Annotated in this window: 52 protein-coding genes, 2 pseudogenes and 1 riboswitch (1 of these 55 running past the window's edge); of the genes and pseudogenes, 41 read left to right on the top strand and 13 right to left on the bottom strand. The window is 73.3% G+C overall.

From position 1 onward, the window contains the following. Positions 1–192: the 5' end (the start) of an ATP-binding protein gene (locus IF30_RS0121065; RefSeq protein ID WP_158835309.1), read on the bottom strand. Its footprint begins 2,052 nt before the window's first position; 192 of the gene's 2,244 nt are visible here — the first part of the coding sequence; its start codon is at positions 190–192; its stop codon lies off the left edge, out of view. 222 nt (positions 193–414) lie between these two features. Between IF30_RS0121065 and IF30_RS0121060 the strand changes: the two genes are divergently transcribed. The 14 genes from IF30_RS0121060 (at position 415) to IF30_RS0120995 (ending at position 16,316) form a co-directional block, all read left to right on the top strand. Beyond that, on the top strand, positions 415–894 hold the full coding sequence (locus IF30_RS0121060; protein WP_030240699.1) for a DUF948 domain-containing protein: 480 nt from the start codon (positions 415–417) through the stop codon (positions 892–894). 4 nt (positions 895–898) lie between these two features. Beyond that, positions 899–1,342: a DUF6167 family protein gene (locus IF30_RS43775; RefSeq protein WP_051710732.1), complete on the top strand. Its 444-nt coding sequence runs from the start codon at positions 899–901 to the stop codon at positions 1,340–1,342. Beyond that, positions 1,342–4,011 (top strand): alanine--tRNA ligase, encoded by a 2,670-nt coding sequence (alaS, locus tag IF30_RS0121050; RefSeq protein ID WP_030240693.1) that lies wholly within the window; start codon positions 1,342–1,344, stop codon positions 4,009–4,011. The genes IF30_RS43775 and alaS overlap by 1 nt, the downstream gene beginning before the upstream one ends. Further along, the gene (gene ruvX / locus IF30_RS0121045) at positions 4,011–4,493 is read left to right on the top strand and encodes a Holliday junction resolvase RuvX (protein WP_030240690.1); all 483 of its coding nucleotides are present in this window, start codon (positions 4,011–4,013) and stop codon (positions 4,491–4,493) included. The genes alaS and ruvX overlap by 1 nt, the downstream gene beginning before the upstream one ends. Before the next feature lie 137 nt (positions 4,494–4,630). Beyond that, positions 4,631–5,866 (top strand): endolytic transglycosylase MltG, encoded by a 1,236-nt coding sequence (mltG, locus tag IF30_RS43770; RefSeq protein WP_051710731.1) that lies wholly within the window; start codon positions 4,631–4,633, stop codon positions 5,864–5,866. Between the two features lie 230 nt (positions 5,867–6,096). Then, positions 6,097–8,001, top strand: coding sequence for an endolytic transglycosylase MltG (mltG, locus tag IF30_RS0121035; RefSeq protein WP_107054468.1), 1,905 nt, complete (start codon positions 6,097–6,099; stop codon positions 7,999–8,001). Between the two features lie 34 nt (positions 8,002–8,035). Then, the gene (locus tag IF30_RS0121030; protein ID WP_030240681.1) at positions 8,036–8,866 is read left to right on the top strand and encodes a shikimate dehydrogenase; all 831 of its coding nucleotides are present in this window, start codon (positions 8,036–8,038) and stop codon (positions 8,864–8,866) included. A 198-nt stretch (positions 8,867–9,064) separates the two neighbouring features. Beyond that, a complete protein-coding gene (gene aroC, locus IF30_RS0121025; protein ID WP_078891560.1) occupies positions 9,065–10,249 on the top strand; it encodes a chorismate synthase in 1,185 nt (394 codons plus the stop codon). After that, a complete protein-coding gene (locus IF30_RS0121020; protein WP_030240677.1) occupies positions 10,246–10,767 on the top strand; it encodes a shikimate kinase in 522 nt (173 codons plus the stop codon). The genes aroC and IF30_RS0121020 overlap by 4 nt, the downstream gene beginning before the upstream one ends. Further along, positions 10,760–11,851, top strand: coding sequence for a 3-dehydroquinate synthase (aroB, locus tag IF30_RS0121015; RefSeq protein WP_030240674.1), 1,092 nt, complete (start codon positions 10,760–10,762; stop codon positions 11,849–11,851). The genes IF30_RS0121020 and aroB overlap by 8 nt, the downstream gene beginning before the upstream one ends. 8 nt (positions 11,852–11,859) lie before the next feature. Then, positions 11,860–12,288 (top strand): type II 3-dehydroquinate dehydratase, encoded by a 429-nt coding sequence (gene aroQ / locus IF30_RS0121010; RefSeq protein WP_030240671.1) that lies wholly within the window; start codon positions 11,860–11,862, stop codon positions 12,286–12,288. Between the two features lie 90 nt (positions 12,289–12,378). Further along, positions 12,379–13,308: an AAA family ATPase gene (locus tag IF30_RS0121005; protein WP_420791152.1), complete on the top strand. Its 930-nt coding sequence runs from the start codon at positions 12,379–12,381 to the stop codon at positions 13,306–13,308. Between the two features lie 114 nt (positions 13,309–13,422). Continuing rightward, positions 13,423–14,232, top strand: a complete 810-nt coding sequence (locus IF30_RS0121000) for an Fpg/Nei family DNA glycosylase (RefSeq protein WP_030240667.1) — start codon at positions 13,423–13,425, stop codon at positions 14,230–14,232. Positions 14,233–14,303: 71 nt separating this feature from the next. Further along, on the top strand, positions 14,304–16,316 hold the full coding sequence (locus IF30_RS0120995; protein ID WP_030240664.1) for an AAA family ATPase: 2,013 nt from the start codon (positions 14,304–14,306) through the stop codon (positions 16,314–16,316). A 99-nt stretch (positions 16,317–16,415) separates the two neighbouring features. Here IF30_RS0120995 and IF30_RS0120990 read toward each other — a convergent pair whose 3' ends face one another. Then, positions 16,416–18,092: a hypothetical protein gene (locus IF30_RS0120990; protein WP_030240661.1), complete on the bottom strand. Its 1,677-nt coding sequence runs from the start codon at positions 18,090–18,092 to the stop codon at positions 16,416–16,418. 51 nt (positions 18,093–18,143) lie between these two features. Beyond that, positions 18,144–18,527: an ArsR/SmtB family transcription factor gene (locus IF30_RS0120985; protein ID WP_051710723.1), complete on the bottom strand. Its 384-nt coding sequence runs from the start codon at positions 18,525–18,527 to the stop codon at positions 18,144–18,146. Between the two features lie 81 nt (positions 18,528–18,608). Next, positions 18,609–18,823, top strand: a riboswitch (cobalamin riboswitch). Positions 18,824–18,854: 31 nt separating this feature from the next. Here IF30_RS0120985 and IF30_RS0120980 point away from each other — a divergent pair. The 6 genes from IF30_RS0120980 to IF30_RS0120955 all read left to right on the top strand — a co-directional run bounded on the left by IF30_RS0120980 (position 18,855) and on the right by IF30_RS0120955 (position 24,332). Next, positions 18,855–19,970, top strand: coding sequence for a HoxN/HupN/NixA family nickel/cobalt transporter (locus IF30_RS0120980; protein ID WP_030240656.1), 1,116 nt, complete (start codon positions 18,855–18,857; stop codon positions 19,968–19,970). A gap of 66 nt (positions 19,971–20,036) precedes the next feature. Next, a complete protein-coding gene (locus IF30_RS0120975) occupies positions 20,037–21,143 on the top strand; it encodes a M24 family metallopeptidase (protein ID WP_030240655.1) in 1,107 nt (368 codons plus the stop codon). 80 nt (positions 21,144–21,223) lie between these two features. Beyond that, complete coding sequence (efp, locus tag IF30_RS0120970) at positions 21,224–21,787, top strand: elongation factor P (protein ID WP_030240652.1); 564 nt, start codon at positions 21,224–21,226, stop codon at positions 21,785–21,787. Positions 21,788–21,791: 4 nt separating this feature from the next. Then, positions 21,792–22,229, top strand: a complete 438-nt coding sequence (nusB, locus tag IF30_RS0120965; RefSeq protein WP_030240649.1) for a transcription antitermination factor NusB — start codon at positions 21,792–21,794, stop codon at positions 22,227–22,229. 216 nt (positions 22,230–22,445) lie between these two features. Continuing rightward, positions 22,446–23,267: a thioesterase family protein gene (locus IF30_RS0120960; RefSeq protein WP_030240645.1), complete on the top strand. Its 822-nt coding sequence runs from the start codon at positions 22,446–22,448 to the stop codon at positions 23,265–23,267. Positions 23,268–23,414: 147 nt separating this feature from the next. Next, entirely contained in the window at positions 23,415–24,332 is a 918-nt protein-coding gene (locus IF30_RS0120955; protein WP_030240642.1) for a hypothetical protein, read from the top strand. Positions 24,333–24,473: 141 nt separating this feature from the next. Here the strand turns inward: IF30_RS0120955 and IF30_RS0120950 are convergent, their stop codons facing one another. Further along, positions 24,474–24,977, bottom strand: a complete 504-nt coding sequence (locus tag IF30_RS0120950) for a transcriptional regulator (RefSeq protein WP_030240641.1) — start codon at positions 24,975–24,977, stop codon at positions 24,474–24,476. A gap of 329 nt (positions 24,978–25,306) precedes the next feature. Here IF30_RS0120950 and pyrR point away from each other — a divergent pair, with 329 nt between their 5' ends. The 14 genes from pyrR to IF30_RS0120880 all read left to right on the top strand — a co-directional run bounded on the left by pyrR (position 25,307) and on the right by IF30_RS0120880 (position 42,076). Then, the gene (pyrR, locus tag IF30_RS0120945; protein ID WP_030240639.1) at positions 25,307–25,954 is read left to right on the top strand and encodes a bifunctional pyr operon transcriptional regulator/uracil phosphoribosyltransferase PyrR; all 648 of its coding nucleotides are present in this window, start codon (positions 25,307–25,309) and stop codon (positions 25,952–25,954) included. Positions 25,955–25,959: 5 nt separating this feature from the next. Further along, complete coding sequence (locus IF30_RS0120940) at positions 25,960–26,964, top strand: aspartate carbamoyltransferase catalytic subunit (protein WP_030240638.1); 1,005 nt, start codon at positions 25,960–25,962, stop codon at positions 26,962–26,964. Next, positions 26,961–28,265 carry a dihydroorotase gene (locus IF30_RS0120935; RefSeq protein WP_030240637.1) on the top strand — a complete coding sequence of 435 codons (1,305 nt, stop codon included), beginning with the start codon at positions 26,961–26,963 and terminating at the stop codon, positions 28,263–28,265. Before IF30_RS0120940 ends, IF30_RS0120935 begins: the two co-directional genes overlap by 4 nt. Next, positions 28,265–28,861 carry a hypothetical protein gene (locus tag IF30_RS0120930; RefSeq protein WP_030240636.1) on the top strand — a complete coding sequence of 199 codons (597 nt, stop codon included), beginning with the start codon at positions 28,265–28,267 and terminating at the stop codon, positions 28,859–28,861. Before IF30_RS0120935 ends, IF30_RS0120930 begins: the two co-directional genes overlap by 1 nt. After that, positions 28,858–30,048 (top strand): glutamine-hydrolyzing carbamoyl-phosphate synthase small subunit, encoded by a 1,191-nt coding sequence (gene carA / locus IF30_RS0120925; protein ID WP_037900693.1) that lies wholly within the window; start codon positions 28,858–28,860, stop codon positions 30,046–30,048. The genes IF30_RS0120930 and carA overlap by 4 nt, the downstream gene beginning before the upstream one ends. Next, positions 30,041–33,349: a carbamoyl-phosphate synthase large subunit gene (gene carB, locus IF30_RS0120920; protein WP_030240634.1), complete on the top strand. Its 3,309-nt coding sequence runs from the start codon at positions 30,041–30,043 to the stop codon at positions 33,347–33,349. Before carA ends, carB begins: the two co-directional genes overlap by 8 nt. Before the next feature lie 87 nt (positions 33,350–33,436). Continuing rightward, on the top strand, positions 33,437–34,540 hold the full coding sequence (locus IF30_RS0120915; protein WP_030240633.1) for a quinone-dependent dihydroorotate dehydrogenase: 1,104 nt from the start codon (positions 33,437–33,439) through the stop codon (positions 34,538–34,540). A gap of 53 nt (positions 34,541–34,593) precedes the next feature. Next, positions 34,594–35,427, top strand: coding sequence for an orotidine-5'-phosphate decarboxylase (gene pyrF, locus IF30_RS0120910; protein ID WP_030240632.1), 834 nt, complete (start codon positions 34,594–34,596; stop codon positions 35,425–35,427). Between the two features lie 418 nt (positions 35,428–35,845). Next, positions 35,846–36,172: an integration host factor, actinobacterial type gene (gene mihF, locus IF30_RS0120905; protein WP_030056187.1), complete on the top strand. Its 327-nt coding sequence runs from the start codon at positions 35,846–35,848 to the stop codon at positions 36,170–36,172. A gap of 49 nt (positions 36,173–36,221) precedes the next feature. Next, positions 36,222–36,779: a guanylate kinase gene (gmk, locus tag IF30_RS0120900; protein ID WP_030240627.1), complete on the top strand. Its 558-nt coding sequence runs from the start codon at positions 36,222–36,224 to the stop codon at positions 36,777–36,779. A 39-nt stretch (positions 36,780–36,818) separates the two neighbouring features. After that, positions 36,819–37,085 (top strand): DNA-directed RNA polymerase subunit omega, encoded by a 267-nt coding sequence (gene rpoZ, locus IF30_RS0120895; RefSeq protein WP_030240625.1) that lies wholly within the window; start codon positions 36,819–36,821, stop codon positions 37,083–37,085. A gap of 156 nt (positions 37,086–37,241) precedes the next feature. Further along, on the top strand, positions 37,242–38,471 hold the full coding sequence (coaBC, locus tag IF30_RS0120890) for a bifunctional phosphopantothenoylcysteine decarboxylase/phosphopantothenate--cysteine ligase CoaBC (protein WP_030240624.1): 1,230 nt from the start codon (positions 37,242–37,244) through the stop codon (positions 38,469–38,471). A gap of 148 nt (positions 38,472–38,619) precedes the next feature. Continuing rightward, a complete protein-coding gene (gene metK / locus IF30_RS0120885; RefSeq protein WP_030240622.1) occupies positions 38,620–39,828 on the top strand; it encodes a methionine adenosyltransferase in 1,209 nt (402 codons plus the stop codon). Between the two features lie 91 nt (positions 39,829–39,919). After that, complete coding sequence (locus IF30_RS0120880) at positions 39,920–42,076, top strand: primosomal protein N' (protein WP_051710721.1); 2,157 nt, start codon at positions 39,920–39,922, stop codon at positions 42,074–42,076. A gap of 309 nt (positions 42,077–42,385) precedes the next feature. Here the strand turns inward: IF30_RS0120880 and IF30_RS50610 are convergent. Next, positions 42,386–42,856: pseudogene (locus tag IF30_RS50610) on the bottom strand (hypothetical protein); the annotation flags it as partial. A 264-nt stretch (positions 42,857–43,120) separates the two neighbouring features. On the opposite strand from IF30_RS50610, the gene def reads away from it, so the two are divergent. The 3 genes from def to IF30_RS0120860 all read left to right on the top strand — a co-directional run bounded on the left by def (position 43,121) and on the right by IF30_RS0120860 (position 46,266). Then, positions 43,121–43,666: a peptide deformylase gene (gene def, locus IF30_RS0120870; RefSeq protein WP_030240615.1), complete on the top strand. Its 546-nt coding sequence runs from the start codon at positions 43,121–43,123 to the stop codon at positions 43,664–43,666. Between the two features lie 40 nt (positions 43,667–43,706). Beyond that, positions 43,707–44,651 carry a methionyl-tRNA formyltransferase gene (fmt, locus tag IF30_RS0120865; RefSeq protein ID WP_030240610.1) on the top strand — a complete coding sequence of 315 codons (945 nt, stop codon included), beginning with the start codon at positions 43,707–43,709 and terminating at the stop codon, positions 44,649–44,651. A 181-nt stretch (positions 44,652–44,832) separates the two neighbouring features. Next, the gene (locus tag IF30_RS0120860; RefSeq protein WP_030240609.1) at positions 44,833–46,266 is read left to right on the top strand and encodes an RsmB/NOP family class I SAM-dependent RNA methyltransferase; all 1,434 of its coding nucleotides are present in this window, start codon (positions 44,833–44,835) and stop codon (positions 46,264–46,266) included. A 412-nt stretch (positions 46,267–46,678) separates the two neighbouring features. Here IF30_RS0120860 and IF30_RS0120855 read toward each other — a convergent pair whose 3' ends face one another. The 6 genes from IF30_RS0120855 to IF30_RS0120830 form a co-directional block, all read right to left on the bottom strand. Beyond that, positions 46,679–47,131 (bottom strand): hypothetical protein, encoded by a 453-nt coding sequence (locus IF30_RS0120855; protein WP_030240608.1) that lies wholly within the window; start codon positions 47,129–47,131, stop codon positions 46,679–46,681. Positions 47,132–47,318: 187 nt separating this feature from the next. Next, on the bottom strand, positions 47,319–47,678 hold the full coding sequence (locus IF30_RS41740) for a sulfurtransferase TusA family protein (RefSeq protein ID WP_078891558.1): 360 nt from the start codon (positions 47,676–47,678) through the stop codon (positions 47,319–47,321). 43 nt (positions 47,679–47,721) lie between these two features. Further along, positions 47,722–48,198, bottom strand: a complete 477-nt coding sequence (locus tag IF30_RS0120845; protein ID WP_030240603.1) for a MarR family winged helix-turn-helix transcriptional regulator — start codon at positions 48,196–48,198, stop codon at positions 47,722–47,724. Between the two features lie 79 nt (positions 48,199–48,277). Further along, a complete protein-coding gene (locus IF30_RS0120840) occupies positions 48,278–48,631 on the bottom strand; it encodes a DUF6204 family protein (protein WP_030240601.1) in 354 nt (117 codons plus the stop codon). 91 nt (positions 48,632–48,722) lie between these two features. Next, positions 48,723–49,388, bottom strand: coding sequence for an ester cyclase (locus tag IF30_RS50265; protein WP_051710738.1), 666 nt, complete (start codon positions 49,386–49,388; stop codon positions 48,723–48,725). Continuing rightward, entirely contained in the window at positions 49,381–50,115 is a 735-nt protein-coding gene (locus IF30_RS0120830) for an SDR family oxidoreductase (protein ID WP_030240593.1), read from the bottom strand. The genes IF30_RS50265 and IF30_RS0120830 overlap by 8 nt, the downstream gene beginning before the upstream one ends. A 125-nt stretch (positions 50,116–50,240) precedes the next feature. Here IF30_RS0120830 and IF30_RS0120825 point away from each other — a divergent pair, with 125 nt between their 5' ends. Continuing rightward, positions 50,241–51,182, top strand: coding sequence for a LysR family transcriptional regulator (locus IF30_RS0120825; protein WP_051710719.1), 942 nt, complete (start codon positions 50,241–50,243; stop codon positions 51,180–51,182). Positions 51,183–51,837: 655 nt separating this feature from the next. On the opposite strand, the gene IF30_RS41735 is transcribed toward IF30_RS0120825, so the two are convergent. Together IF30_RS41735 and IF30_RS47985 are read right to left on the bottom strand one after the other, a co-directional pair. Beyond that, the gene (locus tag IF30_RS41735) at positions 51,838–52,527 is read right to left on the bottom strand and encodes an alpha/beta hydrolase (protein WP_051710717.1); all 690 of its coding nucleotides are present in this window, start codon (positions 52,525–52,527) and stop codon (positions 51,838–51,840) included. A 32-nt stretch (positions 52,528–52,559) separates the two neighbouring features. After that, complete coding sequence (locus IF30_RS47985) at positions 52,560–52,859, bottom strand: hypothetical protein (RefSeq protein WP_158835306.1); 300 nt, start codon at positions 52,857–52,859, stop codon at positions 52,560–52,562. A gap of 755 nt (positions 52,860–53,614) precedes the next feature. Here IF30_RS47985 and IF30_RS0120805 point away from each other — a divergent pair. The 3 genes and pseudogenes from IF30_RS0120805 to IF30_RS0120790 form a co-directional block, all read left to right on the top strand. Continuing rightward, the gene (locus IF30_RS0120805) at positions 53,615–55,189 is read left to right on the top strand and encodes a PQQ-binding-like beta-propeller repeat protein (RefSeq protein ID WP_158835303.1); all 1,575 of its coding nucleotides are present in this window, start codon (positions 53,615–53,617) and stop codon (positions 55,187–55,189) included. 211 nt (positions 55,190–55,400) lie between these two features. Beyond that, positions 55,401–56,210, top strand: a complete 810-nt coding sequence (locus tag IF30_RS0120800; protein ID WP_030240573.1) for an alpha/beta fold hydrolase — start codon at positions 55,401–55,403, stop codon at positions 56,208–56,210. Positions 56,211–56,747: 537 nt separating this feature from the next. Beyond that, positions 56,748–57,293 (top strand): annotated as a pseudogene (locus IF30_RS0120790) (hypothetical protein); the annotation flags it as partial.

The following is a 57,293-nucleotide window of genomic DNA, read 5'->3' as shown; positions in this document are numbered from 1 at the left end:
CAGCCGGCTCTTGCCCACCCCGCCCGGCCCGGTGACGGTCACCAGCCGGGCGACGGCCAGCAGGTCCCTCAGCTCCGCCAGCTCCCGCTGCCGCCCGACGAAACCGGTCACCTCGGCCGGCAGCCGGCCGGGCTCCGGCTCGCGCGGCCCCGCCGAGGGCTCCCACGGCTGTGCTGTCCAGTCGCCGGCCAAGCGCTGCTCCCCGTCTTCCAGGCCCGGGCCGTCGCGGTCCGGACGCGCATCGGGCCGTACGGACGACGGCCTGCCTGGCAGAACGAGGTGACCGACCGGTAGGTTACGCGCGCGGTTCGCACACCCGGTCGGATCGCCCGCACGGACAACCCGGTCCGGAAACCCGGTGTCGGCGCGATAGGGTTCCGTCTGGAGAACGGCAAGGCGAGGGAGCGCGCAAAGGTGTCCGTGGGAGAGCTGGCCGGATTGCTCGTCGCCGTGTTCTGGGCGGTCCTGGTCACCCTGCTCGCCGTGGTGCTGGTCCGCCTCTCCCGGGTGCTGAAGGAGGCCGCCGCCCTGGTCTCCGCGGTCACCGAGCAGGCCGTCCCGCTGCTGACCGACGCCGGCGCCGCGGTGCGCAGCGCCAACGAGCAGCTGGAGCGGGTGGACGAGATCACCGCCAACGTGCAGGACGCCGCCGCCAACGCCAACGCGCTCTCCTCCACCGTGGCCGCCACCCTGGGCGGACCGCTGGTGAAGGTCGCGGCCTTCAGCTACGGCGTCCGCAAGGCCGTCTCCAAGCAGCAGGGCACCCTGCCCTCCGTACCGCTGCACAGCGGCGAGCGCGAGGAACTGGCCCGGCTGATCCGGGCCGAGGTGCGCGCCGCGGCCGCACCCCGCAGCGGCCTGCTCTCCCGGGTCCGGCGCGTGGTGAGGGGCTGACGGCATGGTGCGACGCATCTTCTGGATGGCGGTCGGCGCCGGCGCCACCGTCTGGGCCATGAACAAGGCCAACGAGGCCGTGCACCGACTCACCCCGGACAGCCTCTCCGGCACCGCCGCGCGCGGCGCGCTGCACCTGGGCGACCTGGCCAAGCAGTTCGCCCAGGACGTGAAGGCCGGCATGGCCGAGCGCGAGGAGCAGCTGAAGGACGACCTCGGGCTGCACGGCACCGCCGTGGCGGAGCCCCGCAACGCCCGCCGCGTCCTGCGCGGCGAGCCGCAGTACCGAGCTATCTCGGCGGCGCCCGGCAGCCCGGCCGCCGCCCTGCCTCCGCCCAACAGCGCCCGCGAGGCATCCACAGGTGCCCGCACCACCCGGACCACTGAAGAAACGCCCCGCCGCGCCCTGCCGTCGCGGGGCGGCACCCCGAACCGGAAGGACCACTAATGGAGTCGGCTGAGATCCGCCGCCGCTGGCTGCGCTTCTTCGAGGAGCGCGGCCACACCGTCGTTCCGTCGGCGTCCCTGGTCGCCGACGACCCCACCCTGCTGCTCGTCAACGCCGGCATGGTGCCGTTCAAGCCCTACTTCCTGGGCGAGGTCAAGCCGCAGTTCTCGCGCGCCACCAGCGTCCAGAAGTGCGTGCGCACCCTGGACATCGAGGAGGTCGGGAAGACCACCCGGCACGGCTCCTTCTTCCAGATGTGCGGCAACTTCTCCTTCGGCGACTACTTCAAGGAAGGCGCCATCAAGTTCGCCTGGGAGCTGCTCACCAGCTCCGTCGCGGACGGCGGCTACGGCCTGGAGAAGGAGAAGCTCTGGATCACCGTCTACAAGGACGACGACGAGGCCGAGCAGATCTGGCGTGACGTCATCGGCGTCCCCGCCGAGCGGATCCAGCGCCTCGGCATGAAGGACAACTTCTGGTCGATGGGCGTCCCCGGCCCGTGCGGCCCGTGCTCGGAGATCAACTACGACCGCGGCCCCGCGTACGGCGAGGAGGGCGGCCCGGCCGTCAACGGCGAGCGCTACCTGGAGATCTGGAACCTGGTCTTCATGCAGTACGAGCGCGGCCACGGCGACGGCAAGGACGGCTTCGAGATCCTCGGCGACCTGCCGAGCAAGAACATCGACACCGGCCTCGGCCTGGAGCGCCTCGCCGCCATCCTGCAGGGCGTCGACAACCTCTTCGAGATCGACACCAGCCGGATGATCCTCGACCGTGCCGCCGAGCTCACCGGCCACACCTACGGCGCCGACCACAAGTCGGACGTCTCGCTGCGCGTGGTCACCGACCACATCCGCACCGCGCTGATGCTGATCGGCGACGGCGTCACCCCCGGCAACGAGGGCCGCGGCTACGTGCTGCGCCGCATCCTGCGCCGCGCCATCCGCAACATGCGCCTGCTGGGCGCCACCGGCCCGGTCGCCAAGGACCTGACCGACGTCGCGATCAAGGCGATGGCCCCGCAGTACCCGGAGCTGGAGACCGACCGCAAGCGCATCGAGACGGTCGTCGTCGGCGAGGAGACGGCCTTCCTGCAGACGCTGAAGGCCGGCACCAGCCTGCTCGACGCCGCGGTCACCGAGACCAAGCAGTCCGGCGGGGCCGTCCTCTCCGGCGACCAGGCGTTCAAGCTGCACGACACCTACGGCTTCCCGATCGACCTCACCCTGGAGATGGCCGAGGAGCAGGGCCTCCAGGTCGACGAGGCCGGCTTCCGCCGCCTGATGCAGGAGCAGCGGGACCGCGCCAAGGCGGACGCCAAGGCCAAGAAGATGGGCCACGCCGACGTCGCCGCGTACCGCGACGTCGCCGACAAGTCCGGCGCGAGCGTCTTCACCGGCTACAGCCTCACCGAGGGCGAGGCCACCGTGGTCGGCCTGCTGGTGGACGGCGTCCCGGCGCCGGCCGCCTCCGAGGGCGACGAGGTCGAGATCATCCTCGACCGCACGCCGTTCTACGCCGAGGGCGGCGGCCAGCTCGCCGACCACGGCCGGATCCGGCTGGAGTCCGGCGCGGTGGTGGAGATCCGCGACGTGCAGCAGCCCGTCCCCGGCGTCACCGTGCACTCCGGCGGGGTGCTGTTCGGCGAGGTCGTGCTTGGCGCCTCGGCGTACGCCACGATCGACATCGAGCGCCGCCGGGCGATCGCCCGCGCCCACTCGGCCACCCACCTGACCCACCAGGCGCTGCGCGACGCGCTCGGCCCGACGGCCGCCCAGGCCGGCTCCGAGAACGCCCCCGGCCGCTTCCGCTTCGACTTCGGCTCGCCCGCCGCCGTCCCGGGCAGCGTGCTGGTCGACGTCGAGCAGAAGATCAACGACGTGCTGGGCCGCGAGCTCGACGTCACCGCCGAGGTCATGACGATGGACCAGGCCCGCAAGGCCGGCGCCATCGCGATGTTCGGCGAGAAGTACGGCGACGAGGTGCGGGTCGTCACCATCGGCGACTTCTCGAAGGAGCTGTGCGGCGGCACCCACGTCGGCAACACCGCCCAGCTGGGCCTGGTGAAGCTGCTCGGCGAGTCCTCGATCGGCTCCGGCGTGCGCCGGGTGGAGGCGCTGGTCGGCGTCGACGCGTACAAGTTCCTGGCCCGTGAGCACACCGTGGTCTCCCAGCTCACCGAGCTGGTCAAGGGCCGCCCGGAGGAGCTGCCGGAGAAGATCTCGGGCATGCTCGCCAAGCTCAAGGACGCCGAGAAGGAGATCGAGCGCTTCCGCGCCGAGAAGGTGCTGGCCGCCGCGGCGGGCCTGGCCGACTCGGCCGAGGACGTGCACGGCATCGCCGTGGTCGCCGCACAGGTCGCCGACGGCGTGGGTGCGGACGAGCTGCGCAAGCTGGTCCTGGACGTGCGCGGCCGGCTCGGCTCGCGCCCGGCCGTGGTCGCCGCGTTCACCGTGGCGAACGACCGCCCGCTGACCGTGATCGCCACCAACGAGGACGCCCGCGGCCGCGGCATCAAGGCCGGCGAGCTCGTCCGGACCGCCGCCAAGACCCTCGGCGGCGGCGGTGGCGGCAAGGACGACGTCGCCCAGGGCGGCGGCTCCAACCCGGCCGCGGTCGGCGAGGCCATCGCCGCGGTGCGCGGCCTGGTGGCGGAGCGCGCCTCCTGATGTCCGAGTCGGAGCCGCGTCCCTTCCGGCGTGGACGGCGGATCGCCGTCGACGTCGGCGACGCCCGGATCGGGGTCGCGTCCTGCGACCCCGACGGGGTGCTCGCCACGCCGGTGGAGACCGTCCCGGCCGGCGCGAAGTCGCAGGGCAGGATCGCCGCCATCGTCGAGGAGTACGACGCGATGGAGGTGATCGTCGGGCTGCCGCGCTCGCTGAGCGGCAAGGAGGGCCCGGCGGCGGAGAAGGTCCGGGCGTACGCGGCGCGGCTGGCCGACCGGCTCTATCCGGTGCCGGTCCGGCTGGTGGACGAGCGGATGTCGACCGTCACCGCGACCCACGGGCTGCGTGCCTCGGGGGTCAAGGCGAAGAAGGGCCGCTCGGTGGTCGACCAGGCCGCCGCGGTGGTGATCCTGCAGACCGCCCTTGAGTCCGAACGGGTGAGCGGACGCCCGCCCGGTGAGAGCGTCGAGGCGGTCGGCTGAGGAGCCTGATCTAACGTCCCGATTGAGGGGTCCGTGCGGACGCGTTCGCACGGACCCCTTTTCGTTCGTTTCCTTGTCCATTTTGGATCGATTCATATCGATCCGGATCGATCTGGAACTGTCGAGGGGCGCGAGCCATGACCGACCAGGACTTCCACCCGGGGCTCACGCCCGGACACCTGGGTGCGCCGGTGATGGAGCCGGAGGGCCGCCCGCCGTCCGCGCCCCGCCCGCGCCCCGATGCGCCGGATCCGCACCGACGGCGTAACGGACTGGCCTGCGGACTCACCGCGCTCGCACTGATCGCGGTGTTCGGCGGCGGCGGACTGACCGGCTACACCTGGCTCCAGTCGCAGCGCAAGCCGCCGGCCGCCGCCGACTACGCGGGGCAGGGCAACGGCAGCGTCCAGGTCTCGGTGCCGGAGGGCGCGGGCCTGTCCCAGATCGCGTCCGCGCTGGTCCGCAACGGGGTGGTGGCCAGCTCGCTCGCCTTCACCCGGGCCGCGAAGGGCAGCGCGGCAGCCGCCGGACGGATCCAACCCGGCACGTACACGCTGAAGCAGCGGATGTCGGCCGCGGCGGCGCTGGCGATCCTCATCGACCCGGCCAACGCCAACGGCCTGACCATTCCCGAGGGCTGGCGCGGCTACCAGATCTACGCGGCCATCGACAAGAAGCTGGGACTGCCCGAGGGCACCACCCAGCACACCGCGCAGGAACAGGGCTCCGAGCTCGGCCTGCCGGACTTCACCAACGGCAGCCCCGAGGGCTACCTGTTCCCCGCGACGTACAGCGTCACCGACGGGACCACCGCGCTGGACCTGCTGAAGCAGATGGTCGAACGGGCCGGCAAGGAGTACACCCGCGACGACGCCAACGTCGTCGCGCAGAACCTCGGACAGACCGCGTACGGGCTGGTCACCGTGGCCAGCATGGTCCAGGGCGAGGCCGACAACACCGCGGACATGGGCAAGGTCGCCCGGGTCATCTACAACCGGCTGGCCAAGGGCATGCCGCTGCAGCTGGACTCCACCATCAATTACGCGCTCGGCCGCTCCACCCTCAACACCACCGTGACCGAGACCAAGCTGGACTCCCCGTACAACACCTACCTGCACCCCGGACTGCCGCCGACACCCATCTCCAACCCGGGGCGGCAGGCGATCATGGCGGCGCTGGACCCGACGCCGGGGGACTGGCTCTACTTCGTCACCGTGAAGCCCGGGGACACCCGGTTCACCGACAGCTTCGAGGTGCAGCAGCGCAACGTGGCGGAGTTCAACGCCAACCGGGCGGCGAAGCCGAGCGCCTCGGCGTCCGGCTCCACCGCCTCCTCCGGAGCGGCCTCCGGCTCGGCTCCGGCCACTCCCTAGAGCCCCGGGACACCCGCCGGACCCGGGGCGACGACGCCGTGAGGGCGGTGTGCGCCGTCCGTGAGATCGCTCACTGACGGTGCATCCGCCCGGCCGGGGGTACGGCTGCGGTACGGTAACGTCTCCCTCCAGGCGCTGCGCTAGCACGCCGGTTCGAGAATCAGCCGGGACGGCCTCGTCCCGGACGGCCGGTCCGATCCGCCGGCCGTCACCGTCGGTTAAGGGGATCAATGACCGATCTGGGCGGGGGCTACGGCCCCCAGGGCGAGCCGTGGCACCCCGGTGATCCCGGGTACGACGGCCGGCAACCGGTCCCCGGCCAGCAGGACGGCCAGTGGCAGCAGCAGTACCCGCAGCAGGGCCAGCAGGTTCAGCAGGTCCAGCAGCCGTACGGGGACGGGCAGCAGGGGTACGCGCAGCAGCAGGGCTACCAGCAGCAGGTCTACCCCCAGCAGCAGATGCAGCAGCAGGGTTACCAGCAGGGCTACCAGCAGCAGGGCTATCCGCAGATGCAGATGCAGATGCAGCAGGGCCACCCCCAGCAGCAGATGCAGCAGGGGTACCAGCAGCAGGGGTACGAGCAGCAGGGGTTCGACCAGCAGGGCTACCAGCAGCAGGAGATGCAGCAGGGCCACCCGCAGCAGCAGATGCGGCAGCAGGACTTCCCGGGCGGCCGGCAGACCGGGGTGCAGCAGCAGGCCGTGCCGCCCCAGCAGCAGATGGCTCAGCAGCAGGTGCAGCAACAGGCCCGACCGCAGGCCGCTCCGGCGCCCGCCCCTGCCTCGGGCCCCGGGCCGGACGGCATCGACTGGGAGGCCGAGGCCGCGGCGCTGGAGGCCGGGGCGGACCCGGTCGGCGGCGCGCGCGAGGGCGGGACCGACGAGTGGGACGGCCATGAGGACGGCCTCCACGAGGACGGCCTCCACCGCGACGGCCACCACGAGGACGGCACCTACCCGGACCAGGACGACGAGCACCACGAGGGCGGTTTCCTCGGCGAGCAGGACGACTCCCGCGAGGGGAAGAAGAAGCGGAAGGAGAAGGGCAAGAAGTCCGGCCGCCGCAACGGCGGTGCCTGCCTCCTGGTCGCGCTGGTGCTGCTCGGCGCCGTGGGCGGCGCCGGCTGGTGGGGCTACGGCTTCTACCAGGAGCACTTCGGTCCGCCGCCGGACTTCACGGGGGAGGGCACCGGTTCCGTCCAGGTCGAGGTCAAGAAGGACGCGGTCGGCGGACAGATCGGCCTGGCACTGAAGAACGCCGGCGTGGTCAAGAGCGTGGACGCCTTCACCAAGGCCTGCAACGCCGAGCCCAAGTGCGGCACCGTCCAGCCGGGTTTCTACGGCATGAAGAAGGAGATGCCGGCCGCCACCGCGCTCAAGGAGCTCCTCGCGCAGGCGGGTGGCGCGGCGATCGTGATCCCCGAGGGCAGGAACTCCGGCGAGATCTACACCCTGATCGACAGCAAGCTGAAGCTGGCGAAGGGCACCACGGCGAGCGTGGCCGCGGCCCAGGTCAACGACCTCGGCCTGCCCGCGTACGCCCAGGGCAAGATCGAGGGCTTCCTCTGGCCGACCCGCTACAACATCGCCGACGGCATGAAGCCCGAGGACCTGCTCAAGCAGATGGTGAAGAACGCCACCGACAAGTACGCGAACCTGGACGGCCAGGCCGCCTCGGTGGGCCTCAAGAGCGGCTACGAGGTGATCACCGAGGCGAGCATCCTGCAGCGCGAGGGCAACAACGTCGGCGACTTCGCCAAGATGGCCAAGACCATCCAGAACCGGCTGGCCGCCGGCGGCGAGATCAACCACAAGCTGGGGATGGACACCACGCTCCAGTACTCGCTGGGCCGCAAGGACCTCACCAGGAAGGACATGGACGACGCGTCCAACAAGTACAACACCTACCTGAACCCGGGCCTGCCGCCGACCCCGATCTCCAACCCCGGCGACGACGCGCTCAACGCGGTGCTCCACCCGGCGGACGGCAAGTGGCTGTACTTCATCGCGATGGACTCGGAGCACACCCTGTTCGCCGAGACGAGCAAGGAGCACTACGCCAACGTCAAGGCGTACTGCCAGGCGGCCGGGCAGGGCTTCGACGAGAGCCGCGGCCACTGCACCACCGCCAAGTAGCCCTGGGCGGAAGACAGTTCACGGAGAGACAGCGTTGACCAGCAAGCACCGGGCGGCCGTCCTCGGCTCGCCGATCGCCCACTCGCTCTCGCCGGACCTGCACCGGGCCGCGTTCGCGGCGCTCGGACTGGACGGCTGGCGCTACGACCGCTTCGACGTCGACGAGGCCGCTCTGCCCGGCTTCGTCGACGGACTGGAGGAGGCCGAGTGGGCCGGACTGTCGCTCACCATGCCGCTGAAGCGGGCCATCGTCCCACTGCTGGACGAGGTGAGTGCGACGGCCCGCTCGGTGGACGCGGTGAACACCGTGGTGTTCACCGCCGACGGCCGGCGCACCGGGGACAACACCGACGTCCCGGGGCTGGTCAACGCGCTGCGTGAGCGCGGGATCGCCGAGGTGCCCGAGGCGGCCGTCCTGGGCGCCGGGGCCACCGCCTCCTCGGCGCTGGCGGCGCTCGCCCAGATCTGCACCGGCGAGGTGACGGTCTACGTGCGCAGCGCCGAGCGGGCCCGGGAGATGGCCGAGCTGGGCGAGCGGCTGGGTGCGGTCGTCCGCACCGCCGACTGGGAGCGCGGCGCCGAGGCGCTGGCCCGGCCGCTGACCGTCTCCACCACGCCGGCGGGTGCGACCGACGCCTTCGCCGGTTCGCTGCCCGCCGCGCCGGGCGCACTGTTCGACGTGCTGTACCACCCGTGGCCGACGGCCCTGGCCGCCGCCTGCGCCGAGCGCGGGGCGACCGTCCTGGGCGGGCTGGACCTCCTCGTGCACCAGGCGGTGCTGCAAAACGAGGCCTTCACCGGGCGCGCGCCCGGGCCGCTGGCGGCGATGCGCGCGGCGGGGGAGAAGGCGCTCGCCGGACGCTGAACCCGGCCCCTCGGCCTGCCCGCCGCACGCCCTCCGAGCTGTCCCCGGCCGCGTTCGGGGCCGGATGGTGGCCGGTCGCCGTCCGTCACGCGGACTGTGCCGCCGGGTGCCGCTGGGGCATGAAAGGATTCAGGGACAAGGCACGCCCGGGCGGGCCCCGGCGGTGCCGTGGGCCGGTCCGCTGATGAAGGAGCTCCGTTGGGTACGTTGCGCTGGCTGACGGCGGGGGAGTCGCACGGCCCCGCACTCGTCGCGACGCTGGAAGGCCTGCCCGCCGGTGTACCGGTCACCACCGCCGTGGTGGCCGACGCGCTGGCGCGCCGCCGGCTCGGATACGGCCGCGGGGCCCGGATGAAGTTCGAGCAGGACGAGGTGACCTTCCTCGGCGGCGTCCGGCACGGCCTGACCATGGGCAGCCCGGTCGCGATCATGGTCGGCAACACCGAGTGGCCGAAGTGGGAGCAGGTCATGTCGGCCGACCCGGTCGACCCCGAGGTGCTGGCGGGCCTGGCCCGCAACGAGGCACTGACCCGCCCCCGGCCCGGCCACGCCGACCTGGCCGGCATGCAGAAGTACTCGATCGAGGAGGCCCGGCCGATCCTGGAGCGCGCCAGCGCCCGGGAGACGGCCGCCCGGGTCGCGCTGGGCGCCGTCGCCCGCGCGTACCTGCGCGAGGTGGCCGGGATCGAGATCGTCAGCCACGTGGTCGAGCTGGCGGCCGCCAAGGCGCCGGCCGGTGTGCTGCCGCTGCCCTCGGACGAGGCCCGGCTGGACGCCGACCCGGTGCGCTGCCTGGACACGGACGCCTCCAAGGCGATGGTCGCCGAGATCGACCAGGGCCACAAGGACGGCGACACCCTGGGCGGCGTGGTCGAGGTGCTGGCGTACGGCGTGCCGGTGGGTCTCGGCTCGCACGTGCACTGGGACCGCCGCCTGGACGCACGGCTGGCCGCCGCGCTGATGGGCATCCAGGCGATCAAGGGCGTCGAGGTCGGCGACGGCTTCGACCTGGCCCGGGTGCCGGGCTCCCAGGCGCACGACGAGATCGTCCCGACCCCGGAGGGCGTCAAGCGCACCTCGGGCCGCTCCGGCGGCACCGAGGGCGGTCTGTCCACCGGCGAGGTGCTGCGGGTGCGCGCCGCGATGAAGCCGATCGCCACCGTGCCGCGCGCGCTGCAGACCCTGGACGTGCGCACCGGGGAGCCCGCCAAGGCGCACCACCAGCGCTCGGACGTCTGTGCGGTGCCCGCCGCGGGCATCGTCGCGGAGGCGATGGTCGCGCTGGTGCTGGCCGACGCCGTCAACGAGAAGTTCGGCGGCGACCACGTCGCCGAGACCCGCCGCAACGTCCAGGGCTACCTCGACCACCTGATCGTCCGATGACCAGGCCGGTCATCGTGCTGGTCGGCCCGCCCGGCAGTGGCAAGTCCACCGTCGGGCAGGTCCTGGCCGCGCGCCTGGGCGTCGGCTTCCGGGACACGGACGCCGACATCGAGGCGACAGCCGGCAAACCCATCCCCGAGATCTTCATCGACGAGGGCGAGCCGCGGTTCCGCGCGCTGGAGGCGGAGGCCGTGCGCGCCGCCGCCTCGGGGCACGACGGGGTCCTGGCGCTCGGCGGCGGCGCGGTGCTGGCCGAGGCCACCCGCGAACTGCTGCACGAGCTGCCCGTCGTCCTCCTGGAGGTCCCGCTCGCCGACGCGGTCAAGAGGGTCGGCCTGGACAGCCCGCGCCCGCTGCTGGCCGTCAACCCGCGGGCCCGCTGGCGCGAGCTGATGGCGGCCCGCCGCCCCCTCTACCTGGAGGTGGCCACCGCCGTGGTCGACACCGCCGGGCGCAGCCCGGAGCAGGTCGCGGACGCCGTACTGGAAGCACTGGAGCTGAAGACCCCCCATGACTGACACCACCGTCAGGATCCACGTCGGCGGCACCGCCGGCCACGACCCGTACGACGTGCTGATCGGGCACCAGCTGCTCGGCGAGTTGGCGCCGCTGATCGGGACCCGTGCCAAGCGGGTCGCGATCATCCACCCGGAGGCGCTGGCGGCCACCGCCGACGCCATCCGCGACGACCTGCTCGGCGAGGGCTACGAGGCGATCGCGCTGCAGGTGCCCAACGCCGAGGAGGCCAAGAGCGCCGAGGTCGCCGCGTACTGCTGGTCGGTGCTCGGGCAGACCGGCTTCACCCGCAGCGACGTCGTCGTCGGCCTCGGCGGCGGCGCCACCACCGACCTGGCCGGCTTCGTCGCCGCGACCTGGCTGCGCGGGGTGCGCTGGATCTCCATGCCCACCACGCTGCTCGGCATGGTCGACGCGGCCGTCGGCGGCAAGACCGGCATCAACATCGCCGAGGGCAAGAACATGGTCGGCGCCTTCCACCCGCCGGTGGGCGTGCTGGCCGACCTCGGCACCCTGGAGACCGTGCCCAAGCACGACTACGTCTCCGGCCTCGCCGAGGTCATCAAGTGCGGCTTCATCGCCGACCCGGTCATCCTCGACCTGATCGAGGCCGACCCGGAGGGTGCCAGGACCCCGGCCGGGCCGCACACCGTCGAGCTGATCCGCCGCGCCATCCAGGTCAAGGCCGACGTCGTCTCCGGAGACCTCAAGGAAGCCGGGCGGCGCGAGATCCTCAACTACGGCCACACCCTCGGCCACGCCATCGAGCGCAACGAGCGCTACAAGTGGCGGCACGGCGCCGCGATCTCCATCGGCATGGTGTTCGCCGCCGAACTCGGCCGCCTGGCAGGCCGGTTGGACGACGAGACGGCCGACCGGCACCGCACCGTGCTGGCCTCCGTCGGGCTGCCGCTGACCTACCGGGCGGACGCCTGGCCGAAGTTGCTGGACGCGATGAAGATCGACAAGAAGTCGCGCGGCGACCTGATCCGCTTCATCGTCCTGGACGGCCTCGCCAAGACCTCCGTACTGGAGGGCCCCGACCCGTCCCTGCTGGTCGCCGCCTACGCGGAGGTCTCGGCGTGACGCGCGTCATGGTGCTCAACGGCCCCAACCTCGGCCGGCTGGGCAGCCGCGAGCCGGACGTCTACGGCGCCAGCTCGTACGCCGGACTGGTCGAGCGCTGCACCGCGCTCGGCAAGGAGTTCGGCTTCGAGGTCGAGGTGCACGAGACCAACTCCGAGCAGCAGATGGTGGAGTGGCTGCACGAGGCGGCCGACGGGCAGGTGCCCGTGGTGATCAACCCGGGTGCGTTCACGCACTACTCGTACGCGATGCGGGACGCCGCCGCGCAGCGCACCGCGCCCCTGATCGAGGTGCACATCTCCAACCCGTACGCCCGGGAGGTGTTCCGGCACACCTCGGTCATCGCCGCGGTGGCCTCCGGCACCATCGCCGGTTTCGGGCTGGGCTCGTACGAGTTGGCGCTGCGCGCGCTGGCCGAGCGGCTCACCACGCGCTGAGGGTGCGGGGCCCGCGGCCCGGCGGCGGACTGTGCCCGCCGCCGGGCCGCCGTGTAGTGTCCCCGCTGAGGAGAGGTGTCGGGAGGTGCCGTGACGCAGTACGCCGGCGGTGGGCAGGTCCCGCCGCGTCCCGCCGCTCCGCCGGTGCCGCCGGGTGGCGGCGCGGGGGCGGCTCCGTCCGGGGCGTCGGGTCCGCCGCCCCCTCCGCCGTCGGTCCGGCCCGGGCCCGCCGCCCCGGCACCGCCGGTCGCCCCCGTTCCCGCCCCGGCTGCTCCTGCTGCTCCTGCCGCTCCCGCGCCGGTCGCTCCGCCCGCGCAGGCGGCCGCTCCGGCCCCGTCCCAGGTCGCTGCGCCCGCTCCCGGGCCCGGCGCGCCGGTGCCGGCCGGGGGCACCGGGCACTTCGTGCTGCCCTCCGGGATGCCCGTCCAACTGCCCGCGCACCCGCCGCAGCGGCACGCGCCCACCGGGCCGATCGCCGTCCTGCTGATCGGCCCGGCCGGGGCCGGCAAGACCACCGTCGCCCGGTACTGGGCCGAGCGCCGGCCCAGCCCGACCGCGCACATCAGCCTGGACGACGTCCGCGAGTGGGTGCAGTCCGGCTTCGCCAACCCGCAGTCCGGCTGGAACAACGCCTCCGAGGCGCAGTACCGGCTGGCCCGCCGCACCTGCGGCTTCGCCTGCCGCAACTACCTGGCCAACGGCATCTCCTGCATCATCGACGACGCCGTCTTCCCGGACCGCCCGGCGATCGGCCTCGGCGGCTGGAAGCGGCACATCGGCCCCGGCATGATCCCGGTCGTGCTGCTGCCCAGCCTCGACTCCGTGCTGCACCGCAACGCCCGCCGCGGCGGCAACCGGCGCCTGGGCGACGAGGAGGTGGCCCGGATCCACGGGCGGATGGCCGGCTGGTACAACTCCGGGCTGCCGATCATCGACAACTCCTACCTGGACGTCGCCGGGACGGCCGCCGAGCTGGACCGCGTCATCCTGGCCCGGCTGATGGGCATGCCGGTCCGCTGACCTGCGCACCCGCCGGTCCGGGGGCCGGGCCGTGTCGGTGCCGGCTGCGATGATGGAGGAGCCCTCGGGCCCGCCCAGCGGCCCGTCCTGTCGAACCCCGGGGAGCTGACGCCCGTGCCGGAAGGCCACATCATCCACCGCCTCGCCGCCGAGAGCCGCAAGGCCTTCGGCGGCCGCGCCGTCCGGGTCTCCAGCCCGCAGGGCCGGTTCGCCGACGAGGCCAAGGTGATCGACGGGCAACTGCTCACCGGAGCCGAGGCCATCGGCAAACACCTCTTCCTCGGCTTCGAGGAGGGTGCCTGGGTCCACATCCACCTGGGCCTCTACGGCGGCTTCACCTTCGCCGACGGCCCGGCCCTCCCGCCCGTCGGCCTGGTCCGGCTGCGGCTGGAGAACGAGGACGGCCACGCCGACCTGCGTGGCCCCAACACCTGCGCGCTCGTCACCGACGCCCACAAGGCCGCCGTCGCCGGCCGCCTCGGCCCCGACCCGCTGCGCGCCGACGCCGACCCGGAGACCGCCTGGCGCCGGATATCGGGCAGCCGGACGAGCATCGCCGCCCTGCTGATGGACCAGAAGGTGCTGGCCGGGGTGGGCAACGTCTACCGGGCCGAGGTGCTGTTCCGCCACGGCATCGACCCGCACCGGGCCGGCCGCGACCTCACCCGGCGCGAGTGGGACGCGATCTGGAGCGACCTCGTCGCCCTGATGCACGAGGGCGTCGCGGCCGGCCGGATCGACACCGTCCGCCCCGAGCACACCCCCGAGGCGATGGGCCGCCCGCCCCGCGTGGACGACCACGGCGGTGAGGTGTACGTCTACCGGCGCGCGGCCATGCCCTGCCTGGTCTGCGGCACGGACGTACGGACGGAGGAGCACGCCTCGCGCAACCTCTTCTGGTGCCCTGGCTGCCAGGCGGCCTGACGCCCCCGATCCGCCCTCCGGCCCGGCGCGCAGCCCGTAGGCTGGGGCGACCGGCCGGAGGGAGCAGGCAGATGGAGCAGCACGAGGTCGCCAACACCGTGTCAGGAACGGTGAGTGTGGGCGGCCATGTGGTGCAGGCCCGGGACATCGGCGCGGTGCACTTCCACGAGGCGGAGCGCCCGGTCAGGACCCCGCATCAGGTCCGGCCGCCGCGTCGGACCTTCGTCAACCGCGAGCCGGAAATCGCCGCGCTCACCGCCGCGTTGGGCCGCGTCGACGAGGGCGGCCTGGCGATCGTGGCCTTCACCGGCCTGGGCGGCGTCGGCAAGACCGAGCTGGTGGCGAAGTTCGCCAAGGAGCGTGCGGCGCACTTCCCCGACGGCGTCCTGTACGCCGACCTCAAGGCCTACCGGCACCGGGCCGGGGTGGACCTCGCCGGGGTGCTGGAGGGCTTCCTGCGGGCCCTCGGCGTGCAGCCCCCGGACCGGGAGGCGGCGCGCTTCGCGGAGTTCCACACCGCCACCGCGGAACAGCGCTGCCTGTTCTTCCTGGACAACGCCGAACACGCCGCCGAGGTCCGTGCCCTGCTGCCGACCACCGGGCTGGTGGTGGCCGCGAGCCGGAGCCGGCGCCTGGGCGCGCTGCGGATGGACGGGGCCGAGGTGCGGGAGCTGGAGCGGCTCAGCGTGGCGGCCGGCGCCGCGCTGGTGCGTGGCTGGCTGGGGCCGGAGCGGGGCGCCGACGCGGACGTCGCGGCGCTGGTCGAGCGCTGCGCGGGCCTGCCCCTCGCCCTGAACGCGGTCGGCAGTCAGCTGCTCGGCCGCGCCCGCCTGGCGGTGGGCCAGGTGGTGGCCGAACTGACGGACCAGGAGCGCAGGTTGGGCGTACTCGACAACGAGGAGGGCAACCTCCGTGCGACGTACGACCCGGTGTACGAGCGGCTCTCGGCCCAGGGCCGGGCGCTGTACCACCTGATCGGCGTGCACCCCGGCCCGTTCGTGTCCGCCGAACTGGCGGAGGCGGTGGGCGTGGAAGGCGCCGAGGACGCCCTGGAGGAGCTGCGCGTCGTGCACCTGCTGGACGAGGTGGTGGACGACGGCCCGGGACAGCGCTACCAGGCCCACGACGTGGTGCGGACTCACGCCTACGCCTGTGCCCGCGAACTGCCGGACCGCGAAACGCTCCTGGACCGTGGCGTGGCGTACTTCCGGCGCCGGGCCTCGCTCGCCGACCGGGCGATGGGGGCGCGGCTGCGGCTGCAGGCCGCGAGCGGCGACGATCTGCCGGGCTTCGACTCGGACGTGGCCGCCCTGGAGTGGCTGCACGCCGAACGGGCCAACCTGCGCGCGGCGGTGGAGACGGCGGCCGGGCGTGGACTGCACGGTGAGGTGTGGCGGCTCTGCGAGTCGCTGTGGCCGCTCTACCACGGCCGCAAGCTGTACGACGACTGGATCGCGACCCACGAGCTCGGTGTCGAGTCCGCCCAGTGGGACAACCGGCCCGACGCCGTGGTCCGGATGCGCAACCAGCTCGCCCGCGCCCACTTCGAGCGCAAGGACTACCCGCTCGCCGCCGAGCAGTTGGCACTCGCGGGGGAGCAGGTCCCGCTGGTGACCGACCGTCAGGTCGTCGGAGTGCTCCATGAGACGGACGGTCTGCTGTGCCTGGCCGACGGGCGGCCGGGGGACGCGGTCGAGCGGTTCGTGCTGGCCCGCGCGGCCAACGAGGGCGATGCCCACGGCGAGATCGTGCAGAGCTACAACCTGGCGCAGGCGCTGATCGCCGACGGCCGTCCGGACGAGGCCCTGGCGGTGCTGCGGGAGGCCACCGCCCGGGCCGTGGACACCCGTGACAACGACATGCTGATGAAGCTGCCGCTGGTCCGCGCCCGGGCCCACCGCGCGCTCGGGCAGCTCGACCTCGCCGTCGTCCACGCCGGTGAGTGCGCCCGGCGGGCCAAGGCGCGGAGCCAGTACGCGAAGGAGGCGCAGGCGCACACCCTGCTGGTGGCCCTCGCCGAGGAGCTGGCCGACGAGGGGCTGGCGCAGCGCAGCCGCGAGCGCCTGCGGGAGCTGGACGGCTGAGGCCGCTGCGGCCGTGACCGCTGAGGCCCTGACCCCGGCGGCCGTGCCTGCGGCCGCCCTCGCCTGCGGGGCTACGGCGTGGGGCTTCGGCCGTCGTGGTCACGGTCCGGTGGTGAAGGACACCCGGGTGCGGTGCTCGCCGGTGCGGATGGTCAGGCCGTGCTCGGCGAGACCGGCCGGATCGCCGCCGTCGGTGAGCCAGCAGGCCACCGCGGAGCCGAGGAGGAGCGGGTCGAGGACGGGTTCGGGGCGGCTCCAGTCCCGCTCGGCGCAGGCCTCCAGCAGCAGGCCGGTGCGCAGCCGGAGCAGGTGGCGGGCCGGCCCGAGGGCGGCCACCGCGACGACGAGGCCGGGGAGTTCGGCGGCGGTCTCGGCGAGCCAGCGGGCGGCGGGGCGCTCGGCGTGCGCCTCGGTGCGGGCCAGTACCTCGGCGGTGTAGCGCAGGGCGTCGCCCGGGTGGTCGTCGGTGAGGGCGTGGAAGCCGCGCGGGGTGTGGTCCTGCGGGTCGAAGGGGTAGCGCCGGAGGCTGACCTGCGTGCCTTCGGCCTCGCCCTGGACGTCGTAGGCCGTGGGCCCCTCCGTGGGGCCGGGGCGCGGGACGGGTTTGGGGTAGGGCGGCAGGAGCGGTTCGTCCTCGGGTTCGTCCAACTGCTCCAGGAAGGAGTAGAGCAGGGGGCGCAGCAGTTCGGCGGAGTGGCCGCGCCGGCCGAGTGAGCGGTCGGTGATGGGGCGCAGGGCGGCCGGGTCCTGCTTCTGGAGGGCCTGTTCGAGTTGGGCGGCGAGGTCGCCGTCGGGGTCGAGGACGGGGGCGGCCTGGCCGAAGGCGTAGCTGGGGGAGTGCGGGTCGAGTTCGGCGGCGCCGGTGGCGACGAGCACGGTGGGCCGTTCCAGGGCGGCGCCGTAGACGGAGACCGAGCCGTGGTCGCCGATCAGGCAGTCCGCGGCGACCAGGGCGGCCTGCCAGCCCTGGTGGGGCGGGACCAGGCGCAGGCCCATGCGGCGGGCGACGTCGAGCAGGGCCTCGGGGTCGTGCCGGCTCCAGATGTTGGGGTGCAGGACGACGGCGACCGTGTACTCGTCGGCGGGCAGGCGGCGGACCAGGCGCCGGGGCAGGTCGGGGTGGCGGCCGAGTAACGAGTGTTCGCTCCAGGTGGAGTTGACGACGACGAGCCGTCGGCCGTCGACGGCGCCGAGTGCGGCGCGGTAGGCGTCGCGGGAGCGCCGGCTGCGCAGCATCCGGTCGAAGCACGGGTCGCCGACGACCTGGGCGACGTCCAGTGCCTCGGGGCAGGAGGTCCGCAGGCGGTCCAGCTGCTCGGGGTGGGAGAGGCCGAGGACGTCCACGAACACCCGTCCGCGATGGGTGAGTTCGTTGCGGGAGAGGCCGGCGGCGCTGGTCGTGTCGCCGGTGGATTCGGTGACCAGGCGGTTGTAGCCGGCGCCGTGGGGGAGGACGACGAGGCGGGCGTCCAGGCGGTGCATGGAGGAGTGGACGGCGCACGCGACGGCGAGGTCGAAGCGGTGCCGGACGGCGTCCTCCCAGTCCAGCACGGTGTAGCCGGGCAGGCCGCGCAGGAATTCGTCCAGGGCGCGGTCGGCGAAGGCGGAGCCGGGGTTGACGGTGAAGTACCGGGCGATGCCGTCCGGGTTCAGCAGGGTGAGGACGTCCAGGACCCGGGTGGCCGAGGTGAGGGTGCGGGCGACCGCCAGCACGCGGGCCTTGACCGGGCGGGTGTTCCACCGGTCGGCGGGCCAGGCGTGGGGGTGGGGCGGCACACCATGATCGTACTCATCCGCGCCGCCCGGGGTGCGGTTTCCGAGTGTCGGTCAGCCCGCTGCCGCGGTGGGCTCGTGATGCTCGGCGGCGGCGCATTCGTCGAGCAGGGGGCGCATGCTCTCGTCCACGAGCTGGTAGCGCACGACACGTCCGTCCTTGTCGCCGGTGACCACGCCGGCCGTGCGGAGCAGCCGCAGGGCCTGGGAGACGGCGGGGTCGCGCATGCCGGTGGCGACCGCGAGGTCGGTGACGGCGAGCGGGCCGGCCCGGTGGAGGGCGAGCAGCAGGGCGAGCCGTCCGGGGTCGGCGAGCAGGGAGAAGCGCTCGGACCAGGACCGGACGTGCGCGGTGTCGCCGATCGCGGCGATGGCCTCGCAGACCCGGTGCCCGTCGATGGTGCGGTGGCCCGCGCGGTCGGCCGGTACGAGATGCATGCGGACATTCTTGCAGGCGGTGCCTGTGATCCTTGACACCTGCGCAGATGCGCAGCCTTGCATGGGTCGGGGTGCGGCCCCTACGGTGTTGCCCGCCGTGGTGCTCGGGAAGACCGGTGACGGACCCTCAGGGGTCCGGAGTCCGGAGCGGCCCTCGCCACTGTGATCGGGTCATTCCTTCGTCCTCGACGGAATGCCGTCCGTGTCCACGACGCCACTGGGTGCCCCGCGCGCCCGGGAAGGCGGACCCGGATGTCCCGTAAGCCAGGAGACCGGCCACGGCACTTCACGAACTGTTTCCACGAGGTGCTGGAGCGTGATCCGGAGATGACCCTGCCCGAAATCGCCGCCGCGGATGCGAAGGCGGTGCCGTCGGTGCTGCCCACCTTCCGGTGGAGGCGCGAGGACACCGTGCGTACGGCCGGGCTGATGGGGGTGATCCTGGCCATGCACGTGGTGGCCTTCGGGACGCTCGTCTTCCTGGTCGCCCCCGAACGGTACGCGGTCGGTACCCAGGTCTTCGGGGTGGGCCTGGGTATCACCGCGTACACCCTCGGCATGCGGCACGCCTTCGACGCCGACCACATCGCGGTGATCGACAACACCACCCGCAAGCTGATGGCGGACGGCAAGCGGCCGGTCTCGGTCGGCTTCTGGTTCGCCCTCGGGCACTCCTCGATGGTCGTGGTGATGGCCGCGCTGGTGGCGGGCGGAGCGCAGCTGGCGAACACGCTGATGGACGACGAGTCGACGACCCACAAGTGGCTCGGCATGATCGGGACGACCACCTCCGGGGTGTTCCTCTACCTGATCGGCGCGCTCAACCTGGCGGCGCTGCTCGGCATCGTGAGGGTGTTCCGGTCGATGCGGGCCGGGCAGTACGACGAGGCGCAGCTGGAGGCGCACCTCGACTCGCGCGGCTTCATGGCCCGGGTGCTGAACCGGGCGACCCGCTCGATCACCCGGCCCGGGCAGATGTTCCCGGTGGGCATGGTGCTCGGCCTGGGCTTCGACACCGCGACCGAGGTCACCCTGATGGTGATGGCCGGTTCGGGCGCGGCCTCCGGACTGCCCTGGTACGGGATCGCCTGCCTGCCGCTGCTGTTCGCGGCCGGGATGAGCCTGTTCGACACGCTGGACGGGACCTTCATGAACTTCGCGTACCAGTGGGCCTTCGCCAACCCGGTGCGCAAGGTGTACTACAACCTGACCATCACCGGGCTGTCGATCGCAGTGGCCTTCGTCATCGGCACCATCGAGCTGGTCGGGGTGCTGCACGAGAAGCTCCACCTGACCGACCCGGTGACCGGCTGGATCGCGGACATCTCGCTGGACAACGTCGGCTACGCGATCGCCGGGCTGTTCGTGGTGGTCTGGGCGGCGGCGATCGCGTACTGGAAGCTCGCCCGGGTCGAGAAGCGCTGGGCGCCGCAGGAGCCGTGAGCGGGCGCGGGCGCGGGTGGGGGTGCTCGGCGGGCGGTTTGGGGTGGGGCTTCGTAGGCTCGACGCATGGCGGATGCGTACGCGGGTCGGCGGGAGCGGGTGAGGGAGCACTGCAGTGCGGCCGGGGTCGATGCCGCGCTGGTCACCCGGGCGGCGAACGTGCGGTACCTGACGGGCTGCGCGCCCTGCGGGGCGACGCTGCTGCTGACCAGGGAGCGGGCCCTGCTCGCGTTGCCGGACGACCTGCCGCCGGACGACTCCGGCGAACACCTGATCGACCCGGACGTCACCCGGCTGACGGTGGCGGCGGGGGCGGACACCGCCCTGGCCGCCGCTGCCGCCGCGGCGGGCTTCGGGGTGACGGGCCTGGCGGTGGAGGAGCACGACCTGACCGTCAGCCGGCACCGCGCGGTGGCGGGTCTGGCCGAGCGGGCCCGGCTGGCCGACCTGGGCCAGGTGGTCGAGCGGCTGCGGGTGGTCAAGGACGAGCACGAGATCGCGGACCTGCGGATCGCCGCCGAGATCGCCGACCAGGCGCTCGGTGAGCTGCTGGAGTCGATCCTGGTCGGCCGCACCGAACGGCACCTGGCGATGGAGCTGGAGCGCCGGATGATCGACCACGGCGCCGACCGGGCCGCGTTCCCGGTGTCGGTCGGCGCCGGCAGCCACTCCGGCCAGGCCGCCCACCAGCCGACCGACCGCCGGGTGGAGGAGGGCGACTTCCTGACCGTTGTGATGGGCGCGCAGTACCGCGGCTACGGCGTCTCCACCGCCCGGACCTTCGTGATCGGCGCCGCCCCCGCGCCCTGGCAGGTGGAGCTGCACCGGCTGGTCTTCCGCGCCCAGCGGGCCGGCCGGGAGGCGCTCGGACCGGGCGTGGAGCAGTGCGTACCCGACCGGGCCGCCCGGCAGGTCCTGGAGGCGGCGGGCCACACCGAGGCCTCCCCGCACCCGGTGGGCCACGGCATCGGGCTGGAGATCCGGGAGGCGCCGCGCCTCGGTCCGTCGGACATGGGTAAACTGGACAGCCGCGTGCCGGTCACCGTCGGCCCAGGGGTCCACCTCCCGGGCAAGGGCGGCGTCCGGATCGAGGACACGCTCGTCGTCCGCCCCCTAGAAGAGGGCGGTCCCGAGCTGCTCACCATCACCACCAAGGAGCTCCTCGCCCTGTGACCGCGACCGCCCGGCGGCCGTCGGCGGCAGGACGCGAACCCTTGGTTCCTTGACAGCTATATCCAGGAGTAAGTGCGCCCGTGGCTTCCACGAACGATCTCAAGAACGGCATGGTCCTCAAGCTGGAGGGCGGCAAGCTCTGGTCCGTGGTCGAGTTCCAGCACGTGAAGCCCGGTAAGGGCCCGGCCTTCGTGCGGACCAAGCTCAAGGAGGTCCTGACCGGCAAGGTCGTCGACAAGACCTTCAACGCGGGCACCAAGGTCGAGACCGCCAACGTCGACAAGCGCGGCATGCAGTTCTCGTACAAGGACGGCGAGAACTTCGTGTTCATGGACATGGACACCTACGACCAGCTGACCATCGAGCCGGCCGTCGTCGGCGACGCCGCCAAGTACCTGCTGGAGGGCTTCGAGGCCCTGGTCGCCACCAACGAGGGCGCGGTGCTCTACATCGAGCTCCCGGCCGCGGTCGAGCTGACCATCGCCGAGACCGAGCCGGGCGTCCAGGGCGACCGCTCCACCGGTGGCACCAAGCCGGCCACCCTGGAGACCGGCGCCGAGATCCAGGTGCCGCTCTTCGTCACCACCGGTGAGAAGGTCAAGGTCGACACCCGCGACGGCAGCTACCTCGGCCGGGTGAAGTAAGTCCGTGTCGGCCGCACGCAGCAAGGCCCGCACCCGGGCCTTCCAGATCCTCTTCGAGGCCGACCACCGCGGGGTCGACCCGCAGCGGGTCCTCGCGGACTGGGTGGCCCGCGCCCGTGAGCCCAAGCCTGACGAGGGCACCCCGCAGGTCGGCGAGTACACGATGGAGCTGATCGAGGGGTACGCCCAGCACGCCCGTCGCATCGACGACCTGATCTCGCAGTACGCGGTGGGTTGGACGCTCGACCGGATGCCGATCGTGGACCGCAACGTCCTGCGGCTCGGCGCGTACGAGCTGATCTGGGAGGACGGCGTCCCGGACGCGGTCGTCCTGGACGAGGCCGTCGAGATCGCCAAGGAGTTCTCCACGGACGACTCCCCGGCCTTCGTCAACGGCATGCTCGCGCGCTTCATGGAGCTGAAGCCGAGCATCCGCCGGTAACGGCCATGCCTCGCGGAACGGCCGCCGGACCCCCATGTCGGGGTCCGGCGGCCGTTCCGCGTTCCCGGGCGTCGCCGCGTTTCCGGGCGTCGCGGTGTCCTCCGGCGCGTCCGGCGGTTCCGGGCCGTCGCGCGTTTCACCCGCTCGGCGTAGGGTGATGGCCTACTCGTCAGTAACTTGACGGCCGGAAACCAGGCGTGAAGGGCAGGTCTCCCCATGACCACCGTGATCCGCAGCGAGTTCGACCAGGGCATCGCCCTGACCAGACATCCCGAGGAGCCCGGCCGCTACGAGGCCGACCTCGGCGAGGGCTGGCAGATCGGCGGCGGGGTCAACGGCGGGCTGCTGCTCGCCGTGGCCGGACACGCGCTGTCGCTGGAGCACGGCACGCACCCCGATCCGGTGTCGATCAGCGGTTACTACCTGTCCGCCTCCACCCCGGGCCCGGCCACCGTCCGCACCGAGGTGCTGCGCAGCGGCCGCGGCCTCTCCACCGGCACCGCCTCGCTCAGCCAGGACGGCGTCGAACGGCTGCGCGTGGTCGCCAGCCACGGCGACCTCTCCGCCGCCGACGGCGAGGTGCGCACCAGCGCGCAGCCGCCCCAGCTCCCGCCGCCGGACCAGTGCATCGGCGTGGAGCACGCGCCCGCGGAAATGGTCGCCCAGGCGGCCCTGCTGGAGCGCTTCGACCTGCGGCTGGACCCGGCCACCGTCGGCTGGGCGCTGGGGCAGCCCTCCGGCAACGGGCGGATCCAGGGCTGGTTCCGGCTCGCCGACGGCCGCGAACCCGACCCGCTGCTGCTCCTGCTGGTCGCCGACGCGCTGCCGCCGGTCACCTTCGACCTCGGCATGCCGGGCTGGGCCCCGACCGTCGAGCTGACCGTCCACCTGCGCGCCAGGCCCGCCCCGGGCTGGCTGCGCGTCACCCACGCGACCCGCAACCTGGCCGGCGGGTACTTCGAGGAGGACGCCGAGGTGTGGGACGAGTCCGGCCGCCTGGTCGCGCAGTCCCGACAGCTGGCCCGGGTGCCGCGGTAGGCGCACCACCGGTGCTATTACCGGTGGTTACCTTCCTGTGACACGCCGTACGTGTGCGGCGCGCGCGGCTGGGGAGGAAGACGGTCAGCGGCGACCCGCCGCCGACCGTCACCGCCGACGGCCGCCCGCCGAAGCCAGGAGCCACCGATGACTCGAAATGGCCGCGCCCGCCGCAACTCCGACTGCACCGCCGGCGGCTCGCGGCCCGTGGCCCGGACACCGCACCGGCCGCAGCGGGCCGAGGGTGCCGACCAGGCGTTCGTCATCGGGGTGCTGGCCAGTGCCGCGGACTTCGCGCGGGCCCGTGTCTGGGGGATCTCCGACGCCCCCGACTACGAGCGCTACCTGGCCGACACGGCGGAGCTGCTGGCCGACGCGCTGGAGCGGTTCGACAACGTCCGGGCCCGCGTGTTCCACCCGCAGGACTTCGAGGAGTTCTGCCTGCTCCACGCGCTGGACCCGGCCCGGCCCGCCGCCCGCGACCGCTACCTCGTCAACCCGCCGCTGCAGGCCCAACTGCTCGCCTACCAGGGCGAGGAGCTGGCCGGCGACTTCGTCCCGCGCCTGGTGCGGGCCCGCGAGAACGGGCTGACGCTCTGCCACGTCGACCTGCTGATCGACGGCGGCCTGTACGGGGGCGCGGGCGAGCAGGACGAGGAGCTCGCCCGCTGGGTGCGCGCCGCCTACCAGCGCGGGGGCGAGGTCTTCCGGCGGATGCTGGTCGGCGCGGGCGCCGGCGTGTACGAGCTGCGCCTGCGGGTGGACGCGCCCGGCGGGCCGCTGACCGCGGCGGCGCGGGTGCTGCAGTGGGAGGACGGCGTGGTGCGGATCAACGACGAGGACCTGGAGCTGGTCTGCGCGGTGCTGTGCGCCGGGCTGGCGCTGGAGCTGCCGGGCGTCGCGGTGCTGCACGGCTCGCAGGGCTCGGCCGCCTCCTGCGGGGAGTACCTGCCGGCCGCCTGGGCGTGGTCGAGCGGCGGCCAGGACTGGGCGCCGGCCGCCCGGCCGGTCCGGTTGGACGGGGTGGCGGCCCAGCCCGGCTACAGCCTGGGCACGGTCTGCTGACGCCCCGGAGGCCGCCCCGGACACACCGCGGCGCGGCCCCCGGACCGGGGTGCCGCGCCGTGACGTTTCTGCTTGTCAGCACAGGCGAAGCCCGTGCTGGGAACCGTAAGGGTCCGCCGGCGGTAGCCGGTGCGGCGAACCTCAGCCCGCGTCCTCCTCGCGCACCGCACGGCGCGCGTCGGGGTTCAGCACGCCCCAGGAGATCAGCTGCTCGGTGAGGATCGACGGGGACTGGTCGTAGATGACGGCCAGGGTGCGCAGGTCGTCCTGCCGGATCGACAGCACCTTGCCGTTGTAGTCGCCGCGCTGGCTCTGGATGGTCGCCGCGTAGCGCTGCAGCGGGCCGGCCTTCTCGGACGGGACCTGGGTCAGTCTCTCCAGGTCGAGGACCAGGCGCGGCGGCGGCTCGGCCGCGCCACCGGGGGTGCCGCCGGGCAGCAGCTCCTGCACCGGAACGCCGTAGAACTCCGCCAGCTCGGCCAGGCGCTGCACGGTGACCGCACGGTCGCCGCGCTCGTACGAGCCGACGACGACTGCCTTCCAGCGCCCCTGGGACTTCTCCTCGACACCGTGCAGGGAGAGACCCTGCTGGGTGCGGATCGCTCGGAGCTTGCCTCCGAGTTGCTTCGCGTAGTCGCTGGACATTGATCTCCCCGGACGAGATTGCTTCGCGTTCAGTGGTGGGTCACGGGCGTTGCCGACGCCGTTACCGGTGGGTTCGACGTGCGTCTCGTAACTCACTGTGAGGTTACGTAGAGTAAGGTAGTTGCGTCAAGCCGAATGGGGCAGCCGTGCGAATGGCCCGCATCGTCGGCGCGTCCGGGGTGTTAACCCCGGGAAGCGGAATGGTGGACTTCTGTTTGCCGCCCCGGGCCCTGCTAGGATGACCCGAAGCCCACGCCGACTCGGCGAGGGCCATCCCAGACATCCTTTAAGGCCCGTCCAGTGAGGCGGGGAAGGAGGTCCGCTTCGGCATGACCGCACACCAGGAACAGACGCCGCGCCCGCCGCACCAGGTGCTGGACGGCACGGACATCGCCCGGGTCATCACCCGGATAGCGCACGAGATCGTCGAGCGCGCCAAGGGCGCGGAGGACGTCGTGCTGCTCGGCATCCACACCAGGGGCGTCCACCTCGCCCGCCGCCTGCACGCCAGGCTGGCCCAGATCACCGGACGCGAGATCCCGCTGGGCACCCTGGACATCACCATGTACCGGGACGACCTGCGGCTGAAGCCCGCCCGCGCCCTCGAACACACCGAGATCCCGTCCGACGGCATCGACGGCAAGCTCGTCGTGCTCGTCGACGACGTGCTCTTCTCCGGCCGCACCATCCGCGCCGCCCTCGACGCGCTCAACGACATCGGCCGCCCCCGCGCCGTCCAGCTCGCCGTCCTCGTCGACCGCGGCCACCGCGAGCTGCCGATCCGCGCCGACTACGTGGGCAAGAACCTCCCCACCTCGCTGCGCGAGGCCGTGCAGGTGCGCCTGTCCGACAGCGACGGCGTGGACGCCGTGCTGGTCGGCGACCGCGACTCCGCGGCCGCGTCGCGCCCCGCGCGCAACGAACAGGGCACGCAGGCCACCGCCGCCGAGCCCACCGAACCGCACCTCCCGGAGTAGCCCGCGTGAAGCGCCACCTCGTCTCCGCCGCCGACCTCAGCCGCGACGACGCGCTGCTGATCCTGGACACCGCCGAGGAGCTGGCCCAGCTCTCCGGCCGGGCCGTCAAGAAGCTGCCCACGCTGCGCGGCCGCACCGTCGTCAACCTCTTCTTCGAGGACTCCACCCGGACCAAGACCTCCTTCGAGGTCGCCGAGAAGCGCCTCTCGGCCGACGTCATCAACTTCTCCGCCAAGGGCTCCTCGGTCTCCAAGGGCGAGAGCCTCAAGGACACCGCGCTGACCCTGCAGGCCATGGGCGCCGACGCCGTGGTCATCCGCCACCACGCCTCGGGCGCGCCGGCCCGGCTGGCCCAGTCCGACTGGCTCCACGGCAGCGTGATCAACGCCGGTGACGGCACCCACGAGCACCCCACCCAGGCACTGCTCGACGCCTTCACCATGCGTCGCCACCTCAACCCGGGAGGGCCGGCCGGCGCCCTCCGGCAGGGGCTGGCGGGCCGCCGGGTGACGATCGTCGGCGACGTCCTGCACAGCCGGGTCGCCCGCTCCAACGTGCACCTGCTGACCACCCTCGGCGCACAGGTCACCTTCGTCGCCCCGCCGACGCTGCTGCCGATCGGGATCGAGAACTGGCCCTGCGAGATCAGCTACGACCTGGACAGCGTGCTGCCCAAGACGGACGCGCTGATGATGCTGCGGGTGCAGCGCGAGCGGATGAACGCCGCGTTCTTCCCCACCGAGCGCGAGTACAGCCGCCGCTACGGCATGAACGGCCTCCGGATGGCCCAGCTGCCGGAGCACGCCATCGTGATGCACCCCGGCCCGATGGTCCGGGGCATGGAGATCACCGCCGAGGTCGCCGACTCGCCGCGCTGCACCGCGGTCGAGCAGGTCGCCAACGGCGTCTCCGTCCGGATGGCCGTCCTCTACCTGCTGCTCGGCGGAGCCGTCTTCGCCGACGGGCCCGCCGACTCCCCCCGCACCGACTCCGTGGAGACCGCTCAGTGACCAGCTACCTGATCCGCAACGCTCAGATCCTGGGCGGCGCCCCGCAGGACCTCCTCCTCGCCGACGGCGTGATCAAGGAGATCGGCACCGGCCTGGCAGCCGAGGCGGACATCGAGATCGACGCCACCGGGCTGATCGTCCTGCCCGGCCTGGTCGACCTGCACACCCACCTGCGCGAGCCCGGCCGCGAGGACGCCGAGACCGTGCTCACCGGCACCCGGGCCGCCGCGATGGGCGGCTTCACCGCCGTCCACGCGATGGCCAACACCACCCCGGTCGCCGACACCGCCGGCGTGGTCGAGCAGGTCTGGCGGCTCGGCCAGGAGGCCGGCTACTGCGACGTGCAGCCGGTCGGCGCCGTCACCGTCGGCCTGGAGGGCAAGAAGCTCGCCGAACTCGGCGCGATGCACGAGTCCGCCGCGAACGTCCGGGTCTTCTCCGACGACGGCAAGTGCGTCGACGACGCGGTGCTGATGCGCCGCGCCCTGGAGTACGTCAAGGCCTTCGACGGCGTCGTCGCCCAGCACGCCCAGGAGCCGCGGCTGACCGAGGGCGCCCAGATGAACGAGGGCCAGGTCTCCGGCGAGCTCGGCCTCGGCGGCTGGCCGGCCGTCGCCGAGGAGGCGATCATCGCCCGCGACGTGCTGCTCGCCGCGCACGTCGGCTCCCGGCTGCACGTCTGCCACCTCTCCACGGCCGGCTCGGTGGAGATCGTCCGCTGGGCCAAGGCCAAGGGCTGGGACGTCACCGCCGAGGTCACCCCGCACCACCTGCTGCTCACCGACGAGCTCGTCCGCTCCTACGACCCGGTGTACAAGGTCAACCCGCCGCTGCGCACCGCCGAGGACGTCCAGGCGCTGCGCAAGGCGCTGGCCGACGGCACCATCGACGCCGTCGCCACCGACCACGCGCCGCACCCGGCCGAGGACAAGGACTGCGAGTGGGCCGTCGCCGCGATGGGCATGGTCGGCCTGGAGACCGCGCTGTCCGTGGTGCAGCAGACCATGGTCGACACCGGCCTGCTGAACTGGGAGGGCGTCGCCGACCGGATGTCCCACCGCCCGGCCCGGATCGGCCGGCTCACCGGCCACGGCCGGCCGATCTCGGTGGGTGAGCCCGCAAACCTGGTGCTCTTCGATCCCGCGTACCGTGGTGCCGTGAACCCGGACAGCTTCGCCACCCGCAGCCGCAACACCCCCTACAAGGGCCTGGACCTGCCCGGACGGGTGCACGCCACCTTCCTGCGCGGGCGCGCCACGGTGCTGGCCGGCGAGCCGGCCGAGCAGGACGGCGCGGTGTGATGGGCTACGCCGCACTCGCCAAGGAGCAGGCGAAGGTCACCAACTGGCCCGGGTACATCGGCTGGTCCGTCGGCCTGCTGGTCCTGATCGCCCTCGTCTACTGGCTGATGCGCCAGGGCTGGAACTGGCGGCGCACCCTCCAGTCCGGCATCCCGCCGCTGCCCGCGGTGCCGGCCGGGGCCGGGCGCGCCATCCTGGAGACCAGCGGCCGCTACCACGGCACGACCACCGCCGGGAACTGGCTCGACCGGGTCGTCGCACACGGCCTGGGTACCCGCAGCCGGGCCGACCTCACCCTCGGCGAGGACGGCCTGCTCGTCCGGCGCCCCGGTGACGTCGACTTCTGGATCCCGGCGGCGCACCTGACCGGTGCCCGCACCGACTCCGGGATCGCGGGCAAGGTCGTCCCGTCCGGACTGCTCGTCGTCACCTGGACCCTCCCCCGGCCGTCGGCCGGAGGGACCTCCACGGACACCATCGAGCTGGACTCCGGCTTCCGGGCCGACCACCCCGACGAGCACGCCGCCTGGGTCGAGGCGATCGCTCACCTTGCCACACGCACGCAGACGAAGATGACGGAAGAGGCCGCTCAATGACCGCACCTGCCCCCACCACGCAGCGCCAACGGCGGGACCGCGTCCCTGCCGTGCTCGTCCTGGAGGACGGCCGGACCTTCCGCGGCCAGGCCTACGGCGCGACCGGCGAGACCTTCGGCGAGGCCGTCTTCAACACCGGCATGTCCGGCTACCAGGAGACCCTGACCGACCCGTCGTACCACCGCCAGGTCGTCGTGATGACCGCCCCGCAGATCGGCAACACCGGCTGGAACGACGAGGACGACGAGTCGAAGCAGATCTGGGTCGCCGGCTACGTCGTGCGCGACCCCGCCCGGGTCTCCTCCAACTGGCGCTCGCGCCGCTCGCTCGACGAGGAGCTCGTCCGCCAGGGCGTCGTCGGCATCAGCGGCATCGACACCCGCGCGCTGACCCGCCACCTGCGCGAGCGCGGCGCGATGCGCTGCGGCATCTTCTCCGGCGAGGCCCTGGCCGACCAGGCCGCCCTGCTCGCCCGGGTGCAGCAGTCGCCCGAGATGAAGGGCGCCGACCTGTGCGCCGAGGTCGCCACCACCGAGCCCTACGTGGTGCCCGCCGTCGGCGAGAAGAAGTTCACCGTCGCCGCGCTGGACCTCGGCATCAAGGCGATGACCCCGCAGCGGATGGCCGAGCGCGGCATCGAGGTGCACGTGCTGCCCGCCGACGCCACGCTGGAGGACATCTACGCGGTCGAGCCCGACGGCGTCTTCTTCTCCAACGGCCCGGGCGACCCGGCCACCGCCGACCACCAGGTCGCCGTCGCGCAGGGCGTGCTGGAGCGCAAGACCCCGTTCTTCGGGATCTGCTTCGGCAACCAGATCCTCGGCCGCGCCCTGGGCTTCGGCACCTACAAGCTCAAGTACGGCCACCGCGGCATCAACCAGCCGGTGCAGGACCGCACCACCGGCAAGGTCGAGGTGACCGCCCACAACCACGGCTTCGCCGTGAACGCGCCGCTGGACAAGGTGAGCGACACCCCCTACGGGCGGGTCGAGGTCTCCCACGTCTGCCTGAACGACGACGTGGTCGAGGGCCTGCAGGCGCTCGACGTCCCCGCCTTCAGCGTGCAGTACCACCCCGAAGCCGCCGCCGGCCCGCACGACGCGGCCTACCTCTTCGACCGGTTCGTCGAGCTCATGCGAGGCGACAACAAGCAGAGCGTGAAGCTCATGGAGGGCCAGCGTGCCTAAGCGCACTGACATCAAGTCCGTCCTGGTGATCGGCTCCGGTCCGATCGTGATCGGCCAGGCCGCCGAGTTCGACTACTCGGGTACGCAGGCCTGCCGGGTCCTCAAGGCCGAGGGCCTGCGGGTGATCCTGGTCAACTCGAACCCGGCCACGATCATGACCGACCCGGAGATCGCCGACGCCACCTACGTCGAGCCGATCACCCCCGAGTTCGTCGAGAAGATCATCGCCAAGGAGCGCCCCGACGCGCTGCTGCCGACCCTGGGCGGGCAGACCGCGCTCAACACCGCGATCTCCCTGCACGCCGCCGGCACGCTGGACAAGTACGGCGTCGAGCTGATCGGCGCCGACGTCGAGGCGATCAACAAGGGCGAGGACCGCGAGCTCTTCAAGGGCGTCGTCGAGGCCGTCAACGCCAAGATCGGCCACGGCGAGTCCGCCCGCTCCGTCATCTGCCACACCATGGACGAGGTGCTGGCCGGCGTCGACACGCTCGGCGGCTACCCCGTCGTCGTCCGCCCCTCCTTCACCATGGGCGGCGCCGGCTCCGGCTTCGCCCACGACGAGGAGGACCTGCGCCGCATCGCCGGCCAGGGCCTGACCCTCTCGCCGACCACCGAGGTGCTCCTGGAGGAGTCCATCCTCGGCTGGAAGGAGTACGAGCTGGAGCTGATGCGCGACAAGCAGGACAACGTCGTGGTCGTCTGCTCCATCGAGAACTTCGACCCGATGGGCGTGCACACCGGTGACTCGATCACCGTCGCCCCGGCGATGACGCTCACCGACCGCGAGTACCAGACCCTGCGCGACATCGGCATCGCCGTCATCCGCGAGGTCGGCGTCGACACCGGCGGCTGCAACATCCAGTTCGCCGTCAACCCCGACGACGGCCGGGTCATCGTCATCGAGATGAACCCGCGGGTCTCCCGCTCCTCGGCGCTCGCCTCCAAGGCCACCGGCTTCCCGATCGCCAAGATCGCCGCCAAGCTGGCCGTCGGCTACACCCTGGACGAGATCCCCAACGACATCACCGAGGAGACCCCGGCCTCCTTCGAGCCGACCCTCGACTACGTCGTGGTCAAGGTGCCGCGCTTCGCGTTCGAGAAGTTCCCGAGCGCCGACGCCACGCTGACCACCACCATGAAGTCGGTCGGCGAGGCCATGGCCCTCGGCCGCAACTTCCCCGAGGCGCTGCAGAAGGCGCTGCGCTCGCTGGAGAAGAAGGGCTCCCAGTTCTCCTGGACCAGCCCGGTCGGCGCCAAGGCCGAACTGCTGGCCAAGGCGGCCGTGCCGACCGACGGCCGGATCAACACCGTCATGGACGCGATCCGGGCCGGCGCCACCCCGGAGGAGGTGTTCGAGTCCACCAAGATCGACCCGTGGTTCGTCGACCAGCTCTTCCTCCTCGACGAGATCGCCGGCGAACTCGCCGAGGCTGCCGAGCTCACCCCCGAACTGCTGCGCCACGCCAAGCGGCACGGCTTCTCCGACCAGCAGATCGGCGAGATCCGCGGCCTGAAGCCGGACGTCGTCCGCGAGGTGCGCCACGCCCTCGGCATCCGCCCGGTGTTCAAGACCGTCGACACCTGCGCCGCCGAGTTCGCCGCCAAGACCCCGTACTTCTACTCGTCCTACGACGAGGAGAGCGAGGTCGCCCCGCGCTCCAAGCCCGCCGTGATCATCCTGGGCTCCGGCCCGAACCGCATCGGCCAGGGCATCGAGTTCGACTACTCCTGCGTGCACGCCTCCTTCGCGCTCGCCGACGCCGGGTACGAGACCGTCATGGTCAACTGCAACCCGGAGACCGTCTCCACCGACTACGACACCTCCGACCGGCTGTACTTCGAGCCGCTCACCCTGGAGGACGTGCTGGAGATCGTCCACGCGGAGCAGCAGGCCGGCCCGCTCGCCGGCGTGATCGTCCAGCTCGGCGGCCAGACCCCGCTCGGCCTGGCCCAGGCGCTCAAGGACAACGGCGTGCCGATCGTCGGCACCCAGCCCGAGGCGATCGACCTCGCCGAGGAGCGCGGCGCCTTCGGCCGCGTCCTGCGCGACGCCGGCCTGCCCGCGCCCAAGCACGGCACCGCCTTCTCCTTCGAGGAGGCCAAGGCGATCGCGGACGAGATCGGCTACCCCGTGCTCGCCCGCCCGTCCTACGTGCTCGGCGGCCGCGGCATGGAGATCGTCTACGACGAGGCCTCGCTCGCCTCCTACCTGGAGCGCCACGCCGGCCTGATCTCCGAGCACCCGGTGCTCATCGACCGCTTCCTGGACGACGCGGTGGAGATCGACGTCGACGCGCTCTACGACGGCACCGAGCTCTACCTCGGCGGCGTCATGGAGCACATCGAGGAAGCCGGCATCCACTCCGGCGACTCCGCCTGCGCGCTGCCCCCGATCACCCTCGGCGGCCACGACATCAAGCGCCTGCGCTCCTCCACCGAGGCCATCGCACGCGGCGTCGGCGTCCGCGGCCTGATCAACATCCAGTTCGCCCTCTCCGGCGACATCCTCTACGTCCTGGAAGCCAACCCGCGCGCCTCCCGGACCGTCCCGTTCACCTCCAAGGCGACCGCGGTGCCGCTGGCCAAGGCCGCCGCCCGGGTCTCCCTCGGCGCCACCATCGCCGAGCTGCGCGCCGAGGGCCTGCTCCCGGCCGAGGGCGACGGCGGCACGCTGCCCGCCGACGCGCCGATCGCCGTCAAGGAGGCCGTGATGCCGTGGAGCCGCTTCCGCGACGTGCACGGCCGCGGCGTGGACACCGTGCTCGGCCCGGAGATGCGCTCCACCGGCGAGGTCATGGGCATCGACAAGGTCTTCGGCACGGCCTACGCCAAGTCGCAGACCGGTGCCTACGGCGCCCTGCCGACCAAGGGCAAGGTCTTCGTCTCGGTCGCCAACCGCGACAAGCGCAACCTGGTCTTCCCGGCCCGCGCGCTGGTCGGCCTCGGATTCGAACTGCTCGCCACCGCCGGCACCGCCGAGGTGCTGCAGCGCGGCGGCATCCCCGCCACCGTGGTGCGCAAGCACAGCGAGGGCGAGGGCCCGAACGGCGAGAAGACCATCGTCCAGCTGATCCACGACGGCGAGGTCGACCTCATCATCAACACGCCGTACGGCACCGGCGGGCGCCTCGACGGCTACGAGATCCGCACCGCGGCCGTGGCCCGCGCGGTGCCCTGCCTGACCACCGTCCAGGCGATGGGCGCGGCCGTCCAGGGCATCGACCGGCTGCTGCGCGACGAGGTCGGAGTGATGTCGCTCCAGGAGCACGCCGAGCTGATCAACGCCGGTCGCAAGTAGCACCACCGCAGTGGGGGGCACCGAAGCCAGTCGGGTGCCCCCCACTCCTGTGTCCGAATCCGCCCGCCGCTCCGGGAGTCACCCCCCTTGTACAAGCTTCTGTTCGACCTGGTCTTCAAGAAGATGGACCCCGAGAAGGCCCACCACCTGGCCTTCTTCTGGATCCGGCTCGCCTCCTCGGTACCCGGCCTGCGCACCCTGGTCCGCCTGGTGCTCGCCCCCCGCGACCGGGCCCTGCGCACCACCGCACTCGGCCTCGACCTGCCCGGCCCGTTCGGCCTCGCGGCCGGCTTCGACAAGAACGGCGTCGGCATCGACGGCCTGGCCATGCTCGGCTTCGACCACGTCGAGATCGGCACCATCACCGGCGAGCCCCAGCCCGGCAACCCGGCGCCCCGGCTGTTCCGCCTGGTCGAGGACCGCGCGCTGATCAACCGGATGGGCTTCAACAACCAGGGCTCGGCCCGGGTCGCCGCCCGGCTGGCCGCCCGCCCGCACACCAGCTCCACCCCGGTGATCGGCGTCAACATCGGCAAGACCAAGGTGGTCGAGGAGGCCGAGGCCGTCGCCGACTACGTCAAGTCCACCGAGCGGCTGGCGAAGTACGCCGACTACCTGGTGGTCAACGTCAGCTCGCCGAACACCCCCGGGCTGCGCAACCTGCAGGCCGTGGACCACCTGCGCCCCCTGCTCGCAGCCGTCCGCGAGGCCGCCGACCGCACCACCGCGCACCACGTGCCGCTGCTGGTCAAGATCGCCCCCGACCTGGCCGACGAGGACGTCGACGCGGTCGCCGACCTCGCCCTCGAGCTGGGCCTGGACGGCATCATCGCCACCAACACCACGATCGGCCGCGAGGGCCTGCGCACGGACGGCCGGCGGATCGAGGAGATCGGCATGGGCGGCCTGTCCGGCGCCCCGCTCAAGGCCCGTGCCCTGGAGGTCCTGCAGCGGCTGCGCGCCCGGACCGGGGGCCGGCTGACGCTGGTCTCGGTCGGCGGCGTCGAGACCGCCGAGGACGCCTGGCAGCGGATCATCCACGGCGCCGACCTCGTCCAGGGCTACAGCGCCTTCATCTACGAGGGCCCGTTCTGGTGCCGGCGGATCCACCGGGGCCTGTCCGCCCGGCTCCGGGCCGCGGGCTTCCGCGACCTCGCCGCGGCCGTCGGCAGCGCCGCCCGCAGCTCGTGACCACCCCGGCCGCGGCCGCCGGAAAGACCCGTACGACCTTCGGAAAGGACGACATGACCCTCGCCCCGTTCGGCACCCGACTGCGCCAGGCCCTCGACACCCGCGGCCAGCTCTGCGTCGGCATCGACCCGCACGCCTCCCTGCTCGCCGCCTGGGGGCTCGGCGACGACCTCGCCGGGCTGGAGACCTTCACCCGCACCGTGGTCGAGGCGCTGGCCGACCGGGTCGCCGTGCTCAAGCCGCAGGCCGCGTTCTTCGAGCGCTTCGGCAGCAAGGGCGTCGCGGTGCTGGAGAAGGCCGTCGAGGAGGCCCGGGCGGCCGGTGCGCTGGTCCTGATGGACGCCAAGCGCGGCGACATCGGCTCCACCATGGCCGCCTACGCCGAAGCCTTCCTGTCGCCCGGCAGCCCGCTGTTCTCGGACGCCGTGACCGTCAGCCCGTACCTGGGCTTCGGCTCGCTGCGCCCGGCCCTGGACCTGGCCCGCGAGCAGGGCTGCGGCGTCTTCGCGCTGGCGCTCACTTCCAACCCGGAGGGCGCCGAGGTGCAGCGCGCGGTGGGGGCGGACGGCGAACCGGTCGCGTCCTCGGTGCTGCGGCAGCTGGCCGCCGAGAACGAGGGTGCCGCGCCGCTGGGCTCCTTCGGCGCGGTGGTCGGTGCGACGCTGGCCGACGCGGGCGTGGAGCTGGCCATCAACGGCCCGCTGCTGGCCCCCGGCATCGGCGCCCAGGGCGCGACCATGGCGGACCTGCCGCGGGTGTTCGGCGGCTCGGTGATCAACGTGGTGCCGAGCGTCAGCCGGGACGTGCTCAAGCACGGCCCGTCGGTGGCGGACCTGCGGAAGGCGGCGGAGCGCTTCGTCGGAGAGTTCGCGGACGCCGTCAAGTAGGCGATCAGGACGCCGCCGGGGACGGCCGAACCGGTCGTCCCCGGGGATCGCGGGGCGCCGCCCGGGCCCGGTGGATGCCGACCTGGTAGCCGCCCGGTGACCCTGTGGAGTGTCCGCAGGACGGCGGCGCCGTAACGGCGCCGACGTGAGCGCCGTCACATCCGGACTGTCAAAGTCTCGCAATCGCGGTCATTTTGCCCGGGAAAGTCCTGGTCGGCCTTGGCTGACCAGGACTTTTCGTGTTCTTTTCCTGACGTGGCGCCGCAATGCGGGTAGTGTCCGGCGATAGGTCATCGGCGAGCCGCGATTTTCGTGGCTCCCGCAGGTCAGGGCCTTGTGGTTCTCCTTGCGGACGGTGTCCTGGGCACCAAACCAGTCCTAGTCCATTTCCTTCCATCCACACCCTGAGGTGAACGGCGTGGCTCTTCCGCCCCTTACCCCTGAACAGCGCACCGCCGCGCTCGCCAAGGCCGCCGAGGCTCGCCGGGAGCGCGCCGAGGTCAAGAACCGGCTCAAGCACTCCGGCGCCTCGCTGCACGAGGTGATCAAGGCCGGCAAGGCTGACAACGACGTGATCGGCAAGATGAAGGTCTCGGCCCTGCTGGAGTCCCTCCCGGGCGTCGGCAAGGTGCGCGCCAAGCAGATCATGGAGCGGCTCGGCATCAGCGAGAGCCGGCGTGTCCGCGGGCTCGGCACGAACCAGATCGCTTCCCTGGAGCGGGAGTTCGGCGGGGGTGCCGCCTGACCCTGCCCCGGTGGTCCCAGGATCCCCCGCGATCCGGGATAATCGGTGCATGAGTGAGCGTCCGCGGCTGACCGTGCTCTCCGGCCCCTCGGGGGTCGGCAAGAGCACGGTCGTCGCTCATATGAGGAAGATGCACCCCGAGGTCTGGCTCTCGGTGTCGGCGACGACCCGCCACCCGAGGCCGGGCGAGAAGAACGGGGTCCAGTACCACTTCGTCGACAACGACGAGTTCGACAAGCTGGTCGCCAACGGTGAGCTGCTGGAATGGGCCGAGTTCGCGGGGAACCGCTACGGGACCCCGCGCGCGGCCGTGCTGGAGAAGCTGGAGCGCGGCGAGCCCGTGCTGCTGGAGATCGACCTCCAGGGCGCCCGGCAGGTGCGCGGCACGATGCCCGAGGCGCAGCTGGTCTTCCTGGCCCCGCCGAGCTGGGACGAGCTGGTCCGCCGGCTGACCGGCCGGGGCACCGAGCCGCAGGACGTGATCGAGAAGCGGCTGGACGCCGCGAGGATCGAGCTCGCCGCCGAGCCCGAGTTCGACACGACCCTTGTCAACACCTCCGTCGAGCAGGTAGCGGCCGAACTGCTAGCCTTGCTCGGTGTAGCCTGACCTGTCTGTGTCTTTTCCACCCTTTCGGAAGGTTTTCGCGTGTCCTCTTCCATGACCGCGCCCGAGGGCATCATCAACCCGCCGATCGACGAGCTGCTTGAGGCCACCGACTCCAAGTACAGCCTCGTGATCTACGCCGCCAAGCGCGCGCGCCAGATCAACGCGTACTACTCGCAGCTCGGTGAGGGCCTGCTGGAGTACGTCGGCCCGCTGGTCGACACCCACGTGCACGAGAAGCCGCTGTCGATCGCGCTGCGCGAGATCAACGCGGGCATGCTGACCGCCGAGGCGATCGAGGCCGCCTGAGGCGGTCGTGGTTTCCGGAGGGGCCCGGCGGAATCGTTTCCGCCGGGCCCTTCGGCGTTCCACCGGGCGGTTCCCGGCCCGGGGTGGGGCCCCGTGCGGGTGGCGGCCGAGGGGCCGTAGGGTGGGCGGGTCCCCGGTGCGGAGAGAGGTCGGTTCATGAGCGTGACTGCGGACGCCCCCCGGGTGGCCCTCGGCGTGAGCGGCGGGATCGCCGCCTACAAGGCGTGCGAGCTGCTGCGCCGGTTCACCGAGTCCGGCCACCAGGTCACCGTGGTGCCCACCGAGGCCGCGCTGCACTTCGTCGGCGAGGCGACCTGGGCCGCGCTGTCCGGCCGGCCGGCCGCCACCGAGACCTGGGAGCGCGTGCACGAGGTGCCGCACGTGCGGATCGGGCAGCAGGCCGACCTCGTCGTGGTCGCCCCCGCCACCGCGGACCTGATCGCCAAGGCCGCCCACGGCCTGGCCGACGACCTGTTGACCAACACCCTGCTCACCGCCCGGTGCCCGGTCGTCCTGGCGCCCGCCATGCACACCGAGATGTGGGAGCACCCGGCGACCCGGGACAACGTCGCCACGCTGCGCCGCCGGGGCGTGATCGTGCTGGAACCGGCCGTCGGGCGGCTCACCGGCAAGGACACCGGCAAGGGGCGGCTGCCCGAGCCGTCCGCGATCTTCGACGCCTGCCGGGCCGTGCTGCGCCGCGGCGGTGCGGTGCAGCACGACCTGGCCGGCCGGCATGTGGTGGTCTCGGCCGGCGGCACCCGGGAGCCGTTGGACCCGGTGCGCTTCCTCGGCAACCGCTCCTCCGGCAAGCAGGGCTACGCGCTGGCCGTGACCGCCGCGGCGCGCGGGGCCCGGGTGACCCTGCTCTCGGCCAACGCCGAGCTGCCGGACCCGGCGGGGGTGGACGTGGTGCACGTCTCGACCGCGCTGGAGCTGCGGGAGGCGGCCCTCAAGGCCGCCGAGGACGCGGACGCCGTGGTGATGGCCGCGGCCGTCGCCGACTTCCGGCCCGCCGAGTACGCGACCGGCAAGATCAAGAAGGTCGAGGGGACGGAGCCGGCGCCGGTCGCGCTGGTCCGCAACCCCGACATCCTGGCCGAGCTCTCGGCCCACCGCCCCCGTTCGGGCCAACTGGTCGTCGGTTTCGCGGCGGAGACCGACGACGTGCTCGCCAACGGCCGCGCCAAGCTCGTCCGCAAGGGGTGCGACCTGCTCGTCGTCAACGAGGTGGGCAACGGCAAGGCGTTCGGCACGGACGTCAACGAGGCCGTCGTCCTGGGCTCGGACGGCAGCGAGACGGCCGTGCCGGTGGGTCCGAAGGAGGCGCTCGCGGACGTGGTCTGGGACCTGGTCGCAAAGCGGCTGGAAACGGGCGACAACTGATCGGAAGCGCTTGCGCAACGGTCGAGAATTCCTGAAGCGGGTGACGTTCGACGGAAGCAGCCGGTTAGACTCCAGGAATCAAGTCTTTCCGGAGTTCCCGGTCCACCCGGGACTTCAGTCAGCAGCCGCTGCAACCCCAGGGAGCGCTGTGTCTCGCCGCCTGTTCACCTCGGAGTCCGTCACCGAGGGCCACCCCGACAAGATCGCTGACCAGATCAGCGACACCATCCTTGACGCTCTCCTGCGCGAGGACCCGACCTCCCGGGTCGCCGTGGAGACGCTCATCACCACCGGCCAGGTGCACGTGGCCGGCGAGGTGACGACCAAGGCGTACGCGCCGATCGCCCAGCTCGTCCGGGACAAGATCCTGGAGATCGGCTACGACAGCTCCAAGAAGGGCTTCGACGGCGCCTCCTGCGGCGTGTCGGTGTCCATCGGTGCCCAGTCGCCCGACATCGCGCAGGGCGTCGACACCGCGTACGAGGCACGGGTCGAGGGCGACGAGGACGACCTGGACAAGCAGGGTGCCGGCGACCAGGGCCTGATGTTCGGCTACGCGTCCGACGAGACCCCCGAGCTCATGCCGCTCCCGATCACCCTGGCGCACCGCCTCTCGCGCCGACTGACCGAGGTGCGCAAGAACGGGACCATCCCCTACCTGCGCCCCGACGGCAAGACCCAGGTCACCATCGAGTACGACGGCGACAAGGCCGTCCGCCTCGACACCGTGGTCGTCTCCACCCAGCACGCCAGCGACATCGACCTGGAGTCGCTGCTCACCCCGGACGTCCGCGAGTTCGTGGTCGAGCCGGAGCTGAAGGCGCTGGCCGAGCAGGGCATCAAGCTGACCACCGACGGCTACCGCCTGCTGGTCAACCCGACCGGCCGCTTCGAGATCGGCGGCCCGATGGGCGACGCCGGCCTCACCGGCCGCAAGATCATCATCGACACCTACGGCGGCATGGCCCGCCACGGCGGCGGCGCCTTCTCCGGCAAGGACCCGTCCAAGGTGGACCGCTCGGCCGCGTACGCGATGCGCTGGGTGGCGAAGAACATCGTCGCCGCCGGCCTCGCCCGCCGCGCCGAGGTGCAGGTCGCGTACGCGATCGGCAAGGCCGAGCCGGTCGGCCTGTTCGTGGAGACCTTCGGCACCGAGACCGTGCCGGTCCTCACCATCCAGAAGGCCGTCTCCGAGGTCTTCGACCTGCGTCCCGCCGCGATCATCCGCGACCTGGACCTGCTGCGCCCGATCTACTCCCAGACCGCCGCGTACGGCCACTTCGGCCGTGAGCTGCCGGACTTCACCTGGGAGCGCGCCGACCGGGTGGAGCAGCTGAAGGCGGCCGTGCAGGACTGACGTCCGGACGTCGCGAAGCGGCGCCCGTCCCTCCCCGGGGCGGGCGCCGCTCTGTGCGCGGTGTCGGTCTGACCTGGTAGTACTTGGTGGGATGAGCAACACAGGGGAGAACGGGGTCGGCGGGGCCGGCGCGGTCGGTGAATCCGGCGGGGCCGGTGAATCCGGCGGGGCCGGCGCGGTCGGTGAATCCGGCGAGCCGGAGCAGCTGGCGTTCATCCGGGAGACGGTCAAGCGGGCCAAGCCGCGCACCTGGCGCGGAGCCAAGCGGGCCGAGCACCTGCCGGTGGCCAGGGTCGTGGTGGACAAGGGCGTGCTCACCATCGACAAGTTCTTCGACTACGCCGTGCCCGCCGAAATGGCCGAGGAAGCCCAGCCGGGCGTCCGGGTGCGGGTGCGCTTCGGGGCGCGCGTGGTCAAGGGGCAGCGCGAGGGCGGGGAACTGCACGACGGGTTCATCGTCGCCCGACTGGAGAAGAGCGACTTCCCCGGACCGCTCGCCCCCCTGGCACAAGTGCTCTCGCCCGAACCCGTCCTCACCCCGCAGCTGCTGCGGCTGTGCCGGACCGTGGCCGACCGCTACGCCGGAACACTCGCCGACGTGCTGCAACTCGCCGTCCCGCCCCGGCACGCCAAGGCCGAGGCCGAGCCCTCCCCGCCACCCCTGCCGCGCCCGGCGGCCCCCGCCCCCGGCGGCTGGCAGCGCTACCCCGCCGGACCCGACTTCCTCGCCGCGCTCGCCGGAGGCGGATCACCGCGCGCCGTCTGGGCGGCACTGCCCGGGCCCGGCTGGCCGTACGAGATCGCCCGCGCGGTGGCGGCGACCCTGTCGGGCGGGCGCGGGGCGCTGGTCGTGCTGCCGGACAAGCGGTCGGTGGCCAGGGTCGACCAGGCGCTGACCGAACTGCTCGGCCCCGGGATGCACGCCGCCCTGGAGGCCGACCTCGGCCCGCGCGAGCGCTACAAGCGCTGGCTCACCGTGAGCCGCGGCTCCGTGCACGCCGCCATCGGCACCCGCGCCACCATGTTCGCGCCGGTGCGCGACCTCGGGCTGGTCGTCGTCTGGTCGGACGGGGACAGCAGCCACAGCGACCCCCGCGCCCCGCACCCGCACGTCCGGGAGGTCGCGCTGCTGCGCGCCGCCGACGAAGGCGCGGCGGTGCTGCTGGGCGGGCACGCCGTCACGGTGGAAGGCGCGCAGCTGGTCAGCACCGGGTGGGCGCGCCCGCTGGTCGCGGACCGCGAGACCGTGCGGCAGGTCGCGCCCCGGGTACGGACCGTCACCGACCAGGACCAGCACCGCGACGCGGCCGCACAGGCCGCCCGACTGCCCTCGGTGGCCTGGGAGGCCGCCCGGGAAGCCCTGGCGGCCGGACACCCGGTGCTCATCCAGGTGCCCCGGCGCGGCTACGTGCCCCGGCTGGCCTGCGGGCGCTGCCGGACCCCGGCCCGGTGCCGGCGGTGCGAAGGGCCGCTGGAGGCACCCTCGGCGGACGCGGCGCTGCAGTGCGGATGGTGCGGCGAACCCGAGAACGACTGGCACTGCCCCGAGTGCGGATCCTTCCGCCTGCGGGCCCAGGTGGTCGGCGCCCGGCGGACGGCGGAGGAACTGGGCAAGTCGTTCCCGCGGATCCCGGTACGGACCTCGGGACGGGAAGCCGTACTGGCCACCGTGCCGGACGAGCCCTCACTGGTGATCTCCACCCCGGGCGCGGAACCGGTCGTGGAGGGCGGCGGCGGGTACGGGGCCGCGCTGCTGCTGGACGGATGGGCGCTGCTGAGCCGGCCCGACCTGAGGGCCGGAGAGGAGACCCTGCGGCTCTGGCTGGCGGCCGCCGCCCTCGTGCGGCCCTCGACGGAGGGCGGCACGGTGGTCGTCGTCGCCGAGCCCTCGGCCCGGCCCGTCCAGGCGCTGGTGCGGTGGGACCCGCTCGGGCACGCCGGGCTCGAACGGGACGAGCGGGCGCAACTGCACTTCCCGCCGGTGTCGCGAATGGCGTCGGTCAGCGGCAGCCCGGCGGCCGTCGCCGACCTGCTGACCCTGATCCGGCTGCCGGAGGGGGCGGACGTGCTCGGGCCGGTGCCGCTGCCGGTGCTGCGCGGGGAGGACCAGGAACGGGCGCTGCTGCGGGTCGCGCCCGGGCAGGGGGCGGCGCTCGCGGCGGCGCTCAAGGCGGCGCAGATCGCGCGGATCGCGCTGCGGACGGCGGAGCCGGTGCGGGTACGGATGGATCCGACGGACATCGGCTGAGGGCTTGGGCGCGCTGTGGGGCCTGGCCGGTGGGGCGGGGCTGGTGGGACGAAGGGGCGGGCCGCGGGGCGGGGTGAGTGGGCCACCCCGCCCCGGCCGGCCCGGTGGCGGTCGGGTCCGTCAGCCGCGCAGGGGGATGCCGGTGCGGTCGACGGGCGTGCCGCGGTCGATCGGGGTGCGGTCCGCGGAAGCGCGGTCGGCGGGGCCGCGCTCGATGGGGGTGCGCTCGATGGGGGTGCGGTCGATGGGCGTGCGGTCCATCGGGCCGCGGTCGAAGGAGGCGCGGTCCAGGCTGCTGCGGTCCAGGCCGCCCTGGCGGGCAGCGGGGACGGTCGCGGCCAGACCGCCGGTGGGAACGGCGGGCAGTTCTTCGGAGCGGTCCGGGCGGCTCGGGCCCGGGACGGCGGCGCTGGCGGCGAGGAGCTCGCTGGTCGGGCGGCGCATGCCGTAGCGGCGGTGCACGGCCTGCTTGGTGACCCCGAGGGCGGAGCCCACCGAGTCCCAGGAGAACCCCAGCGCGCGGTCGAACTCGACCGCCGCCGCCACCAGGGTCTCCACGCTCTCCCGCAGCTCCTGCGCCAGCCGCACCGTCGGTGCCGGCGCCCGCCCGTACACCACGAAGCCGGCCGAAGTGCTGGGGCGGCGCGGTCGGTAGACGTTTCCCAGTTGGGCGGTGAGCGTCCGCAGCGCGTCGACCTGGCGCCTCACCCGCTCGATGTCCCGCACCAGCAGGTGCAGGCTCGCCCGCGCCCGGGCGTCGTGGTTGATCTGCTCGGCCATGGCTTACGCGCCACCTTCCGTACGGTTCAGCTCGGCCGGAGCGCGGTGTCCCGTGCGCCCGGCCCCGGTCAATCTCTCTTGACCAACGCCGAATCGGGGGCCGGGGTAACGCCGCTCGGCAGAGTCGGGATATGTCAGGAGGCCGCCGGCGGGTCCGAGGGCGGGCGGGCGGGGCCGGGGCGTTGCATAGAATTGGCCGGAACAGCCGTTGCCCGCAGTCCTTCCCGGACGCCCGACACCCCGACGGACAGGAGCCCGCACCCCGTGGCGATCCAGCCGATCCGTCTCTTCGGAGACCCCGTCCTGAGGGCCACCGCCCAGCCGGTGACCGTGTTCGACAAGGAACTGCGCAACCTCGTCCGCGACCTCACCGAGACCATGCTGGACGCCCCCGGCGCCGGCCTGGCCGCGCCCCAACTCGGCGTCTCCCTGCGGGTGTTCACGTACCACGTGGACGGCGTCACCGGGCACCTGATCAACCCGGACCTGTCGCTGAGCGAGGACGAGCAGGAGGGCCCCGAAGGCTGCCTCTCACTGCCCGGTCTGCGCTACGACACCAGACGCGCGTACGGCGTGGTGGCCAAGGGCTTCAACATGCACGGCGACCCGGTCACCCTGGAGGGCACCCGACTGCTCGCCCGGTGCATCCAGCACGAGACCGACCACCTGGACGGCATCATCTTCATCGACCGGCTTGACCGCGAGCAGCGCAAAGCCGCGCTCAAGGCGATCCGCGAGGCGGACTGGGACGGCGGCCCGGCGCCGGTCGTCAAGGTCTCGCCGCACAGCACCTTCGGCGCCGCGCGCTGAGCTCGCGTTCTCCCGACTCCGTTCCGCAGAAAGGCACTTGATGCGTCTCGTCTTCGCCGGCACCCCCGAGGTCGCCGTTCCCGCCCTGGACGCCCTGCTCGCCTCCGACCGGCACGAGGTCGTCGCGGTGGTCACCCGCCCCGACGCCCCGGCCGGCCGCGGCCGCAAGCTGGTCGCCAGCCCCGTCGCGCAGCGCGCCGAGGAAGCGGGGATCGAGGTCCTCAAGCCGGCGAAGCCCAGCGACCCCGAGTTCGTCGCCCGGCTCACCGAACTCGCCCCCGACTGCTGCCCCGTGGTCGCCTACGGCGCGCTGCTGCGCCCCGGCACCCTGGAGATCCCCAAGCGCGGCTGGGTCAACCTGCACTTCTCGCTGCTGCCCGCCTGGCGCGGCGCGGCCCCCGTCCAGCACGCGGTGCTCGCCGGCGACGAGGTCACCGGCGCGTCGACCTTCCTGATCGAACAGGGCCTGGACTCCGGCCCGGTGTACGGGGTGATCACCGAGGAGATCCGCCCGACCGACACCAGCGGCGAACTGCTCACCCGGCTCTCGCTCTCCGGCGCCCGGCTGCTCGCGGCCACCATGGACGGCATCGAGGACGGCTCCCTGCACGCCGTGCCGCAGCCCGCCCAGGGCGTCACCCTTGCGCCGAAGATCACCGTCGAGGACGCGCGCATCGACTGGAACCACCCCGCGCTGCGGATCGACCGCGTGGTGCGCGGCTGCGCGCCGGCACCGGGGGCGTGGACGGAGTTCCGCGGCGAGCGGCTGAAGGTCACCGGGCCGGTCAGGCTCCTGCCGGAGTCGGCCGAGCTGGCTCCCGGCGAGGTGGCGATGGCCGGCAAGAACAGCGTCCGGGTCGGCACCGGCAGCCACGACATCGAGCTGGGCGAGGTCCGCCCGCAGGGCAAGAAGGCCATGCGGGCGGCGGACTGGGCCCGCGGGGCCCGGCTGGAGGCGGGGGAGCGGTTCGGGGGCGAGGGCTAGGGGACCGGGGGCCCCGGGGGCGCCGGGCGAACCGGGGCTCCGGCGGCGCCGGGTGAACCGGGCTCCCTCCGAGGGCGGCCCGGGATGCGAGGCCGACCCGGGCTCCGAGGCCGACCGCCGGGTCACGCGTTACTGTTCGTTCGAGATCTTCCGATAACAACCGCAGCACTTTGAGGCACCTGTGACCACCCCCAGCGCCAACCGCGCCCCCCGCCCGCACCGCCGCCCGAAGAAGGACCCGGCCCGGATCGTCGCGTTCCGCGCCCTGCGCGCCGTCGACGAGCGCGACGCGTACGCCAACCTGATCCTGCCCTCACTGCTCCGCGAAGCCGAGCAGAAGGGCATGGACCGGCGCGACGCCGCCCTGGCCACCGAACTCGTCTACGGCACCCTGCGCCTGCAGGGCACCTACGACGCCGTCATCGCCGCCTGCATCGACCGGCCGCTCAGCAAGGTCGACCCGCCGGTGCTGGACGTGCTCTCGCTCGGTGCCCACCAGTTGCTCACCACCCGCATCCCGAGCCACGCCGCCGTCTCGGCGACCGTCGAACTCGCCCGGGTCGTGCTCGGCGACGGCAAGGCGAAGTTCGTCAACGCCGTGCTGCGCCGGATCAGCGCCCGCGACCTGGACGCCTGGATCGAGCAGGTCGCCCCGCCGTACGACCAGGACGCCGAGGACCACCTGGCGGTCGTCCACTCGCACCCGCGCTGGGTGGTCTCCGCGCTCTGGGACTCGCTCGGCCGCTGGCAGCCCGACGCATCCGGACGCAGCGCGATCGAGGACCTGCTGCGGGCCGACAACGAGCGGCCCGAGGTCACCCTCGTCGCCCGGCCCGGCCGTGCCACCGTCGGCGAACTCGCCGACGCGCTGCCCGAGGGCAGCCCGGGACGCTGGTCCCCGTTCGCCCTGCGGCTCGCCGAAGGCGGCGACCCGGGCGCCGTCGCGGCGGTGCAGGACAACCGGGCCGGCGTCCAGGACGAAGGCAGCCAGCTGGTCGCGCTCGCCCTGGCGAACGCCCCGCTGGAAGGACCGGACCGGATCTGGCTCGACGGGTGCGCCGGACCGGGTGGCAAGGCGGCGCTGCTCGGAGCACTGGCCGCCGAGCGCGGGGCGGCACTGGTCGCCAGCGAGAAGCAGCCCCACCGGGCCCGCCTGGTGGCACGGGCGCTGCAGGGCAACCCCGGCCCCTACACGGTGATCGCGGCGGACGGAACCCGCCCGGCCTGGCGGGCCGGCGGATTCGACCGGGTGCTCGTCGACGTGCCGTGCTCCGGACTGGGCGCACTGCGGCGCCGCCCCGAGGCGCGCTGGCGGCGCCGCCCGGCGGACGTCGCGGCCTTCGGGCCGCTCCAGCGGGACCTGCTGCGCTCCGCCATCGAGGCCACCCGGGTCGGCGGCGTCGTCGGCTACGCGACCTGCTCGCCGCACCTGGCGGAAACCCGGGCGGTCGTGGACGACGTGCTGCGTGAGGAGGCCGGGCGGCTCGAGTGGATCGACGCGCGTCCGCTGCTGCCGGGCGTCCCGGCGCTCGGCGACGGGCCGGACGTGCAGCTGTGGCCGCACCTGCACGGGACGGACGCGATGTACCTGGCACTGCTGCGGCGGACGGCGTGAGGGAGGCGGGGCTTCGGCCTCGCTCGTCGAGGGCGTTGGCTGAGGGGCGCCCGGGGACGGGTGCCCACTGAGGGGCGCTCGTTGAAGGGTGCCCGCTGAGGGGCGCTTGCACCTCCCGTGGGGGGAGGGAGGCGGCAGGGCGGTGGCCGTGAACGGTGACGAGACGTACAGCATCGGTGAGGCGGCCCGGCGGGGCGGGGCGGGGCGGGGCCGGGACCGGCAGCGGGGTCGGCGGTCGGGGGCCGGTTCGCCGGTGTGGCACGCTCGTTGACGCCGGAGCTGCCGGAGGCCCCGTCGGGCGAACAGGTCGAAGCCCGGGTGGAGTTGGCGCAGTTCGCGCAGTTCGCGCAGTTGGCGCGGGGGCTCGGGCGGGCGGTGGTTGGGGCGGCGAGCCGGCCGCCGCGGGTGGCGTCTACGGCTGCGCCGGGGGCGGACAGGGGAGGCTGGTGAGGAAGGCGTGGGCCTGGGCGCGGAGGTGGTCGACCGGTGGGTCCTCGCAGATCACCTCCAGGCCGAGCGCGGTCGTCTGGTCCCAGTGGAAGTAGGACTGGTAGGCGAGGTACGGCCGGTGGCCGTCGGTAGGGTCGAGCCCGACGGCGAAGGTGGCGAAGCGGGTCAGCTCGCGCCCCGTCCTCGCGAGCTCGGTGCGGGAGAGCTGCCATTCGAACTCGTACGGCTCGGGTTCCGCGGGCAGGTCCAGGAGGGCCTGGGCGAGCTGGCGGACCTCGTCCGGGTTCGCGAACGGGAGGCGCTCGGAGCCGTGGGGCGTGGCGGCGAACAGCTCCCAGTCGTCGCCGTTGTGACTGACGGTCAGTGCCCACTGGCCGTCCTCGTTGTGCCAACGGCAGTGGAGGGTCGGGTCCATGCTGGTCAACCTCCCTGTGGTTGTCGGCCGTTCGTCTCCTCATCGTGGCACACCGGGCGGCGGAGGGAAGTCGGGAGTGAGCCGTTCTCGGGCCCGTTGCCAGGCCTTCTGGAGGGGCGGTAGGCGAGAACGGTCAGGGGGGAGCGGTGAGTGTCGGCTGTCGGCTGTGGGTTGCGCGGGGGCGCGGTCAGTCGGCGGTGTGGGCCGGGTGCCAGGGGCGGTCGGGGCGGGTGCGGACGGGGGCGGAGGTGAGACGCAGGGCGTGGACCTCGTGGTCGGCGCCCTCGGGCGGTACCTGGCCGAGGTAGGTGTGGCCGGTCAGGTGGCACCAGGCGGGCAGGTCGAGCGGGGCGGCGGGGTCGGTGGTGTGGATGTGGACCACCGCGCCGGCCGGGAGGTGTGCGATCCGGGCGCGCAGGCGGAGCAGGAGCTGGACGCAGAGCAGGCCGGTGCCGTCGACGGTGAGGTCGGGGACCGGGGTGGCCGGTCCGGTGGCGGGTCCGGCGGTGGAGTCGGTGGTGGAGTCGGTGCGGTCGGGGGCGGTCATCGAGGTGCCTCCAGGGGCTCGGGGCTGTCCCGGCCGGCGGTGTTCAGTCGAGCCGCTGGCCGGGGGCGGTGCCGCCGAGGCGCGTGAGCAGGGCGGAGAGACGGGTGAGGTCGTCAGCGTTCCACTGGTCGGCCGCGAAGTGCTCGGCGGCGACCTGGCGGGCGGTGTGCAGCATCTCGGCGAGGCGTTCGCGGCCGGTCGGGGTCAGGGCGGCGTACGCGACCCGGGCGTCGCGGGCGGCGGCCTCGCGGGTGACCAGGCCGATCCGCTCCAGCGGTGCGAGGCCCCGGGTCACGCCGGAGGCCGTGAGACCGAGGGCCTCGGCGAGGTCGACCCGACGCATCCTGCCGCCCGGGGCCTGGGCCAGGTGGAGCAGCATGGTGAAGTCGGACAGGCTCACGCCGTGGAGACCGCCGAGGCTCGCGTCGAACCGTTTGACCACGGCGGTCTGGGCGCGGACCAGCCGTAGGGCGGTGTCCAGCGGGTCGGGGCCCGGGCTCGTCCTGGCCTGCTCTGTCATTGCCACCTCCTTGACCGCTCAAGCATATCGCGCCGGGAAAGCGGTCAAGGAGGAGGCGTAGGGGGAGGGGGTGGGCGGGTCAGCGGGCGGTGGCGGCGCGGCGCTGTCGCTTGCCGAGCGGTGCCTGGGAGAGGTCCTCGGCCTGGGAGCGGAGGTTCTTGAAGCCGTAGCCGCGCTCCGTCAGCCAGCTCCGTGCCGCCTGCTCGGCCCGTTCGGTGGCCTCCAGGATGTCCTCCTCGGCTTCGCCCTCGTCGAGGAAGCGAAACGTGAACGCGGCCCGCGTGGGGAGGTCGTAGCTGAGGTGGCCCTCGCGGGTGAAGGCGGCGCGCAGCACGTCGTGCCGGGGCGCGGCGCTGACGAGCTCGGCGCGCTGGTTCTCGGTGAGGCCGTCGAAGACGCCGCGCACCGTGATGCGGAAGGTTCGGTTGGTCATCCCCCGACGATAGGCAGGACGGGCGGCCGACCGCCAACGCGATTTCGGAGCGTGCCGGTCGGCCTGGCGTCTCTGCCGGCGGGGTGCGGCGTCAGCCGTTGACGCCCAGCTGGGCCAGCAGGGCCGTGTTGTCCTCGATGTGCCAGTCCTCGACGATCCGGTCGGTGCCGACGTGCTGGATGTCGATGGCGTTGAACTCCACCTGCCGGCCGGTGCCTTGGACGCCCTGGAAGGTACCGGTGAAGTGGCCGCGGAAGACCAGCCGGGCGGTGATCTTGTCACCGGTGACCAGTACGTCGGACAGCTCGCAGGTCAGATCCGGCACGGCGCCCCGGAAGGTCCGGGAGGCGAGCGCCGGGCCGGTCGGGCCCTGCGGGCGACCGGGCGGCAGCGTGTTGTCCCGGAACTGCGGACTGATCGCCGCGTCCAGGTACTTCTGCCGGCCGGTGTTCCAGAACGTGTACAACTGCTGGGCCAGGTGGACCTCCTGGGCTGCGCGGCGGGCACCGATCGAGCGGTCCACGGTGAGTGCCTTCGGCTGGACCAGGTCGGGCGAACGGTCGACCAGGCGCTCCGGCCAGGACCGCGGGGCCTGGTGACGGCCCGCGTCCTGGGCGGCGGTGGGGGCGGCCGGGCGGACGGGAGCGGCTGAGGCGGTGCCGCCCAGCAGGGCGGCCGTGGCCGCGGCGACGGCGGCCGTACGGAGCAGGACGCGCGCGCGGGCGGTGGACGACGCGGTGGGGCGGGACTCAGACAAGGCGGCCACCCCCGTCGACGTGCAGCACGGTGCCGGTGACGTACGGGTTGTCGATCGCGTAGAACACGGCCTTCAACAGGTCGTCGGGGCTGCCCACCCGGCGGGCGGGGTTGCGCTCGGCGACCCCGCGCAGGAAGGCCTCCTTGTCGACGCCGAGGCCGTCCCAGGAGCCGGTGTCAACGATGCCCGGGGAGACCGCGTTGACCCGGACCGGTGCGATCTCCACCGCCAGGGCCTGGACCAGGAAGGCCAGCGCGCCGTTGGTCGTCGCCATCACCGTGCGACCGGGGGCCGGGCGCCAGGCCGCCACACCGGAGAAGAAGGTGAACGAACCGCTCCCGGACACCTGGCCGGCCAGGTGCTTGGCCAGCAACAGCGGTCCGATCACCTTGGCGGAGAACGCGCGCTGCACATCGGCCGCTTCGAGGTCCTTCAGCGGACCGTTGGCCGGCATCGCGGCCGTGGAGACCAAGTGGTCGAACCCGCCGGTGCGGGCGGCGAAACCGGCGATCGACCGCTCGTCCGCGAGGTCGATCGCCGCGACCTCGGACGGGCCCGCCAGCTCGCCCGCCGTCCACTCCAGCTTGCGCGGATCCGGGCCGGCCAGCACGAGCTCGGCGCCGGCGGCCGAAGCGGCCTTCGCGAAGGCCCGGCCGGTGCGCGAGCCCGCGCCCACCACGACGATCCGGCGGCCCCCGAGGGCGGCGCTGCGCGACAAATCGGACATGGGAGTACTCCTCTGCAGGTGGATCGGCCGCCTGCTGCTGGTCGCGGCGGCCACCCCATGACCCTCCCTTGAGCTGCGGTGATGAGTCCAAGGCTTCTTTTCTACCCCGACGATAAAATCTGCTCATGGCAACCCTTCGGCAGCTGGAATACCTGGTCACGGTGGTCGACACCGGCTCCTTCACCCGTGCGGCCGAGCAACTGCACGTCACCCAGCCCGCGCTCTCCCACCAGGTCCGCGCCCTGGAGAAGGCGGTCGGCGGCCCGCTGCTCGAACGCCTGCCGCGCGCGGTGCGGCTCACCCCGATGGGCCGGGCGGTTCTGCCGCACGCCCGCGCAGCGCTCGCCGAAGCGGAACGCCTGCACACCGTCGCCCGACGCACAGCCGGCCTGGAGGAGGGAGAGCTGGAGGTCGCGGCCGTCTACTCCGTCAGCCTCGGCATCCTGCCGCCAGTACTGCGGGCCTGGCGGCGTCGCCACCCCGGCGTGCGGATCCGGCTGCGCGAATATCCGCACGCCGACCGGCTCCAGGCCGCCATGGCCGCCGGCCGCGCCGACGTCGCCATCGGCCCAGCCCCGAACGACTGGGAAGGGCCGATCCGCGAACTCGGCGTCGAGGAGTTCGCGGTCGTCCTGCCCGGGGACGACCCGCTCGCGGACAGCCCGACCGGCGCGGTCGCACTCGCCCGACTCGCCGACCGGGCCTGGGTCCACTACGCCCCCGACAACGGCCTCGCGGACCTCCTCGACCGCGTCGCCGCCCGAGCCGGCTTCCACCCCCGGGCCGCGATCCGCGCCGAACAGACCTCCGCCGCACCGCTGCTGGCCGCAGCCGGACTGGGCCCCGCCCTGGTGCCGGCCAACATCATCCCGCCGCACTTCGACGGTGCCGTGCTCCGCCCCGACCCTCCGATTCGCCGCACCCTCACCGCCTACACCCGGACCCGCCCCGACTCCCTCACGGTGGCCTTCGCCGACCTCCTCGCCGAACAGGCGAAGGTGAATCCGCCGGGCCTCCCAGGGGCGGGGACGGCTGGAGGCACGGAGCGCGAGGGGTGCGGAGGGTAAGGGTGGGGAGCGTGAAGGGGAGGAGGGGTGAGGGGCCGGGGATGTGAGGGGCCAGGGATGTGAGGGTCTGCTGGGGCTGACGTCCGGGGGTTGGGGACGGAGTGGTCGGCGGGTGGTCGGGGCCCGGCACGCGGGGGGCCGGCCGGGCCGGGCCGCACGCCGGGGGCGGATGGGATCGGTGGGCAGTCGGCGTGCCGTTGGGCGGGAGGCCGAGGTGGCCGCGGAGGGCTTGGGGGTGGCGCCCGGTCGGCGTGGTGTGGGTGGTGCGGGTCATGATGGGGCTCCCTTCTCGACAGCCCGGGTGGCTGCCGTGCCGGTTGCTCCAAGGCTGATCGATCCGACCCGTATGCACATGTGCCGATCGGCAGGATTTCGGCGGCAATGCGGCGGAAAGCGGCGGGAGTTCGGCGGCCTTCCCTGCCGATCGGCAGGGAAGGCCCGGGGAGTTCGGCGCCGCTGCCACTGCTGCCGCTGCTGCCACCGCGGCCGCCACGGGAGGGCGGCCGCCCGACCGTCGTCGATCCCACCGCACCGGCCGCCGATCGACGCCGCGACCGCATCGCCCGGATGCGGGTCAGTGAGTGGGGGCAGTGCGGGCAGTGCGGGCGGTGCGGGCAGTGCGAGGAGCGCAGTGCGAGCAGCGCGGGCAGCTCCGCTAGCTCCGGGTGGGGAGGCGGGTGCAGACCGAGCCGGTCGCGAGGGGGGCGGGTGCCGCGTTCAGGGTGGCGAGGGTGAAGTCGGTGGTGAGGGTGCTGATGTCGCGGGCTTCGCGGAGGAGGTAGTGGTTGGCGCCCGGGGCCTCGTAGCGGGCCAGGTCGGGGGTGACCTGGCGGGCGCGCAGCGCGTACTCCAGGGACTGGGTGGCGTTGGCGGCGCTGTGGTCGCCGGTCCCGTGGACGATCAGCACGCGTCGTCCGGCCAGTTGGTCGACCGGGTCGCCGCTGGGCAGCCAGGGGGCGATTCCGGCGACACCGGCGACGGACGGATGACCGGCGCACCAGAAGGCGGCGCGGCCGCCGAGCGAGTTGCCGATCAGGACCACCGGCGCGCCCGGGTACCGGCGGGCGAGTTCGTCGAGGGCCCAGCGGGTGTCGACGGCGGTGTCGGCGTCGGCCCCGTTCCAGCCGCTGTAGCGGTAGCGCAGCAGGTGCACGGCGACCCCGTGGGGCCGACCGCGGTCGGTGAGTTCCGCGGCGAGGTCCCGCAGGCCCAGTTCGGCGACCTTCAGCGGTCCGCTGCGGCTGCGGAGGAATCCGCCCGGAAGTAGCAGGGCGACGCCTTCGACCGGCTCGTCCCCCTGGCGAGGGGTCAGCTCGGCGGTGCGCGGACGCTGCGCTCGGAACACGCGAAATCCTTCCTGATGTGTACAGGCGGATTCTACGGTTCCGTCGGCGGGCCGTGGTGCGCGAGCAGGGACCAGAGCACCCAGCCGGTCACCCGCGTGCGCACGACCATGACCTCGGCCCAGCGGGCGCCGAGCGGTGACGTCCAGGTGTCCATGACCTCCACGGTGTCGCCGGAGCGGGCGAGGCCGATGACGCTGCCGCCGCCGAAGGGGTCGATCCGCACGTTGGCGGCGTTCGCGGAGACCTCCCACCAGCCCGCACCGGCCTCGCGGGGCCGGTCGTGGCCGGGCGTGACGGCTGCCGGGACGAGCAGGATCGTGACGGAGATCACGGCGGCCGTCGTCCGGCCGATCACGGCCACGGGAGCCTCGGCGCGGCCTGGAGCGCTGTCCGGTGTGCCGCCTGCCGTGGGTCCTGGTGTGCGTCGCGGTGTGCGTCCTTGTGTGCGGAGGGTGGCGGAGGGGTGGAGAGCGGGGGAGTCATGTACGGCAGAACGAGCCGACCCGGCGTGTACGTACTGCCGGGCGGGGAGGCTCACCCGGTCGGGCGAGCGCGTGGTGGCCGGGCGGTGCGCGGTCGGGCCCGTTGCGCGGCCAACTCGCATGTCGTGGGAGGTGGTTGGAAGCTGGAGGCGGATTCGGTGGGCCCCGCGCCTCGCCTTGGCCTCCTTATCCCGTCCTCACCGCTGCGATCAGGCGGCTGCCGTTTCGCCCTGCGTGCCGTCGCCGAGAGGCCGGAGGCCGATTGACGGGCCGAGGGCGTCGGTAACGCCCCGCTCAGGCACGACCGGCGCCGGGGAGCGGTCGCGGCCCATGCGTCCGGACCGGCAGCGGTGGGAGGCGGCCGGGGGCGGAGAGGAGGGGCCAATATTGTCCCCTTATCGCTCTGGCCTCGGCAGAGTCCGGTACACCACCGAGGCAGGTCAGGGCGATCCGTCGGCGAACTCCGGGCCTCTCATGGCCTCTCATGTGCAGGTGATGGCCGGGGTTTTCCCTGCTCTTTGTTTCGGATCATGGCGGCCTCTGCAACGATCCGAAGATCGTTGCCTCGTCGCGGTGGGCGGCGCGTCGCAGGGGAGAGACCGGCATGGCCGTTGGGCCCGAGGACAGGGTCGTCCGGGCGGGGTGGGGTGCCAGATTCGCCTGGAACAGCCGGGCCAACTGGAACAGCTGGAACGGCTGGAACAAGGGGACCTGGCTGGTGGTCTCCGGTGGAGTGCTGGGGGCCATGTTCGTCAGCATGGGGCTGGCGGTGCTCTTCGGGCCGGCGAACGGCTTCGGCGGCGACAGCCTGGCGTACATGGGCGCGATCAGCATCCTCGGCCTGATGCCGTGCGGCGCGGGCTTCGTCTGGGCGCTGATCCACCCCAGGCACGGTCTGCCGTCGGCCGTCGTCGGGGCGCTGCTGGGACTGGCGGTCTTCGTCTCCTTCGCCGGGGACGGCCTCAACGACTCCTGGAAGGCACCGCTGGACCGGCCGTCCACGACCCGCGCGGTCGGCAGCTGGACGGCCGGGGACCTGGTGGTGCGGGTCCGGCCCGACGTCGTGGTGGCGTACCGCAGTGCCACCGGCGCGGTCGTGTGGCGGTGGACGCCCCCCGGAGAGGACTCGGTGTGCGCGATGAGCCGGGGGACCGGGCAGGCCGGCGGAGCGGACGGGTCCGCCGGGGCCGGGGCCGGGGTCTGGGTCGGGGTCGGGCTGATCGGGCACTCTCCACATGACCGGCCGTGCTCCGCGGTGACCTCGCTGAGCCTCGCCGACGGCAAGGAGGGCTGGACCGCCGCCGTCGACGCGCCGGCCCGCGACGGCGACGCGGCCGCGCCGGACGTGGTCGCCGTCGCCGGACAGCACGCCGTCCTGCAGGAGAAGGGCGGCTGGCGGGCGGTACGCCTGACCGACGGCAGCGACGTCTGGCGCGGCACGGCCGATGCCGGCTGCTCCCCGCTGCAGGTCGCGGCCGGGGTGCAGGACGTGGTCACGGTCGCGCAGTGCGGCGAGGCGGCGCCCGTGCTGCGGTCGCTGGCGGCCGCCGACGGGCAGGAGCGGACACGGATCGCCCTGCCGGCGGCCGGCGGGCTGAAGAACCTCGCGGTGGTGTCGGTCGACCCGCTCGCGGTGTGGGTCGACGCCCAGGGCGAGCGCGGCACCCACGCGGTGCTCAGCTACGACCGGGCCGGGCGGCAGCGGGCCTCGATCCCGGTCGCCGGGGACGAGTACGACCTGGACGTGATGCTGGGCGGCCTGCACGCCTTCGACGAGTTCGACGCCCGGCCGTTGTTCGGCGGGGTGGTCGTCGGCGACCTGTTCATCGTGCCGGGCGAGAAGCCCGGGGACGTCACCATCAGCGGCGGCACGCACCCGAGCCGCAGTGCGACGGGCCGGCTGGTCGCGTACTCGCTCACGGACGGCGGGCAGCGGTGGACGGCGGCCCTGGACGACCAGGTCACCGGGGTGGCGGTGGACGGGACCTCGGTGTGGGCGATGACCCGCGGCCGGATCGCCCGGGTGGACGCGGCGACCGGGCGGCGGACCGCGGAGCTGGACGTGAACGGCACGGCGTCGCTGTACCCGGTGGACCTGTCGGTTTCGGGGCGGGAGCGCTTCACGGTGGTGGCGGAGGACGGGACGCGGGACGAGCCGCCGGTGCGCGGGATGGACTGAGCCTCCGCCGGGCGAGGGGCGAGGGGCGGGCGGCGAAGGCCGGGCGGGTGGGGGCGGAGGACGGCGGGTGAGGGTCGTGCGCGGGTTGCCGGGGCCGGGCCGCCTGCCCTCGTCACGGACCGTGACGGCGGCTCCGGCCGGGCGGACCTGAGCCTTCCAGACGGGTGTGTCAGGCTGGTGGGGGAGCACCGCCGAGATCGGGAGACTCGTGATGGCCGAGATCAGGGTGAACGGGGTGGCGCTGCACTACGAGGTCCACGGTGAGGGCCCCGGCGTCGTCCTCGTGCACGGCTCGTGGAGCGACGGGGACTCCTGGGCCCGGGTGGTGCCGGGCCTGGCGGAGTCCGCGACCGTGGTCGCCTACGACCGACGCGGGCACAGCCGCAGCGAGGACCTGCTCACCCAGGGTTCGGTGTACGAGGACGCGGCCGACCTGGCCGGGCTGATCCACGGGCTCGGCCTCGCGCCGGCCTTCGTCTACGGGGACTCCTACGGCGGCCTCGTCACGCTCCGGCTCGCCTCTGCCCGCCCCGACCTGCTCCGGGGGATCGCCGTGCACGAGCCGCCCGGCTCCGGCATCCTGCTCGCCGACCCGGACCTGCGCCCGATCGGCACCGCCTTCGCCGACCGGATCGCCGCCGTCCGCGAACTGCTGGAACAGGCCGAATCGGCCGCGGCCGCCGAACTGTACGTGAACAGCCTCGCCTTCGGGCCCGGAGCGTGGGAGCAACTTCCCGCGCCGATCCGGCACACGTACATCCGCAACGCGCCCACCTACCTCGACGAACTGCGCGACCCGGACGCGCTCGACCTCGACCTCGCCGCGCTGGCCCGGTTCACCGAACCGGCCCTGCTGACGCAGAGCGACGACAGCGCGCCGATGTTCGGGGAAGTGCTGGACCTCATCGACCTCAGCCTGTCGAAGGCCGAACGGCATCTGTACACGGGGGCCGGACACGCTCCGCACCTGTCGCAGCCGGAGGAATGGGTGCGGGTGGTCCTCCCGCGCGTGCTGGACTGAGCAGCGCGACGTCGGCGTGAGGGGCGAAGGGACCGGCGCGGGGGGCGAAGGGGCCGCCGGGGAGGTGAAGGGGACCGGAGTGGGGGCGCAGGGGACCGGCGTCGGCGACCGTCGTAGCGGTTGAAGGGGCGTCAGGCTGGTCGGCCCGGAAGTCCGGTCGGACCGGCCCGGGACCGCCCGCCTTCTGCGCGCCGCCCCCCGCGGCCCGATTCCGGACGGTGAGGATTCGATCCTGATCGAATCCTCACCCGAATGCTCGCCATCGAAGTGCCCCGGGGCGCAGGCTACTTCCGTGACCGCGTCAGCACGGACGCGGCGCGAGCGGAAGGACGAACATGACGAGCACGCGCGGCCGCATCGCCGCCCTGCTGGGCGCCGTCGCGGTGGTCGCCGGCACCGCCCTGGCCACCCCCGCCGCCGCCTCGGGAAGCCCCGCCGCCGATGCCGCGGCCGACCTGGCCCGGCCCGGCGGCGGGATCACCGGGCAGGCGCCGTGCCCGGACGCGCGCGCTCCAATGCCCGGGCCTCCAGGAGGACATGGGCTCCTCCGACCTCGCCGTGCCGCGCAGGCAGTCCATCGCCGACTGCGCCGCCGCCCTCGGCCCCAACGCCCGCCACTACGGCACCGCGGACACCGTCGCCGACATCGACCTGCTGCGCCGCGCCCTCGGCGACCAGCGGCTGACCGTGGACGGCGTCTCGTACGGCACCGTCCTGCGCGCCGCCTGCCAGGCCACCGGCTGCACCACCGACCCGGCCGCCGACCTCGCCGCCACCGTCCGGCAGTACGGCAACGGACCGCAGATCCTGGACGCCCTCACCAGCTACGAGTTCACGGACCCGGACTACGGCGGCGTCCCGGAGGCGCTGCACGAGGCCGCCGCCGGGCAGCCCGCGAAGCTCCAGGCCTTCATCGACACCGTCCACCAGGGCGACGCCGCCCCCGCCAACCTGCTCAGCCAGGGCCTGCACGCCGCAACCGTCTGCGCCGACTCGCACTTCCCGTGGGGCACCACCGACACCCCCGTCGCGAGCCGCCCGGCGGCCCTCGAACGCACCCGGCAGCGGCTGACCGCCGAACAG

This window comes from Streptomyces sp. NRRL S-350 (assembly GCF_000719705.1).
In the GTDB taxonomy this organism is placed as follows: Bacteria; Actinomycetota; Actinomycetes; order Streptomycetales; family Streptomycetaceae; genus Kitasatospora.
The sequence above is the reverse complement of the archived record's forward strand: the minus strand, read 5'-3'. Positions and strand labels throughout refer to the sequence as shown.

Excerpts from the sequence above, each read along its gene's own strand:
- IF30_RS43775 (WP_051710732.1), top strand. The coding sequence starts at position 899 with ATGGTGCGACGCATCTTCTGGATGGCGGTCGGCGCCGGCGCCACCGTC.
- alaS (WP_030240693.1), top strand. The coding sequence starts at position 1,342 with ATGGAGTCGGCTGAGATCCGCCGCCGCTGGCTGCGCTTCTTCGAGGAG.
- ruvX (WP_030240690.1), top strand. The coding sequence starts at position 4,011 with ATGTCCGAGTCGGAGCCGCGTCCCTTCCGGCGTGGACGGCGGATCGCC.
- mltG (WP_051710731.1), top strand. The coding sequence starts at position 4,631 with ATGACCGACCAGGACTTCCACCCGGGGCTCACGCCCGGACACCTGGGT.
- mltG (WP_107054468.1), top strand. The coding sequence starts at position 6,097 with ATGACCGATCTGGGCGGGGGCTACGGCCCCCAGGGCGAGCCGTGGCAC.
- IF30_RS0121020 (WP_030240677.1), top strand. The coding sequence starts at position 10,246 with ATGACCAGGCCGGTCATCGTGCTGGTCGGCCCGCCCGGCAGTGGCAAG.
- aroB (WP_030240674.1), top strand. The coding sequence starts at position 10,760 with ATGACTGACACCACCGTCAGGATCCACGTCGGCGGCACCGCCGGCCAC.
- aroQ (WP_030240671.1), top strand. The coding sequence starts at position 11,860 with ATGGTGCTCAACGGCCCCAACCTCGGCCGGCTGGGCAGCCGCGAGCCG.
- IF30_RS0120995 (WP_030240664.1), top strand. The coding sequence starts at position 14,304 with ATGGAGCAGCACGAGGTCGCCAACACCGTGTCAGGAACGGTGAGTGTG.
- IF30_RS0120985 (WP_051710723.1), bottom strand. The coding sequence starts at position 18,527 with ATGCATCTCGTACCGGCCGACCGCGCGGGCCACCGCACCATCGACGGG.
- IF30_RS0120980 (WP_030240656.1), top strand. The coding sequence starts at position 18,855 with ATGACCCTGCCCGAAATCGCCGCCGCGGATGCGAAGGCGGTGCCGTCG.
- IF30_RS0120975 (WP_030240655.1), top strand. The coding sequence starts at position 20,037 with ATGGCGGATGCGTACGCGGGTCGGCGGGAGCGGGTGAGGGAGCACTGC.
- IF30_RS0120960 (WP_030240645.1), top strand. The coding sequence starts at position 22,446 with ATGACCACCGTGATCCGCAGCGAGTTCGACCAGGGCATCGCCCTGACC.
- IF30_RS0120955 (WP_030240642.1), top strand. The coding sequence starts at position 23,415 with ATGACTCGAAATGGCCGCGCCCGCCGCAACTCCGACTGCACCGCCGGC.
- IF30_RS0120950 (WP_030240641.1), bottom strand. The coding sequence starts at position 24,977 with ATGTCCAGCGACTACGCGAAGCAACTCGGAGGCAAGCTCCGAGCGATC.
- pyrR (WP_030240639.1), top strand. The coding sequence starts at position 25,307 with ATGACCGCACACCAGGAACAGACGCCGCGCCCGCCGCACCAGGTGCTG.
- IF30_RS0120930 (WP_030240636.1), top strand. The coding sequence starts at position 28,265 with ATGGGCTACGCCGCACTCGCCAAGGAGCAGGCGAAGGTCACCAACTGG.
- carA (WP_037900693.1), top strand. The coding sequence starts at position 28,858 with ATGACCGCACCTGCCCCCACCACGCAGCGCCAACGGCGGGACCGCGTC.
- pyrF (WP_030240632.1), top strand. The coding sequence starts at position 34,594 with ATGACCCTCGCCCCGTTCGGCACCCGACTGCGCCAGGCCCTCGACACC.
- gmk (WP_030240627.1), top strand. The coding sequence starts at position 36,222 with ATGAGTGAGCGTCCGCGGCTGACCGTGCTCTCCGGCCCCTCGGGGGTC.
- coaBC (WP_030240624.1), top strand. The coding sequence starts at position 37,242 with ATGAGCGTGACTGCGGACGCCCCCCGGGTGGCCCTCGGCGTGAGCGGC.
- IF30_RS0120880 (WP_051710721.1), top strand. The coding sequence starts at position 39,920 with ATGAGCAACACAGGGGAGAACGGGGTCGGCGGGGCCGGCGCGGTCGGT.
- fmt (WP_030240610.1), top strand. The coding sequence starts at position 43,707 with ATGCGTCTCGTCTTCGCCGGCACCCCCGAGGTCGCCGTTCCCGCCCTG.
- IF30_RS0120855 (WP_030240608.1), bottom strand. The coding sequence starts at position 47,131 with ATGGACCCGACCCTCCACTGCCGTTGGCACAACGAGGACGGCCAGTGG.
- IF30_RS41740 (WP_078891558.1), bottom strand. The coding sequence starts at position 47,678 with ATGACCGCCCCCGACCGCACCGACTCCACCACCGACTCCACCGCCGGA.
- IF30_RS0120845 (WP_030240603.1), bottom strand. The coding sequence starts at position 48,198 with ATGACAGAGCAGGCCAGGACGAGCCCGGGCCCCGACCCGCTGGACACC.
- IF30_RS0120840 (WP_030240601.1), bottom strand. The coding sequence starts at position 48,631 with ATGACCAACCGAACCTTCCGCATCACGGTGCGCGGCGTCTTCGACGGC.
- IF30_RS0120830 (WP_030240593.1), bottom strand. The coding sequence starts at position 50,115 with ATGTCCGATTTGTCGCGCAGCGCCGCCCTCGGGGGCCGCCGGATCGTC.
- IF30_RS0120825 (WP_051710719.1), top strand. The coding sequence starts at position 50,241 with ATGGCAACCCTTCGGCAGCTGGAATACCTGGTCACGGTGGTCGACACC.
- IF30_RS0120805 (WP_158835303.1), top strand. The coding sequence starts at position 53,615 with ATGGCCGTTGGGCCCGAGGACAGGGTCGTCCGGGCGGGGTGGGGTGCC.
- IF30_RS0120800 (WP_030240573.1), top strand. The coding sequence starts at position 55,401 with ATGGCCGAGATCAGGGTGAACGGGGTGGCGCTGCACTACGAGGTCCAC.